This window comes from Dyella sp. KRB-257, from assembly GCF_049445995.1.
Taxonomy (GTDB): domain Bacteria; phylum Pseudomonadota; class Gammaproteobacteria; order Xanthomonadales; family Rhodanobacteraceae; genus Dyella_A.
This window is the reverse complement of record NZ_JBMSDZ010000016.1, coordinates 1-54900: the sequence shown is the minus strand read 5'-3', so window position 1 is coordinate 54900 and position 54900 is coordinate 1. Positions and strand designations below refer to the sequence as shown.

The 54900-nt window shown below is 69.5% G+C and carries 51 protein-coding genes and 2 pseudogenes (1 of these 53 only partly in view); 28 read left to right on the top strand and 25 right to left on the bottom strand.

Annotated features, from left to right (window positions below; genetic code table 11):
- Positions 1 to 680, top strand: partial view of an oxygen-dependent coproporphyrinogen oxidase gene (hemF, locus tag ACO2Q2_RS12770; protein WP_423256166.1) — the 3' portion only. It extends 223 nt beyond the left edge of the window; the window shows 680 of its 903 coding nt (coding positions 224-903); its start codon lies beyond the left edge, outside the window; the stop codon is at positions 678 to 680.
- Positions 681 to 766: 86 nt separating this feature from the next.
- On the opposite strand, the gene ACO2Q2_RS12765 is transcribed toward hemF, so the two are convergent.
- A complete protein-coding gene (locus ACO2Q2_RS12765; protein ID WP_423256165.1) occupies positions 767 to 1420 on the bottom strand; it encodes a hypothetical protein in 654 nt (217 codons plus the stop codon).
- Positions 1421 to 1599: 179 nt separating this feature from the next.
- On the opposite strand from ACO2Q2_RS12765, the gene gpmA reads away from it, so the two are divergent.
- A complete protein-coding gene (gene gpmA, locus ACO2Q2_RS12760) occupies positions 1600 to 2343 on the top strand; it encodes a 2,3-diphosphoglycerate-dependent phosphoglycerate mutase (protein WP_423256164.1) in 744 nt (247 codons plus the stop codon).
- 41 nt (positions 2344 to 2384) lie between these two features.
- Positions 2385 to 2567, top strand: coding sequence for a hypothetical protein (locus ACO2Q2_RS12755; RefSeq protein ID WP_423256163.1), 183 nt, complete (start codon positions 2385 to 2387; stop codon positions 2565 to 2567).
- Here the strand turns inward: ACO2Q2_RS12755 and glnK are convergent.
- The gene (glnK, locus tag ACO2Q2_RS12750; protein ID WP_423256162.1) at positions 2564 to 2902 is read right to left on the bottom strand and encodes a P-II family nitrogen regulator; all 339 of its coding nucleotides are present in this window, start codon (positions 2900 to 2902) and stop codon (positions 2564 to 2566) included. The two genes, ACO2Q2_RS12755 and glnK, sit on opposite strands and share 4 nt — an antisense overlap.
- Before the next feature lie 187 nt (positions 2903 to 3089).
- Here glnK and ACO2Q2_RS12745 point away from each other — a divergent pair, with 187 nt between their 5' ends.
- The 6 genes from ACO2Q2_RS12745 to ACO2Q2_RS12720 all read left to right on the top strand — a co-directional run bounded on the left by ACO2Q2_RS12745 (position 3090) and on the right by ACO2Q2_RS12720 (position 9747).
- Positions 3090 to 3347: an accessory factor UbiK family protein gene (locus tag ACO2Q2_RS12745; protein ID WP_423256161.1), complete on the top strand. Its 258-nt coding sequence runs from the start codon at positions 3090 to 3092 to the stop codon at positions 3345 to 3347.
- A 147-nt stretch (positions 3348 to 3494) separates the two neighbouring features.
- Complete coding sequence (locus ACO2Q2_RS12740; protein WP_423256160.1) at positions 3495 to 4994, top strand: YifB family Mg chelatase-like AAA ATPase; 1500 nt, start codon at positions 3495 to 3497, stop codon at positions 4992 to 4994.
- 245 nt (positions 4995 to 5239) lie between these two features.
- Positions 5240 to 7042 (top strand): cation:proton antiporter, encoded by a 1803-nt coding sequence (locus ACO2Q2_RS12735; protein WP_423256159.1) that lies wholly within the window; start codon positions 5240 to 5242, stop codon positions 7040 to 7042.
- 78 nt (positions 7043 to 7120) lie between these two features.
- On the top strand, positions 7121 to 7801 hold the full coding sequence (locus ACO2Q2_RS12730) for a response regulator (protein WP_423256158.1): 681 nt from the start codon (positions 7121 to 7123) through the stop codon (positions 7799 to 7801).
- A complete protein-coding gene (locus tag ACO2Q2_RS12725) occupies positions 7791 to 9269 on the top strand; it encodes a heavy metal sensor histidine kinase (RefSeq protein WP_423256157.1) in 1479 nt (492 codons plus the stop codon). The genes ACO2Q2_RS12730 and ACO2Q2_RS12725 overlap by 11 nt, the downstream gene beginning before the upstream one ends.
- Positions 9259 to 9747, top strand: a complete 489-nt coding sequence (locus ACO2Q2_RS12720) for a DUF2127 domain-containing protein (protein ID WP_423256156.1) — start codon at positions 9259 to 9261, stop codon at positions 9745 to 9747. Before ACO2Q2_RS12725 ends, ACO2Q2_RS12720 begins: the two co-directional genes overlap by 11 nt.
- 28 nt (positions 9748 to 9775) lie before the next feature.
- On the opposite strand, the gene chrA is transcribed toward ACO2Q2_RS12720, so the two are convergent.
- The 3 genes from chrA to ACO2Q2_RS12705 form a co-directional block, all read right to left on the bottom strand.
- A complete protein-coding gene (gene chrA, locus ACO2Q2_RS12715) occupies positions 9776 to 11128 on the bottom strand; it encodes a chromate efflux transporter (protein WP_423256155.1) in 1353 nt (450 codons plus the stop codon).
- A gap of 174 nt (positions 11129 to 11302) precedes the next feature.
- On the bottom strand, positions 11303 to 11500 hold the full coding sequence (locus tag ACO2Q2_RS12710) for a hypothetical protein (RefSeq protein ID WP_423256154.1): 198 nt from the start codon (positions 11498 to 11500) through the stop codon (positions 11303 to 11305).
- 26 nt (positions 11501 to 11526) lie between these two features.
- On the bottom strand, positions 11527 to 12507 hold the full coding sequence (locus tag ACO2Q2_RS12705) for a chromate resistance protein ChrB domain-containing protein (RefSeq protein ID WP_423256153.1): 981 nt from the start codon (positions 12505 to 12507) through the stop codon (positions 11527 to 11529).
- On the opposite strand from ACO2Q2_RS12705, the pseudogene ACO2Q2_RS12700 reads away from it, so the two are divergent.
- From ACO2Q2_RS12700 to ACO2Q2_RS12680, 5 genes and pseudogenes are all read left to right on the top strand, one after another.
- Positions 12489 to 12674: pseudogene (locus ACO2Q2_RS12700) on the top strand (chromate resistance protein ChrB domain-containing protein); the annotation flags it as partial. The gene ACO2Q2_RS12705 and the pseudogene ACO2Q2_RS12700 sit on opposite strands and share 19 nt — an antisense overlap.
- A gap of 22 nt (positions 12675 to 12696) precedes the next feature.
- Positions 12697 to 13716 (top strand): hypothetical protein, encoded by a 1020-nt coding sequence (locus ACO2Q2_RS12695; protein WP_423256152.1) that lies wholly within the window; start codon positions 12697 to 12699, stop codon positions 13714 to 13716.
- 242 nt (positions 13717 to 13958) lie between these two features.
- Positions 13959 to 15455 (top strand): TolC family protein, encoded by a 1497-nt coding sequence (locus ACO2Q2_RS12690; protein ID WP_423256151.1) that lies wholly within the window; start codon positions 13959 to 13961, stop codon positions 15453 to 15455.
- Complete coding sequence (locus ACO2Q2_RS12685) at positions 15445 to 16452, top strand: hypothetical protein (RefSeq protein ID WP_423256150.1); 1008 nt, start codon at positions 15445 to 15447, stop codon at positions 16450 to 16452. Before ACO2Q2_RS12690 ends, ACO2Q2_RS12685 begins: the two co-directional genes overlap by 11 nt.
- 102 nt (positions 16453 to 16554) lie before the next feature.
- Positions 16555 to 19698 (top strand): efflux RND transporter permease subunit, encoded by a 3144-nt coding sequence (locus ACO2Q2_RS12680; protein WP_423256149.1) that lies wholly within the window; start codon positions 16555 to 16557, stop codon positions 19696 to 19698.
- 168 nt (positions 19699 to 19866) lie between these two features.
- On the opposite strand, the gene aceA is transcribed toward ACO2Q2_RS12680, so the two are convergent.
- Both aceA and aceB read right to left on the bottom strand, forming a co-directional pair.
- Entirely contained in the window at positions 19867 to 21162 is a 1296-nt protein-coding gene (gene aceA / locus ACO2Q2_RS12675) for an isocitrate lyase (protein WP_423256148.1), read from the bottom strand.
- A gap of 133 nt (positions 21163 to 21295) precedes the next feature.
- Positions 21296 to 22894: a malate synthase A gene (gene aceB / locus ACO2Q2_RS12670; protein ID WP_423256147.1), complete on the bottom strand. Its 1599-nt coding sequence runs from the start codon at positions 22892 to 22894 to the stop codon at positions 21296 to 21298.
- Positions 22895 to 23013: 119 nt separating this feature from the next.
- On the opposite strand from aceB, the gene ACO2Q2_RS12665 reads away from it, so the two are divergent.
- Complete coding sequence (locus tag ACO2Q2_RS12665; protein WP_423256146.1) at positions 23014 to 24060, top strand: LysR family transcriptional regulator; 1047 nt, start codon at positions 23014 to 23016, stop codon at positions 24058 to 24060.
- Positions 24061 to 24063: 3 nt separating this feature from the next.
- On the opposite strand, the gene ACO2Q2_RS12660 is transcribed toward ACO2Q2_RS12665, so the two are convergent.
- The 7 genes from ACO2Q2_RS12660 to ACO2Q2_RS12630 all read right to left on the bottom strand — a co-directional run bounded on the left by ACO2Q2_RS12660 (position 24064) and on the right by ACO2Q2_RS12630 (position 29389).
- A complete protein-coding gene (locus ACO2Q2_RS12660; protein ID WP_423256145.1) occupies positions 24064 to 24666 on the bottom strand; it encodes a 1-acyl-sn-glycerol-3-phosphate acyltransferase in 603 nt (200 codons plus the stop codon).
- A complete protein-coding gene (arfB, locus tag ACO2Q2_RS12655) occupies positions 24663 to 25085 on the bottom strand; it encodes an alternative ribosome rescue aminoacyl-tRNA hydrolase ArfB (RefSeq protein ID WP_423256144.1) in 423 nt (140 codons plus the stop codon). Before arfB ends, ACO2Q2_RS12660 begins: the two co-directional genes overlap by 4 nt.
- Before the next feature lie 229 nt (positions 25086 to 25314).
- A complete protein-coding gene (locus ACO2Q2_RS12650; protein ID WP_423256143.1) occupies positions 25315 to 26034 on the bottom strand; it encodes a pseudouridine synthase in 720 nt (239 codons plus the stop codon).
- Positions 26035 to 26128: 94 nt separating this feature from the next.
- Positions 26129 to 27784 (bottom strand): ubiquinone biosynthesis regulatory protein kinase UbiB, encoded by a 1656-nt coding sequence (gene ubiB / locus ACO2Q2_RS12645; RefSeq protein ID WP_423256142.1) that lies wholly within the window; start codon positions 27782 to 27784, stop codon positions 26129 to 26131.
- The gene (locus tag ACO2Q2_RS12640; RefSeq protein ID WP_423256141.1) at positions 27781 to 28431 is read right to left on the bottom strand and encodes a ubiquinone biosynthesis accessory factor UbiJ; all 651 of its coding nucleotides are present in this window, start codon (positions 28429 to 28431) and stop codon (positions 27781 to 27783) included. Before ACO2Q2_RS12640 ends, ubiB begins: the two co-directional genes overlap by 4 nt.
- Positions 28432 to 28636: 205 nt before the next feature.
- Positions 28637 to 29110: a tRNA (cytidine(34)-2'-O)-methyltransferase gene (locus ACO2Q2_RS12635; RefSeq protein ID WP_423256140.1), complete on the bottom strand. Its 474-nt coding sequence runs from the start codon at positions 29108 to 29110 to the stop codon at positions 28637 to 28639.
- A gap of 69 nt (positions 29111 to 29179) precedes the next feature.
- Positions 29180 to 29389 (bottom strand): hypothetical protein, encoded by a 210-nt coding sequence (locus tag ACO2Q2_RS12630; protein WP_423256139.1) that lies wholly within the window; start codon positions 29387 to 29389, stop codon positions 29180 to 29182.
- Positions 29390 to 29654: 265 nt separating this feature from the next.
- Between ACO2Q2_RS12630 and ACO2Q2_RS12625 the strand changes: the two genes are divergently transcribed.
- From ACO2Q2_RS12625 to pssA, 6 genes are all read left to right on the top strand, one after another.
- Entirely contained in the window at positions 29655 to 32519 is a 2865-nt protein-coding gene (locus ACO2Q2_RS12625; RefSeq protein ID WP_423256138.1) for a M16 family metallopeptidase, read from the top strand.
- A 105-nt stretch (positions 32520 to 32624) separates the two neighbouring features.
- Positions 32625 to 33047, top strand: coding sequence for a DUF4156 domain-containing protein (locus ACO2Q2_RS12620; RefSeq protein ID WP_423256137.1), 423 nt, complete (start codon positions 32625 to 32627; stop codon positions 33045 to 33047).
- Positions 33048 to 33197: 150 nt separating this feature from the next.
- Positions 33198 to 33950, top strand: coding sequence for a hypothetical protein (locus ACO2Q2_RS12615; RefSeq protein WP_423256136.1), 753 nt, complete (start codon positions 33198 to 33200; stop codon positions 33948 to 33950).
- Entirely contained in the window at positions 33937 to 34452 is a 516-nt protein-coding gene (locus ACO2Q2_RS12610; protein ID WP_423256135.1) for an RNA polymerase sigma factor, read from the top strand. The genes ACO2Q2_RS12615 and ACO2Q2_RS12610 overlap by 14 nt, the downstream gene beginning before the upstream one ends.
- Positions 34449 to 35045, top strand: a complete 597-nt coding sequence (locus tag ACO2Q2_RS12605; RefSeq protein ID WP_423256134.1) for a hypothetical protein — start codon at positions 34449 to 34451, stop codon at positions 35043 to 35045. The genes ACO2Q2_RS12610 and ACO2Q2_RS12605 overlap by 4 nt, the downstream gene beginning before the upstream one ends.
- A gap of 81 nt (positions 35046 to 35126) precedes the next feature.
- The gene (gene pssA, locus ACO2Q2_RS12600; RefSeq protein WP_423256133.1) at positions 35127 to 36527 is read left to right on the top strand and encodes a CDP-diacylglycerol--serine O-phosphatidyltransferase; all 1401 of its coding nucleotides are present in this window, start codon (positions 35127 to 35129) and stop codon (positions 36525 to 36527) included.
- A gap of 195 nt (positions 36528 to 36722) precedes the next feature.
- Here the strand turns inward: pssA and ACO2Q2_RS12595 are convergent, their stop codons facing one another.
- Together ACO2Q2_RS12595 and ACO2Q2_RS12590 are read right to left on the bottom strand one after the other, a co-directional pair.
- Entirely contained in the window at positions 36723 to 37325 is a 603-nt protein-coding gene (locus tag ACO2Q2_RS12595) for a GNAT family N-acetyltransferase (protein ID WP_423256132.1), read from the bottom strand.
- A gap of 13 nt (positions 37326 to 37338) precedes the next feature.
- On the bottom strand, positions 37339 to 37545 hold the full coding sequence (locus ACO2Q2_RS12590) for a YdcH family protein (RefSeq protein WP_423256131.1): 207 nt from the start codon (positions 37543 to 37545) through the stop codon (positions 37339 to 37341).
- A gap of 96 nt (positions 37546 to 37641) precedes the next feature.
- Here ACO2Q2_RS12590 and ttcA point away from each other — a divergent pair, with 96 nt between their 5' ends.
- The 4 genes from ttcA (at position 37642) to ACO2Q2_RS12570 (ending at position 41859) form a co-directional block, all read left to right on the top strand.
- Positions 37642 to 38523 carry a tRNA 2-thiocytidine(32) synthetase TtcA gene (ttcA, locus tag ACO2Q2_RS12585; protein WP_423256130.1) on the top strand — a complete coding sequence of 294 codons (882 nt, stop codon included), beginning with the start codon at positions 37642 to 37644 and terminating at the stop codon, positions 38521 to 38523.
- Between the two features lie 38 nt (positions 38524 to 38561).
- Positions 38562 to 39761 carry an aromatic amino acid transaminase gene (locus ACO2Q2_RS12580; RefSeq protein ID WP_423256129.1) on the top strand — a complete coding sequence of 400 codons (1200 nt, stop codon included), beginning with the start codon at positions 38562 to 38564 and terminating at the stop codon, positions 39759 to 39761.
- Between the two features lie 246 nt (positions 39762 to 40007).
- A complete protein-coding gene (locus ACO2Q2_RS12575; RefSeq protein WP_423256128.1) occupies positions 40008 to 40925 on the top strand; it encodes a recombination-associated protein RdgC in 918 nt (305 codons plus the stop codon).
- A gap of 163 nt (positions 40926 to 41088) precedes the next feature.
- Positions 41089 to 41859, top strand: coding sequence for a M48 family metallopeptidase (locus ACO2Q2_RS12570; protein ID WP_423256127.1), 771 nt, complete (start codon positions 41089 to 41091; stop codon positions 41857 to 41859).
- Positions 41860 to 42093: 234 nt separating this feature from the next.
- On the opposite strand, the gene ACO2Q2_RS12565 is transcribed toward ACO2Q2_RS12570, so the two are convergent.
- The 4 genes from ACO2Q2_RS12565 to ACO2Q2_RS12550 all read right to left on the bottom strand — a co-directional run bounded on the left by ACO2Q2_RS12565 (position 42094) and on the right by ACO2Q2_RS12550 (position 46562).
- Positions 42094 to 43092: an alpha/beta fold hydrolase gene (locus ACO2Q2_RS12565; RefSeq protein ID WP_423256126.1), complete on the bottom strand. Its 999-nt coding sequence runs from the start codon at positions 43090 to 43092 to the stop codon at positions 42094 to 42096.
- Positions 43093 to 43168: 76 nt separating this feature from the next.
- Positions 43169 to 45028, bottom strand: coding sequence for a M1 family metallopeptidase (locus ACO2Q2_RS12560; RefSeq protein WP_423256125.1), 1860 nt, complete (start codon positions 45026 to 45028; stop codon positions 43169 to 43171).
- Between the two features lie 302 nt (positions 45029 to 45330).
- A complete protein-coding gene (gene pip, locus ACO2Q2_RS12555; RefSeq protein WP_423256124.1) occupies positions 45331 to 46284 on the bottom strand; it encodes a prolyl aminopeptidase in 954 nt (317 codons plus the stop codon).
- Between the two features lie 32 nt (positions 46285 to 46316).
- Positions 46317 to 46562 carry a hypothetical protein gene (locus ACO2Q2_RS12550; RefSeq protein WP_423256123.1) on the bottom strand — a complete coding sequence of 82 codons (246 nt, stop codon included), beginning with the start codon at positions 46560 to 46562 and terminating at the stop codon, positions 46317 to 46319.
- Between the two features lie 77 nt (positions 46563 to 46639).
- Here ACO2Q2_RS12550 and ACO2Q2_RS12545 point away from each other — a divergent pair, with 77 nt between their 5' ends.
- Complete coding sequence (locus ACO2Q2_RS12545; protein ID WP_423256122.1) at positions 46640 to 47554, top strand: DMT family transporter; 915 nt, start codon at positions 46640 to 46642, stop codon at positions 47552 to 47554.
- 22 nt (positions 47555 to 47576) lie between these two features.
- Entirely contained in the window at positions 47577 to 48257 is a 681-nt protein-coding gene (locus ACO2Q2_RS12540; protein WP_423256121.1) for a glutathione S-transferase family protein, read from the top strand.
- A gap of 54 nt (positions 48258 to 48311) precedes the next feature.
- Here the strand turns inward: ACO2Q2_RS12540 and ubiE are convergent, their stop codons facing one another.
- The 4 genes from ubiE to ACO2Q2_RS12520 form a co-directional block, all read right to left on the bottom strand.
- Positions 48312 to 49079 (bottom strand): bifunctional demethylmenaquinone methyltransferase/2-methoxy-6-polyprenyl-1,4-benzoquinol methylase UbiE, encoded by a 768-nt coding sequence (ubiE, locus tag ACO2Q2_RS12535; protein ID WP_423256120.1) that lies wholly within the window; start codon positions 49077 to 49079, stop codon positions 48312 to 48314.
- A gap of 128 nt (positions 49080 to 49207) precedes the next feature.
- Entirely contained in the window at positions 49208 to 49540 is a 333-nt protein-coding gene (locus ACO2Q2_RS12530) for an amidohydrolase family protein (RefSeq protein WP_423256119.1), read from the bottom strand.
- 65 nt (positions 49541 to 49605) lie between these two features.
- Entirely contained in the window at positions 49606 to 52281 is a 2676-nt protein-coding gene (plsB, locus tag ACO2Q2_RS12525) for a glycerol-3-phosphate 1-O-acyltransferase PlsB (RefSeq protein ID WP_423256118.1), read from the bottom strand.
- Between the two features lie 312 nt (positions 52282 to 52593).
- Positions 52594 to 53499 carry a 5'-nucleotidase, lipoprotein e(P4) family gene (locus ACO2Q2_RS12520; protein WP_423256117.1) on the bottom strand — a complete coding sequence of 302 codons (906 nt, stop codon included), beginning with the start codon at positions 53497 to 53499 and terminating at the stop codon, positions 52594 to 52596.
- Between the two features lie 135 nt (positions 53500 to 53634).
- On the opposite strand from ACO2Q2_RS12520, the gene ACO2Q2_RS12515 reads away from it, so the two are divergent.
- The gene (locus ACO2Q2_RS12515) at positions 53635 to 54672 is read left to right on the top strand and encodes an AI-2E family transporter (RefSeq protein ID WP_423256116.1); all 1038 of its coding nucleotides are present in this window, start codon (positions 53635 to 53637) and stop codon (positions 54670 to 54672) included.
- Between the two features lie 100 nt (positions 54673 to 54772).
- Here ACO2Q2_RS12515 and ACO2Q2_RS12510 read toward each other — a convergent pair.
- A pseudogene (locus tag ACO2Q2_RS12510) lies at positions 54773 to 54900 on the bottom strand (IS5/IS1182 family transposase); the annotation flags it as partial.

The window sequence follows — 54900 nt, the reverse complement described above, 5'->3', positions numbered from 1 at the left end:
CCACCGCGCACCGGCCGGAATTGGCTGGCGGCCGCTTCGTCGCCACCGGCGTGTCGCTGGTGCTGCATCCGAAGAATCCTTACGTACCGACCACGCACGCCAACGTGCGCTATTTCGAGGCGAGCAGGGAGGGTATCGAGCCGGTGTGGTGGTTCGGCGGCGGCTTCGACCTCACCCCGTTCTATCCGGTGGACGAGGACGTGGTGCACTGGCACACCGTGGCGCGCGCCGCCTGCGCGCCGTTCGGCGACGACGTCTACGCCCGCTACAAGCGCTGGTGCGACGAATATTTCTATCTCAAGCACCGTGGCGAGACGCGCGGCGTGGGCGGCCTGTTCTACGACGATCTCAACGAGGGCGGCTTCGAGCGCTGCTTCGCGCTGACCCGGGCGGTGGGGCAGGGTTTCCTCGATGCCTATCTGCCGATCGTCGAGCGGCGCAGGGACACCCCGTACGGCGAGCGCGAGCGCGAGTTCCAGCTCTATCGCCGCGGCCGCTACGTGGAATTCAACCTGGTGTGGGACCGCGGCACGCTGTTCGGGCTGCAGTCGGGCGGGCGCACCGAGTCGATCCTGATGAGCCTGCCGCCACGGGTGCGCTTCGAGTACGGCTACTCGCCCGAGCCGGGCAGCGCCGAGGCACGGCTGGCCGATTACCTGGTACCGCGCGACTGGCTGTAGGAGCGCACCCTGTGCGCGAATGCTTTTGCTCCTGATTGACATCAAAGCCAAAAGCATTCGCGCACAGGGTGCGCTCCTACCGGCGGCTACGGCGTGTCGCCGTGGAAGGTCACCGGCGTGGCGCCTTTCACCGGGCCGATCTGTGCGCTGTCGCTGACCTCGAGCACCACCTCGCGGCGAAAATCCAGCGTGCCCTGCACCACCGCGTGCGGCCCGATCACCACGTGCGGTGGACGCTGCTGACCCCAGTGGAACCAGCCGCCGGGCCTGTCCACCAGGATGCCGCCCTCGACACGGGAGTTGGCGCCCACCGTGATATCGCCGCCGACGGTGCCCAGCCCGCCGGCCACGTGCGCCGCGTCGAGCGTGATCGCGCCGTTGACGTTGGAGGCGCGGCCGCCGATCTCGGCGCCCCGGTCCAGCCGGATGCTGCCGTTCACCGTCTCCACCTTGCCGCTCACGCGGGCGCTTTCACCGAGCGATACCGCGCCGTTGACCGTGCCGATCTCGCCGGCCCGGGCCTGGTCGCCCAGCTCCACCGCGCCGTTGACCGTGCTGGCCTTGCGCACGCTGGCGCCGTCTTCCACGTGCACGGCGCCATTGACCGTGCTGGCGTCGCCGACCTGCTGGCCAGCCTCGACATGGATGGAACCGTTGACCTTGTCGATGTCGTCCTGCGCGGCGGCAGCCAAAGGGTGGATGGCGAGGATCAGAGCGAAAGCGAGCACGGTGCGGCGCATGGGAATCTCCTTGGCATGGCATGGCGGCGGACGCATCGGCGGCCGGCCGTGAGGGACACAACGCGACCATAGATGCGGCCGGGACGGCGACGGTTTACGTGACCTCCGGCACGGTGCGATTTGACGCCCGGCCCGGCGCCATTCACCATTTTCCCTTTCCCCCGCGCGTCGCCATCGCCATGCACAAGCTCGTCCTGATCCGCCACGGCCAATCCCAGTGGAACCTCGACAACCGCTTCAGCGGCTGGGCCGACGTCGACCTGACGCCGCAGGGCATCGCCGAGGCCAGGGAAGCGGGCGCCGCGCTGAAGCAGGCCGGCTTCCAGTTCGACGTGGCGCACACCTCGGTGCTCAAGCGCTGCGTGCGCACGCTGTGGGGGGTGCAGGAGGCGCTGGACCAGATGTGGATCCCGGTGCTTACCGACTGGCGCCTCAACGAGCGCCACTACGGCGCGCTGACCGGCCTCAACAAGGCCGAGACCGCTGCCAGGTATGGCGAGGAGCAGGTGAAGATCTGGCGCCGCAGCTACGACACGCCGCCGCCGCCGCTGGAGCGCAGCGCCAACGAGGCGCTGCATGACCCCCGCTATGCGGGGCTGGATCCGGCGCAGATTCCGGACACCGAATGCCTGAAGGACACCGTGGCCCGCGTGCTGCCGTACTGGCACGAGGTGCTGGCGCCGGCCATTCGCAGCGGCCAGCGCGTGCTGGTGGTGGCCCACGGCAATTCCATGCGCGCGCTGGTGAAGTACCTGGACGGCATCTCCGACGAGGACATCGTCGAGGTCAACATCCCCAACGGCATCCCGCTGGTCTACGAGTTCGACGCCGAGCTGCGCCCGATCCGCCGCGAGTACCTGGGTGATGCCGACGCGATCGCCGCCAAGATGGCCGCGGTGGCCAACCAGGGCAAGGCGAAGTGACCGTTCGGCGGGTCGGGTGACAGCCGATCCGGCGCGGGCGCATGCTGGTCCGTATTGCGATCTTCGCGTTGCTGGGCGTCGCGATGGCGCTGTTTGGTCTGCGGCACCCGCCGTTGCTCCAGTGCCTGCTCGGTGGTGCGGTGGTGGGCATCGTGCTCGGCATGGTGGGCCTGCGCCTCACCCGCTTCGAGCGGACACAGGCCGCGCTGGGCAGCAGCGCCTAGAGCGCGTCGTTGTCCAGCTCGCCGGTGCGGATGCGGATCACCTGATCCAGCGCGCTGACGAAGATCTTGCCGTCGCCGATCTTGCCGGTGCGGGCGGCATTCTGGATTGCATCCACCACGCGCTCGAGCTGGTCGTCGGCCACGGCCACCTCCAGCTTGATCTTGGGCAGGAAGTCCACCACGTATTCCGCGCCGCGATATAGCTCGGTATGGCCTTTTTGCCGGCCGAAACCCTTGACTTCAGTCACCGTGATGCCCTGCACGCCGACTTCGGCCAGCGCCTCGCGCACATCATCCAGTTTGAACGGCTTGATGACCGCCGATACCAGCTTCATGGAGGCTCCTCGTCAGGGGCGCCGACGTGGGTGCCGGCGCGGAAGGGGCATTTTGCGCTGTCGCGTCGGCGCTGTCGCCTCGGCGCCGCATGTAGGACAATCCCTACAAAGTCCGACGGAGCTTCCCGATGGCGGTCACCAGGCGCGTTTACCTAGACTTCAGTTCGACGAGTTCGAGGTGCTATCCATGATGGATAGGCAGGATATCGATCAACTTGCCCTGCGACTTGTTTCGTTGGTGCCGCCAGGACTGGCTCAAGCGCATCAGGATTTGCGAACCAACTTCAGCGATGTCCTGGCGCACGGATTGCGCCGCCTTGATCTGGTCACCCGCGAAGAGTTCGATGTCCAGAGTCAGGTTTTGGCGCGTACCCGCGCCAAGCTCGACGGCCTTGAAAAGCGCATCGCCGATCTGGAGACGATGGCCGCTGCTCGCGGTTCCTAAGCGATAAACCGTCTCCCGGGAGCCGCCCCCGACCTGTCACCTCACCCCGAGAACGGTCGGGGGCGGTTGTTTATGCCCCATCGACCGGAGCTGCTGCATGAGTGCGTTTCTCCGCGGCCGTCTCCCCACCGGTCGCCCACTCCGTCCATGAGTCTGGCCGTCACCCTCAGCCGTGCCCAGGAGGGCGTGACCGCGCCGCAGGTGATGGTCGAGGTTCATCTTTCCGGCGGGTTGCCCGGCACCCATATCGTGGGGCTGCCCGAGGCGGCCGTGCGCGAGGCGCGTGATCGCGTGCGCGTGGCGATCCAGAACACCGCCTTCACCTATCCGGATCGCAAGGTCACGGTGAATCTCGCGCCGGCCGAGCTGCCCAAGGACGGCGGTCGCTTCGACCTGGCCATCGCGCTGGGCATCCTGGCGGCCGGTGGCCAGGTGCCGCGGGAAAAGCTCGACGACTGCGAGTTTCTGGGCGAGCTGGCGCTGTCAGGCGCGATCCGCGGCGTCTGCGGGGTGCTGCCGGCCCTGCTGCGTGCCCGCGCCCGCGGGCGCCGCATGGTCGTGCCCCGGGCGAACGCCGCCGAGGCCGCGCTGGTGCCGGACATCGATGTCATGGTGGCCGACAGTCTGGCCGAAGTCTGCGGCTGGCTGCACAACGCCTCGACCCTGCCGCCTCCGGGGCGCAGCCACGACGGGAGCGGCGCGGTGGCGTGTCCGGACATGAGCGATGTACGCGGTCAGCTGCAGGCGCGCCGGGCGCTGGAAATCGCCGCCGTGGGCGGTCACCACCTGCTGATGGTCGGGCCGCCGGGTACCGGCAAGACCATGCTGGCCGAGCGCCTGCCGGGCATCCTGCCGCCGCTGACCGAGGCCGAGGCGCTGGAAACCTGTGCCGTGCTGTCGGTGACCGGGCAGCCGGTCGATCCGGCGCTGTGGCGTCACCGGCCATTCCGTGCCCCGCACCACACGGCATCCGCGGTAGCCCTGGTCGGCGGCGGATCCTATCCCCGACCGGGCGAGATCTCGCTGGCGCACAATGGCGTGCTGTTCCTCGACGAGCTGCCCGAATTCAGTCGCCATGTGCTCGACGTGCTGCGCGAACCGCTGGAATCGGGCCAGATCATGATTTCGCGGGCGGCGCGGCAGTCGTGTTTTCCTGCCCAGTTCCAACTGCTGGCGGCGATGAATCCCTGTCCGTGCGGCTACGCCGGCGATCCGCGCCAGCGTTGCCAGTGCACGCCCGACCAGATCCAGCGCTATCGCGGCCGCGTCTCCGGACCACTGCTGGACCGCATCGATCTTGCCGTGGAAGTGCCGCGCGTGCCGCTGGCCGAGCTCGGTGCCCCGCGCAGCGGACACGACGAGGACTCGGCCACGGTGCGCCAGCGGGTGATCCGCGCCCGCGACCACGCCCTGCAGCGGGCCGGCCGGCCCAACGCGGAAATCAGCACGCGCGAGCTGGAGCGCGATTGCGCGCTGGGGCCGGCCGAGCGGCGCTGGTTCGAGACCGCCCTCGAGCGCCTGGGCCTGTCTGCGCGGGCTTACCACCGTACGCTGCGGGTGGCGCGCAGCATCGCCGATCTGGACGGCGGGGCCGGTCTGCTCGATCGCGCCCACCTGGCCGAAGCGCTGCAGTACCGCCGGTTCTGAGCCCCCTGCGACATTTTGTGTACTGATCGGTATTGACTTGGACCAGGCGACCGCTATTATTTGAACCGGTCGGTTCGCAAATGTCCCGACCCCCGCGCCCCGGCATCGGCTCCCCCTCCCTCCCTCCGATGCCGGGGCCATTTCTTCCCCGAGCTTCATCCGGCACGTTCCCGCGCTCAATGCGCGGTGGACGTTTTTGTGTGCGCGTGCTCCGATGACCAACGGTTTTTTTGCAGGAAGCGCACATGCATCTTGAGCCTGGGCTGCTGCTGACCGGCCTGCTCGGCATTGGCTTTGCCGCGCAGTGGCTGGCCTGGCGGGTGAAATTGCCGGCAATCCTGTTTCTGCTGCTGGCCGGTATCGTGCTGGGTCCGGTGACCGGCCTCATCCGGCCGGACCGGTTGCTCGGCACGCTGCTGTTCCCGATGGTGTCGCTGTCGGTGGCGCTGATCCTGTTCGAGGGCAGCCTGAGCCTGCGCTTCGGCGAGCTGCGCGAGATCGGTCGCGCGGTGCGCGGGCTGGTGAGCTACGGCGCGATCGCCGCGCTGCTGCTGCTGGCGGCCGCGGCGCACCTGCTGGCCGGACTGGACTGGGACATGGCGCTGCTGTTCGGCGCGCTGACCTGCGTGACCGGGCCGACGGTGATCGCGCCGATGCTGCGCACCCTGCGTCCGAACGCGCGCATCGCCAACACGCTGCGCTGGGAGGGCATCGTGATCGATCCGCTGGGCGCGCTGTTCGCCGTGCTGATCTACGAGGCGATCGCCTCGCGCCAGCAGGGGCACACGATCGGCGTGTTCCTTGGCACCATCCTGTGCGGCATGGTGGCCGGAGCCATCGCGGCGTGGGTGCTGGCGCAGTTGCTGCGCCGGCAGATGATTCCCGAATACCTGCAGAACTTCGGCACGCTGGCGGCGGTGCTGCTCACCTTCAGCGTCTCCAATGCGATCACCCACGAATCGGGCCTGCTGGCGGTGACGGTGATGGGCATCGCGCTGGGCAACCTGCGCGGCGTGCACGTCGACGACATCCTCGATTTCAAGGAGCATCTCACCACGCTGCTGGTGTCGAGCCTGTTCATTCTGCTCGCCGCGCGGCTGCAGTGGCCGCTGCCGCCGGGCATGCTGACGGCCGGCATCGGCATCCTGCTGGCCTCGCAGCTGCTGATCCGTCCCGTCACGGTGGCACTGGCGACCGCCGGCAGCGCGCTCAGCTGGCGTGAGCGCGCGCTGATCGCCTGGGTGGCGCCGCGCGGCATCGTGGCGGCGGCGGTCTCGGCGCTGTTCGCGCTGCGCCTCAGTGCGCTGGGGTTGGCCGGAGCCGACGCGCTGGTGCCGCTGGTGTTCATCCTGATCATCGGCACCGTGGTGCTGCAGAGCGCCACCGCCCGTCCGCTGGCCCGCTGGCTGAAGGTGGCTGAGCCCGAGCCGCGCGGCGTGCTGGTGTTCGGTTCGGGCATCGTGGCACGGGCGGTGACCAAGGCGCTGCACGACGCCGGTGTCCGCGTGCTGCTCGCCGACGATGACTGGGACGGCATTCGCCAGGCGCGCATGGAAGGCTTGCCAACCTTCTTCGGCAATCCGGCGTCGAACCACGCCGAGCGCCATCTCGACCTGACCGGCATCGGCCGCCTGCTGGCAATGTCGACCCACCGCGAACGCAATTCCATCGCCTGCCTGCATTACCGCGAGGAATTCGGCCGCGACAAGGTCTACCGCCTGCGTAACCTGAGCGTGGACGAGGCGACCGATCGCACCGCGCTGGCCGACAGCCTGCTGGCGCCGCCGCTGTTCGACGAGACGATGACCCACGGCCGTTTCGCCGAGCTGTTGACGCAGGGTTGGCGGATCAAGTCCACCCGCCTCACCGCCACGTTCGACTGGCCGCACTTCGTCGAGCAGTACGGCTCGACGTCGATCCTGCTGTTCGGCATCGAGGAGAAGGGCGCACTGCGCGTGGCGTCGGCCAAGCGCGAGCTGGAGCCCCGGCCCGGCTGGCTGGTGATTGCGCTGGTGCCGTCGCCGGACCTGGTGGGCCGCGGTTCCTGACACCCGCGGAACGGCGCGCGCCCGGTCGGCTTCGCGGTAAAGTTGCCGCCCGATCAACGCCGCGTCCCACCACCGCACATGCGAATCCTGATCGCCGAAGACGACGCCAAGGCGCGCCGCTATCTCGCGCAAGGCCTCGGCGAGGAGGGGTTTTCGGTCACCCTCGCGGAAGACGGAAAAATCGCGCTCGCGCTGTTGCGCGAGCACCGGTTCGATGTTGCCGTACTCGATGTGATGCTGCCGGGCCGGGATGGGTTCGGCGTCGTGCAGGCGATGCGCAGCGCGGGGATCCGTACCCCGGTGCTGTTTCTCACCGCGCGGGGTCACGTGGAGGATCGCGTGCACGGTTTCGAGATCGGCGCCAACGACTACCTGGTGAAACCCTTCGCCTTCGCCGAGCTGCTGGCGCGATTGCGCAACCTGCTGCGCCAGGGCGAGCCGGCGGGCGAGACGGCGATGCTGCGCGTGGGGCCGCTGCTGATCGATTCGCTGCGCCATCAGGTCACTCGCGGCGGCCAGCCGCTGCAGCTCACGCCGAAGGAATACGCCCTGCTGCTGCTGCTGGCGCGCCAACGCGGGCGGGTGCTGTCGCGCACGCTGATCGCCGAGAGCGTGTGGGGCATCTGCTTCGACACGCAGACCAACGTGGTCGATGTGGTGATCCGGCGCCTGCGCGCCAAGCTGGATGCGCCGTTCGACGCGCCGATGCTGCACACCGTGCGCGGGGCCGGCTACATGCTGGACAGTCATGACGATTGAAGCCATGCCGCCGGTCCGCTGGTGGCGGCGGTGCTCCATCGGTACGCGCCTGAGCCTGCTCTGCATGCTCGCGGCGCTCACCGCGGTGGGCCTGTTCGCGGGCATCACCGACTGGCGTCTGTCGACCAACTTCAGCGCCGAGCACCTGCGTTTCATGCAGGCCAAGGTCGCCGAGCTGCAGGTCGATCTGGACGATGCCGGCGGCAGACCGCAGGCGCTGCTCGGCGAAATCGTGAAGGAAACCGAGGGCACGCGGCTGCGCCAGTACGAAGCGCGCGTGCTGGCCGCCGGCCGCGTACTGGGCGAGACGCCAGGCATGCAGCGCGAGTTGCCCGGCGCGGTGTTCCCTGCCCCCATGGACGGTCTGCCGATGGCGCCGCTGCGCGTGCGGCATGCCGGGCCGCGCAGTTACGTGCTGGCGACGGTGCGACTGCACAGCGTCGATGGCGACACACCACCGGTGCTGCAGTTGGCGCTGGACGTGACTCGCGATGTGGCGCTGCAGAACAGCCTGCGCCGCGCGCTGGCGCTGGCGTTCCTGCTGCTGGTGCCGCTGCTGGCGTTCGCCGGACGCTGGGTGGCGGCGCAGGGGCTGGCGCCACTGGCGCGCATCGCCGGCGCCGCGCGCTCGATCACGCCGGCGGATCTGTCGGCCCGCCTGCCGCTCACGCCACCGTGGCCGCCCGAGCTGCACGACCTGGTGCTGGTATTCAACTCGATGCTGGCGCGGATCGAGGAGGCGTTTGCCCGGCTGTCGCGCTTCTCGGTGGATCTGGCGCACGAGCTGCGCACGCCGCTGGCCAACCTCGGCGGCGAACTGGAGGTCTGCCTGATGCGCCCGCGCGAGGCGGTGGATTACCGCGTGGCGCTGGAGTCCGGGCTGGAGGAATGCCGGCGGCTCAACGTGTTGATCGAGAACCTGCTGTTCATGGCGCGCGCCGAGCATGCCGAGCAGGCGCTGCGCTGCGAACGCTTCGACGTGGCGCAGGCCTGCGCCTGGGTGGTCGCCCAGCACGCGCCCGGCGCCGCCGCGCGCGGCATCCGCATCCGGCAGGACGGTGCCGCCACGCTGGTGGCCGATCCGCTGCTGCTGCGGCAGGCGCTGGCCAACCTGCTGGGCAATGCGATCCGCCATTCGCACGACGGCGGCGAGGTGCGGATCATCCTGCAGCCGCTGACCGAGGGCGTCGAGATCCGCGTAGAGGACGACGGCGAAGGCATCGAAGCGCCGCACCTGGCGCACCTGTTCGACCGTTTCTACCAAGTGGATGCGGCGCGTCGGCGCGGCGCCGGCCAGGGCACCGGGCTGGGGTTGTCCATCGTGCGCAGCATCGTCGAACTGCATCGCGGCACGGTGCACGTGGCAAGCGTGCGCGGCGCCGGCACCACGGTGACCATGCACATGCCGTCGGCCCGGTCGGCCTGCGCCCGCCCATTCCATCAGCAGTCGTCCGCGCATGAAGTCTGACTGGGCCAACCTTGCGCACCGCGCGTTCAAGCTCGGCGTCCTGGTCAAGGGGCTGGACGGCCTGCTGGAGCTGGTCGGCGGCATCGCACTGCTGCTCGCCAGCGGTCCGGCGATCCGGCACATCGTGGCCGTGCTGACGCAGCAGGAACTGCTCGAGGACCCTCACGATGTCGTCGCCAGTCATCTCGTCCGGATGGCGCAACATTTCTCGCTGGGCACACGGCATTTCGCCGCCGTGTACCTGCTGGCGCATGGTCTGGTGAAGATCGCCATGGTGGCGGGGCTGCTGCGCGGACTGCGCTGGGCGTATCCGGCGGCCGTCGCGCTGATGGCGGCCTTCATCGCCTATCAGGGCTACCGGCTGTTCCATCAACCCTCGCCGCTGCTGGGGCTGCTCACCGTCATCGACGTCACGGTGGCCGGCCTGATCGTTCACGAATGGCGCCATCTGCCGGCCAGGGCGTCGCTCGCCGGATGACAGCGGACCGTCCGGCTCCACACGCCAGTCAGCCTTGAAGCACGCGAAGCACGATGCCGGCAACGGCGCAAAGGCCCAGCGTCCATACCATGCCGACCCGGAAACGCAGCATGGCGAGCATGGCGCCGGCGGTCAGCAGCAGGGCAGGCAGGTTCAATGTGGCCAGCTGCGGCAGATCGAGGTGAACCGGCCCCACGTCGAGCATGCGCACCGATCCGAAGATCGTGTGCTCGGCAAACCAGACCGACAGGTTCAGCACCACCCCCACGACGGCGGCCGTCACCGCACTGAGCGCGGAGTGCAACGCCCGGTTGCCGCGCAGTGCCTCGATATACGGACCACCGAGAAACACCCACAGGAAGCACGGGACAAAGGTCACCCACACGGTCAGCAGCGAGCCGATGACGCCGGCAAGCCAGGGCGACATGCCGGTCTGATGCTGGAACGCCGCCATGAAAGCCACGAACTGCACCACCATGATCAGCGGCCCCGGCGTGGTTTCCGCCAGCGCCAGCCCGTCGAGCATCTGCGCGGGCGACAGCCAGCCGTAGTCTGTGACCACGCGCTGGGCGATGAAGGCCAGCACGGCATAGGCGCCACCGAAAGTAACGACAGCGGTTTCGCTGAAGAACACACCCTCGCGGGCGAGCACGCTGTCGTGCCCCCACAGCACCACGACCACCATCAGCGGCGCGGCCCACAACAGCAGACCGATCAGCGCCACACGTGCCGTGCGTGCTCGCGAAGGCCTGATGTGCTCCAGTTCGCCACGCAGCATCATCTGGTCGATCAGGTAGCCGTCGCCCGCCAGGGCCTCGGCTGTGGGTGATTCGGGGAACCAGTGCGGCCGCCACCAGCGCGCCACGATACCCAGCCCGGCGGCCCCCGCCACGATCAGCGGGAACGGCAGTCCGAACACATGGATGGCCAGGAAGGCGGCGATCGCCACCCCCACGAAAAAGCGACCCTTCAGGGCGCGTCGCGCGATCCGCAGCACCGCTTCGACTACCACGGCGAGCACGGCCGCCTTCAGCCCGAAGAAGAGTGCGACGACCATCGGCACCTGACCGACCGCGGCATACGACGCGCTCAGCCCGAACAACACGATCACGCCGGGCAGCACGAAAAGTGTGCCGGCGATCAGGCCGCCCACCGTGCGATGCATCAGCCAGCCGATGTAGATCGCCAACTGGGTGGCTTCGGGACCCGGCAGCAGCATGCAGTAGTTGAGTGCGTGCAGGAAGCGCGACTCGCTGATCCAGCGCCGCTGCTCGACCAGCTCGCGGTGCATCACCGCGATCTGGCCGGCGGGGCCGCCAAAGCTCAGCCAGCCGATCTTCGCCCATACCCGGATGGCCTGGGCGAGGCTGACGCGCGGCATGGGGATGACAGCGGTCGAGTCCGGCATCAAGGCTGCGCTGCTCCGGCGAACCCGTGGCGCAACGTCCCTGTCTGCGCGACGCGACGCCCGACATCGCCCCATGGCGCCCTAGTGAAGCGCCCGTTCCGGACCGTTGCGATCCGCACAGGTCGCCCGATTGCGATGCTGCCCATCTCAATGGACCTCGGCGCGATCAGTCGCGGCCTGCGCAGTGGTGGCGGCCGCTCCGCTGGCGGCGCCGATGCGTTTGGCATCAAGTGTCGTGGCATGGGCGGTGTGCACGGAGAAGGCGATCAGCAAGGCCACGCTCAGCAAGGAGACCAGGCGACGCAGGCCGTGATGCCGGGCGAGACGAAGGCGACGAGGGGGCATGGCGATACTCCGATGCTGGAATGGAACTACTTCCGTGCCCGCCTGGGCGCGGGGTCGGGATCATGCGCGTAGGCGGCGTACAGGCTGTCGAGCACCGGCGCGATGGTTTTCAGCAGCGTGTCGTCGTCCGGCTGGGTGGCCCGGGCTCCGGCCATGATCGCGGCGAACCCTGCCGCCTCCGGCACCGACACGCCGCCCACGTCGAGGTAATGCACCAGTGCGCCGAGACGCGCCAGACCGCGGTCGTCAGCCAGCCCGAAACTGGCCAGCAGCACCTCGAAGGTCACCCGCGCGCCGCGATGGGTGAACGTCGCACCATCGAAGTCGAAGCCAACCGCATCCTTCGGGCAATTCTTGACGGTCCCGAGCCAGACGAATTTCGCTTTCTTGTCGATGAACCGGCGGATCAGCCATGCCGACGCTACCCGATCGATCCACAGATGCTCGCGGGTTGCCCACAGCCGCCCGCGGTAGTGCGCGGGGTCGCAGCGCGGCACGGTGCCGCGCAGGCCGTGCGGTTCATCGGGCGAGTAGCGCGCATTCAGCGCATGCTCCGCGTCCGCCAGCGCATGCTCCACCTGCTGCCGCGAAGGACCCGGGAAGAAGTCGATCGCCATCAATGCGGCAATGTCGCGACGGAGCATGGCAAGCTCCCGCCGGGCTTCGACCTCATCCAGCGTGGCCAGCCGGCCCTGCAGCGCATCGAGCTGGCCGAACAGCGCACGGTACTCGCCGCTGCGATCGAACAGCGCCACCAGCACCTGCTGCTGGGCTTCGTCCCGGCTGGCAAAGGCGATGACCTGGGCGCTGCCCTCGGCTGCGATGACTTCGGCGGCCTGCTCGTCGAACAGCTTGCGGGCGCCATCGGTCTGCGGCAGAACGTACACGCCGTCGCGCAGCGCACCGGCCCCGGCGGCCTTGAGCGCGCGCCAGACCCGCATGCGGGCGGTTTGCGTCTGGCCGGGCAAGCTGCTGACCAGCATCAGCCATGGCGTGGAAAGGCTCATGTAGCGTAGAGTACGTTAACGTAACAACCACTACAAATATCGCGAAAGCACCGTCACACGATCCGTGTGAGGCGGCCTTGCAATGGATCACCCGCGAACATCCCGAGCGTGACCCAATCGCATGTCCCTGGCTGATCGCCCGGTTCATCGAGGCCAGGCCGCAGTTCCTTTTTGACCGATGGAGAGTCCATGAACACGTTGATCTTGCTGCGTCGCCTTGCGTGCGCGATGGCGCTGCTGGGCATGACTTCGGCCTGCACGGCCGCGCCGGATGCCGGGCATGCAATGCCACTGCCACTCGCCCGAGTGGCCGACGTGCCGCTCGGCGGTGGTACCACGCGAATGGACTACGCAAGCCTCGACCCGGGGCGGCACCTGCTGTTCATCGCGCACCTGGGCGACAGCGCGGTGATCGTGTTCGACACGCAGACACGGAAGGTGGTGGCGCGGATCGCCGGCATCAGCCATGTGCACGGCGTGCTGGCGGTGCCGGCACTCGACCGCGTCTATGCCACCGCCACCGGTACCGACCAGCTCGTCGCGATCGACGAGAACACGCTGAAGGTGGTGGCGCGCGCGCCGGCCGGGGTCTACCCGGACGGCATGGCGTATGCGCCCGAGGTGCACAAGCTTTATGTCTCGGACGAAACGGGCGGTACCGATACCGTGATCGACGTGCGCACGAACACGCGCGTGGCGACCATTGCGCTCGGTGGCCAGGTCGGCAACACCCAGTACGACCCCGTGTCCGGGCACATCTTCGCCAACGTGCAGACGCGCCGGCAGCTGGTCGAGATCGATCCGGCTACCGACAAGGTCATCGCCCGCATCGACCTGCCCGGCGCCCGCGGCAACCACGGCCTGCTGATCGTGCCGGCGCAGCGGCTTGCCTTCATCGCCTGCGAGGACAATGCCAGGCTGCTGGTGTTGAACCTTGCCAGTCGCCGCGTCATCGCCTCGTTCGATGTCGGCGACGATCCCGACGTATTGGCCATCGACCCTCGGCTTGGCCGGATCTACGTGGCCGGCGAAGCAGGCATTGTTTCCGTGTTCAAGGCGCAGAACGGCGTGGTGACCGAGATCGGCGAAGGCATGCTCGGTCCGAACGCGCATGTAGTCGCCGTCGATCCCGTGTCGCACCAAGCCTATTTTCCGCTCAGGAATCTGCACGGAAAAACCGCGCTGCGCATCATGGATGCTCGCCCCTGACCGCCGGGCGGCCAGGAGCACACTCGAATACCGGCGCACGCACGGGCGGGTGGAGATTGCGATGGCAGGGGGACTGCCGCGCGGCCGGTGCCGGTGCCGGGGGCGTAGCCGGCGGCGGTGGCGCGGATGGCCGCCTTCAGCGGTGCCTTCCGCCGGCCAGGGCGCCGGTCGCCGGATGACAAAATTGACATCCGGTCGAGCGCGGTTCTTCATGACGCGCCGACTATGCTGGCCGGATGAAGATGCCTGCACCCAAGCGTGGCTCCGCGCCGGCGGCGGATACCCGCGGTGGTTCGCGCGCGCCTGCCATCGCCACGCGTACGGCACTGCGTGCCCTGCTGGTGCTGGGCCTGGCCGGTTGTGCGGCCGTCCCCACCGCGCCGGCGCCCGACCTGCAGCGCCAGGCGCAGGCGCTGGATGCGCGCCGGCTGGATGATCCGGGCCTGGCTGCCGCCGAGGCGCGGCTGCAGCTGCCCAGTGCGACCGATGCGGCATGGACGCCGGACCGCATCACCGTGGCGGCGTGGTATTTCGATCCGGCGCTGGCGCAGGCGCGCGCCGGTGCACGGCGCGCCGAGGCCGACGCCGCGCTGGCCTCGCAGCGCAGCAACCCCACCCTGCAGTTGAGCCCGGAAAAAATCTTCAGCGGCGGCGGTGTCGGTTCGCCGTGGACGATCGGCGCCGCCCTGCTGATTCCGCTGCTGCATCCGGGCGAGTCGGCGGCGCGTCGCGACATCGCCGCGGCCGATACCGAACAGGCCCGCGATCAGGCCGCACTGGCGCTATGGCAGAGCCGCACGCGTGCGCTCGGCGCGCTGCGCGAGGTGCTGCTGGCGCGCCGCGCGCAGGCACTGGCGCAGCACGTCGCCACCGCCGCGGCGGGCTATCGCGACCGCGTGCGTCGGCGCGTCGCCGCCGGAGCCAGTGGCCGCGACGCCGAGCTGGCGGCGGAACTCGACGCGCAGCGCGCGGCGGCCGACCTGGCCAACCGCACGGCGCAGCGCGGCGCGGCCGAGCATGCGCTGGCCGGTGCGATCGGCGTGCCGTGGTCGGCGCTGCGCACGGTGCCGCTGGCGTGGCCGCAGCTGCAGGCACCGCCGGCGCCGGACGCCCTGCCCGCGTCGGCGCTGGCGCAGGACGCCGCATGGAACCGGCTCGACCTGGCCGCGCTGCTGGCGCACTACCGCGCCAGCGCGGCGCGACTGCGCGAGGCGGCGGGCACGCGCTACCCGGCCACTTCGGTGGCGCCGGGCTACATCTACGATCGCGGCCGGCGCAAGTTCGCCTTCGGCATCGACGTCGAGCTGCCGCTGTTCCACGGTGCCGGCGCGCGCATCCGCGCGGCGGCGGCGGCGCGCGACGAGGCGGCCGCCGCGGTGCAGGCGCGGCAGGCGCGGATTCTCAACGAGCTGGACGCCGCGCGCGCCGACTATGCCGAACGCTACGCCGCCTGGCAGCGCATGCTGGACGTGGCTGCCGCCGCGCGCAAAAGCGCCGCGCGCGCCCGCACGCAGCGCCGCGCCGGACAGATCGATCGCGGCCGCGAAACGGTCGCCGAAGTGGCTGCCGCGCACGCCGAGCTGGCCGCCGTCGACGCGCTCGGCGCTGCACTGAATTCACTCGGCCGGCTGGAAGACGTGCTGCAGCGCCCGCTGTGGCCGGCGTCCACGCTGGCGCCGCCTGCGGCCACCGATCCGCCACCCTCCTCCTCACTGACCGAGACTGCCCATGCGCACTGATTCCGGTTGGCATCGCGTCATTCTCGCCGGCGCCTGTGCCGCGGTGTGGTGGCTGCCGGTGCACGCACTGGATGCCGCCACCGACCGCAGCGGCAGCGTCACCCTGCCTGCGGCCAGCGTCAACGCCAGCGGCATCACCACCGCCGTGCTGCAGTCCACCCGGCAGACCCGCCAGGCGCAGGCCACCGCCAGCGTGCTGGACCCGCAGCCGCTGCTGGCACTGGCCGCGCAGTTGCAGGCGGCGCGCGCCAACGCGGCGGCCACCACGGTCGCCGCCCACAGCGCCAGCGCCGAGGCGCAGCGTGCGGCGACGCTGTATCACGATGGCGAGAACGCCTCGCTGCAGCAGGTGCAGGCGGCCGCTGCGCAGGCCGCGCAGGCGCAGGCACAGGCGCAGATCGCGCAATCGCGGGAAGTGGCCGCGCGCAGTGGTGCGCGGGCGCAGTGGGGGGAGGCGCTGGCGGCACTGGCCAGGCGTGGACCGCAGGCGCTGAACGCCTATGCGGATGGCCGCAGCGCGCTGCTGGCGGTGGTGCTGCCGGCGGGTCTGGCGACGACGCCTGGCGACACCATCGCACTTTCGCTGCCTGATGGCGGCCGGCGGCCGGCCCACCTGATCGGTGCCTCGCCGCGCGCCGACGCGGTGGTGCAGGGCGCGACCTTCTTCTACCGCGTCGACGGCGCCGGCCTGCGCACGGATCAGCGGCTGAGCGCGAGCGTGCCGCTGGGTGGCGCCAGCCAGCGCGGCGTGACGGTGCCGGATGCCGCGGTGATCTGGTACGCCGGCCAGCCGTGGGCCTATGTCGAGACGGCTGCCGGCCACTATCAGCGGCGCCCGTTGAGCGTGGCGGCGCGCAACGCGAGCGGTTGGTTCGAGGCCGGCGGCTTTCGCGCCGGCGAGCGGGTGGTGGTGCGCGGTGGCGAGCTGCTGCTCTCGCAGGAGCTGTTGCCGCCGCCCGGCGTGAAACCCGCCGGAGGCGACGACGATGACGGCTGAGGCCGGCCCGATCCCGGCCATCCGGCCCGTCCCGCACCGCGTGATCGTGGCCGGCCCGATCCATCGCGCAGCCGCCCGTCGCTGCGCCACAGGCCCCCGCCCATGTTGAACGCGATTGTCGGTTTTGCAGTGCGCCTGCGCGGGGTGATGATCGCGCTGGCGGTACTGGCCTCCACCTACGGGGTGCTGTCGCTGGGCCGGGCCCGGCTCGACGTGTTTCCGGAATTCGCGCCGCCGCAGGCGATCGTGCAGACCGAGGTGCCGGGCTTCGCGCCGCGCCAGGTCGAAACGCTGGTGACCCAGCGGCTGGAGAATGCGCTGGCCGGTGCCGGCGGGTTGAGCGGCATGCGGTCGAAGTCGCTGCAGGGCCTGTCGATGATCACGCTCACGTTTCGCCATGGCAGCGATCTGCAGCGCGTGCGCCAGACCGTCGGCGAGCGGCTGCAGCGGGTCGCCAGCGAGCTGCCCGCCGCGGCCCGTGCGCCGGTGCTGCTGCCGCTGTCGTCGTCGTCCGGCATCGTCCTGACCATCGGCGTGACCTCGTCGCGGCTCGATGCGCTGAAGCTGCGCACGCTGGCCGACTGGACGCTGAAGCCGCAGCTGCTGTCGGTCCCCGGCGTGTCCGACGTGACGGTCTATGGCGGTGGCCTGCGCCAGTTGCAGATCCAGGTGCATCCGCAGGCGCTGGCGCGCTACGGCCTGTCCATGCAGCAGGTGGCGGCGGCGGCGCGGCGCGCCACCGGCCAGGCCGGTGGCGGTTTTGTCGAAAACGCCAACCAGCGCATCGTGTTGGCGCCTGCCGGTCTGGCCATCACGCCGGAGCAGGTGGCCGCGGTGGCGCTGAAGGCGCATGACGGCGGGGTGCTCCGGCTGGGCGACGTGGCCACGGTGAGCAACGCCGCGGCGCCGGCCGCCGGTGCCGCCTCGATCATGGGCAGGCCCGGCGTGATGCTGGTGGTCGCCGAGCAGTACGGCGCCGACACCGTGCGTCTGACCAGGGCACTGGATGCGCGGCTGCAATCGCTGAAACCCGCGCTCGCCGCGCAGCACGTGACGCTGTACCCTGCGCTGTTCCGGCCGGCCAACTTCATCGATGCGGCGGTCACCCATCTGCGCGATGCGCTGCTGATCGGCGCGGCGCTGGTGCTGCTGGTGCTGTTCGTGTTCCTGCGCCATGTGCGTGCGGCGCTGATCTCGGTGGTGGCGATACCGCTGTCGCTGCTGGCGGCGGTGGTGGTGCTGGAACACTTCGGCCTGGGTCTGAACACGATGACCCTGGGCGGCCTGGCGATCGCCATCGGCGAGGTGGTGGACGACGCCATCATCGACGTGGAGAACATCGTGCGGCGGCTGCGCCTGAACCGGCTCGAAGCCGCGCCGCTGCCCGCCGCGCAGGTGGTGCTGGCCGCCTCGCTGGAGGTCCGTGGCGCGGTGATCTACGCCACCTTCATCGTGGCGCTGGTGTTCGTGCCGGTGGTGACGCTGTCCGGCGTGGCCGGCAGCCTGTTCGCGCCGCTCGGCATCGCCTACATCGCCGCGATCATGGCTTCGCTGGTGGTGGCGCTGACGGTGACCCCGGCGCTCGCGCTGACCCTGCTGCAGCGTACCGGCAACATGCAGGAGCCGGCGCTGCAGCGACGCATCAAGCAGCGTTACGAGCGGGTGCTGACCCGCGTCGAGCGCCATCCGCGCGCGCTGCCGATCATGGTCGCGGTGCTGTGCGTGGCCGCGCTGGCGGTGCTGCCGTTCCTGCAGGGCAGCTTCCTGCCGAAGTTGCGCGAAGGCCACTACATCGTGCACATGCGTCTGGCGCCAGGCGCCTCGCTGCAGGCCTCGCAGGATCTGGGCGCGCGGGTCAGCCGGGCGCTGCTGGCCGTACCGGGCGTGCGCTCGGTGGCGCAACGCACCGGGCGCAGCGCCCGTGCGGTCGACCCGTCGCCGATCTTCGGCAACGAATTCGAGGTCGACCTGAAGCCGCTTTCCGGCTCCGGCCAGCAGCGTGCGTTGAAGGACATCCAGCAGGCGCTGACGCCGTTCGCCGGGGCCAGCTTTGCGGTCAACACGTTTCTCAGCGAGCGCATCCAGGAGACGCTTTCCGGCTACACCGCGCCGGTGGTGGTGAAGATCTACGGCAAGCGGCTGGACCAGATCGACCGTCTGGCGCAGCAGTCGGCCACGGTGCTGTCCACCCTGCCGGGTGCTTCCAATGTCCAGGTGCAGGCGGCGCAGGGCCAGCCGCAATTATCGATCCGGCTTCGCCAGGGCGCGCTGTCGCGGGCCGGCATCGCGCCGGCCGATCTGCTCGACACCGTGCAGAGCGCGTATGCCGGGCTGCGGGTGGGCCAGGTGCTGGACGGCAATCGGGTATTCGATGTCGCGCTGATCCTGCCGCCGTCGCTGCGGCAGGACCCGGCCAGCGTGGGCGCGCTGCCGATCAGCTCACCGGACGGGCGCCAGTGGCCGCTGTCCGCACTGGCCGACCTGAGGATGAGCCAGGGCCGCGTGATGGTGCTGCACGAGGACGGCCAGCGCGTGCAGGTGGTCACGGTGAATCTGCGCGGCGCCAATGCGGCGGCGTTCACGCAGCGGGCGCAGCAGGCGCTGGCGCACCGGATCAGCTGGCCGCCCGGCACGTATCCGGTGTTCGGCGGCGATGCGGCGGCGCAGTCGGCGGCCACCCGCCAGTTGCTGGTGCACGCCGCGATGGCGCTGGCCGGCGTGATCGTGCTGCTGTATCTGGCCCTGCGCAGCATGCGTTCGGTGACGCTGGTGCTGGTCAACCTGCCGTTCGCACTGGTCGGCGGTGTGGCGGTGGCGCTGGCGATGGGCGGCACGCTCAGCCTGGGCGGGCTGGTCGGCTTCGTCACCTTGTTCGGCATCAGTGTGCGCAACTCGATCATGCTGGTATCGCACTACCGGTACCTGGTCGAGGTGGAACGGCTGCCGTGGAACATCGACACCGCTCGCCGCGGCGCCGCCGAACGCCTGGTACCGATCCTGATGACCGCGCTGGTGACCGCGCTGGGACTGCTGCCGCTGGCCCTCACCGCCGGCGCGCCGGGCAACGAGATCGAGGGTTCGATGGCGGCAGTGATCCTGGGCGGCCTGCTGACCTCGACGCTGCTCAATCTTCTGGTGTTGCCGGTGCTGTCGGCGCGTTGGCTGCGGCTGGATGCGATGCCCGACGGGAACCCGCCGGCCCGGCTCGCCGACTCGGGCGCCGGCGACCCGGCTCCATCGCGTTGACCAGGCCGCGTACGGCGGCGCGGTCAGTGCCGCTGCAGCGCGGACGGCATCGCTCCGGCTCCGCCGCGCCCTCGGCACGGCTTGCGCCGGAACGCAGCGGCATGATGGGGCCACGCCGCCGGGAGCTTCCGACGGCGTGGCCCGTGCAGCGCCGCACGGCCGTGCGGCTCACGCCGCGGCGTGGCGGGCGAACTGCGCTTCCTCGGTGGAGCCGGTGAGGGCGGTGGTCGAGGACTGTCCCTGCTGGATCGCCTGGGTCACCTGGTCGAAGTAGCCGGTGCCGACCTCGCGCTGGTGCTTCACCGCGGTGAAGCCGCGCTCGGCGGCGGCGAACTCCTTCTCCTGCAGCTCGACGAAGGCGCTCATCTGGCGGCGCGCGTAGCCGTGCGCCAGGTCGAACATGCCGTAGTTGAGGCTGTGGAAGCCGGCCAGCGTGATGAACTGGAACTTGTAGCCCATCGCACCGAGCTCCTTCTGGAATTTGGCGATGGTGGCGTCGTCCAGGTTCTTCTTCCAGTTGAAGCTGGGCGAGCAGTTGTAGGCCAGCAGCTTGCCCGGGAACTTCGCGTGGATCGCCTCGGCGAAGCGGCGCGCGTCGTCCAGGTTCGGCTTGCTGGTCTCGCACCAGATCAGGTCGGCATAGGGCGCGTAGGCCAGGCCGCGGCTGATCGCCTGGTCCAGGCCCGGCCTGACGCGGAAGAAGCCTTCCACCGTGCGCGCGCCGGTGATGAACGGCTGGTCGTTCGGATCGACGTCCGAGGTGAGCAGGTCGGCGGCGTCGGCATCGGTGCGCGCGACGATCAGCGTCGGCACGCCCATCACGTCGGCGGCCAGCCGCGCGGCGTTGAGCTTGTCCACCGCCTCGCGGGTCGGCACCAGCACCTTGCCGCCCATGTGGCCGCACTTCTTCACCGAGGCGAGCTGGTCCTCGAAGTGCACGCCGGCGGCGCCGGCCTCGATCATCGCCTTCATCAGCTCGAACGCGTTGAGCACGCCGCCGAAGCCGGCCTCGGCGTCGGCCACGATCGGCACCAGCCAGTCGGTGCCGTCGTTGCCTTCGGCGTGATGCAGCTGGTCGGCGCGCAGCAGGGTGTTGTTGATCTTCTTCACCACCAGCGGCACCGAGTTGGCCGGGTACAGCGACTGGTCCGGATACATCTCGCCGGCCACGTTGGCGTCGGCGGCCACCTGCCAGCCCGAGAGGTAGATCGCCTGCAGCCCGGCCTTGACCTGCTGCATCGCCTGGTTGCCGGTGAGCGCGCCCAGCGCATTGACGAAATCCTCGGTGTGCAGCGACTTCCACAGCCGCTCGGCGCCGCGCCGGGCCAGCGTGTGCTCGACGCCGACGGTGCCGCGCAGGCGCACCACGTCGTCGGCGCCGTAGTTGCGCTGGACGCCGGCCCAGCGGGGGTTGTTGCTCCAGTCGAGGCTGAGCTGATCGGCGGTGGGCAGGGTGTTCTTCATGGCAGGGCTCCGGTTCATGGTGTTGTCGTAGGAGCGCACCCTGTGCGCGAATGCTCTTGGTTTTTTTGTCTGGCTCTGATGTCGATCAGGAGCAAGAGCATTCGCGCACAGGGTGCGCTCCTACCGGGTGTGGTCAGGCAAGCTGTTCGTAGGCGGGCAGGGTCAGGAAGTCGGCGAGCTGGTCGTCGTGGGTGAGCGCCGAGAGCAGGGCCGCGGCGGCATCGGCCTTGCCGGCGCCAGGGTGCAGGCTGTCGCGCAGCTTGTGCGTGTGGGCCGCCAGCGCCTGGTCGAACAGGGCGAAATCGATCGGCGCGTGGTCGGTGAACTCCACGCCGCCATGGTGCAGCCACTGCCACAGCTGGGCGCGGGCGATCTCGGCGGTGGCGGCGTCTTCCATCAGGTGATGGATCGGCACGCAGCCCAGCCCGTCCAGCCAGGCGGCGGTGTAGCGCAGCGCCACCTCCACGTTGTTGTCGAAACCGGCGCGGCTGATCGAGCCGGCACAGGGGGCGAGGAGCTGCTCACGGGTCACGCGGACGTCTTCGCGCAGCCGGTCCAGCTGGTTGGCCGCGGGCATGTGCTCGTCGAAGATCGCCTGGGCCACCGGCACCAGCGCCGGATGCGCCACCCAGGTGCCGTCGTGGCCGGCCTGCACCTCGCGCAGCTTGTCGGCGCGCACCTTGGCCATCGCCGCCGCGTTGGCGGCTTCGTCGCCCTTGATCGGGATCTGCGCGGCCATGCCGCCCATCGCGAACGCGCCGCGGCGATGGCAGGTCTGGATCAAGAGCTCCGAATACGCCTTCAGGAACGGCACCGTCATCACCACCTGGCCGCGCTCCGGCAGCAGGCGGTCGCGGTGGCCGCGCAGGGTCTTGAGGTAGGAAAAGATGTAGTCCCAGCGGCCGCAGTTGAGGCCGACCGCGCGCCGCCGCAGCGCGTGCAGGATCTCGTGCATCTGGAACACCGCCGGCAGCGTCTCGATCAGCACGGTGGCCTTCATGCTGCCGACCGGCAGGTCCAGCTCGTTCTCCGCCAGCGCCATCACGTCGTCCCACAGCGCGGCTTCTTCCATCGCCTCCAGCTTGGGCAGGTAGAAGTACGGGCCGCGCTGCAGGGCGTGCAGCAGGTGCGCGTTGTGGAAGGCGAACAGGCCGAAGTCGACCAGTGCGCCGGCCATCACCTCGCCGTCGACCAGCACGTGCCGCTCGGGCAGGTGCCAGCCACGCGGGCGCACCACCAGCACCGCGGTCTGCGCGGCCAGCTGGTAGCGCTTGCCCTCCGGCGAGGTGTAGGCGATCGAGCCGCTGGCGGCATCGCGCAGGTTGATCTGGCCATCGAGCTGGTTGCGAAAGCTCGGCGCCGAGGAATCCTCGAAGTCGGCCATGAACACCTTCGCGCCGGAATTGAGCGCGTTGATGATCATCTTGCGCTCCACCGGCCCGGTGATCTCCACCCGGCGGTCCTGCAGGGCGGCCGGAATCGGCGCCACGCGCCAGTCGCCCTCGCGGATGGCGACGGTGTCGGCGCGGAAGTTGGGCAGGGCGCCGGCGTCGTAGCGGGTCTGGCGATCGCGGCGCGCCTGCAGCAGCTGCTGGCGACGCGGCTCGGCGAAGCGATGCAGGCGGGCAAGGAAGCCCAGCGCCGCGGGCGTCAGGATGGCTTCGTAGCCGCGGGTATCGGCCTGGATCTGTGCCTGCTCGATGGGCGGCAGGTGTTGCTGGGGGACGGCCATGGTGTGTGCTCCGGCTCGGATGGAGCTCCAAACTAGGTCTTCGCATTCGGCTTTGACAAAGCAAATGTTTCAATTTTTGCTATTGTCTATCTCAATGATCATTGCAAATCATTGATTCCATGAGCCTGAAAAGCCGCATCGGCGCGGAAAAAAAACCGAAAAAAGGCGTTTCGAGCGTGCTGCGCCGCCGCAAAGGCGGCGCCGGCGGGCCGACCGACCCGGCGCGGTTCTACTACAAGGGCAGCCGCCAGAAGCAGCTGCGGGCGTTCGTGGCCACGGTGAAACTGGGCACCCTGACCCGCGCCGCCGAGGCGCTGTTCCTGTCCCAGCCGTCGGTGAGCCTGCAACTGCAGGCACTGGAGCGCGAGCTGGGCGTGACGCTGATGGAGCGCAGCCGCCGACGCATCAACCTCACCGACGCCGGCGAGGCGCTGTACGAGCTGGCACGGCCGCTGGTGGAGGGCTGGGAAAACCTCGATCGCGACTTCCAGGCCAAGGTGAAAGGGCTGCAGGCCGGCCGGCTGATCATCGCCGCCGGCACCTCCACCATCCAGTACCTGCTGCCCGAGCTGGTGCGCCGCTACCGCGAGCGCCATCCGGCCGTGCAGCTGCAGCTGGCCAACGTCACCGGCAAGGACGGCATGGCGATGCTGCGCGAGGACAAGGCCGACTTCGCGGTGGGCTCGATGCTCGACGTGCCCAACGACATCGCCTGGGCGCCGATCTACCACTACGACCCGATGCTGATCATGCCGCCGGACCATCCGCTGGCGGCGAAGGCCAACGTGACGCTGGAAGACCTGTCGCCCTACGGCCTGATCCTGCCGCCGCAGCGGCTGTCGACCTACCGGCTGGTGGATCTGGTGTTCCAGCAGCGCCAGGTGCCGTACCACGTGGCGATCGAGGTGGGCGGCTGGGACGTGATCAAGGAATACGTGGCGATGGGCCTGGGCATCTCCGTCGTCACCGGGATCTGCATCACCGAGGCGGACAGCTCGCGCCTGGCGGTGCGCAACATGAAGCAGTACTTCCCGCAGCGCAGCTACGGCGTGGTGATGCGCAAGGGAAAATTTCTCGGCGCCGAGGCGCGCGCGTTCATCGACCTGATCCGCCCGGGCCTGCTGACCCACCGCGACTACGACGAGTCGGGCCACTCCGAGCGCTGAGACTCAATCCAGGTCCACGTTGTGGTACTTGCCGCGATAGCCGCGGAACAGCGCGCGGATGCGGATCATTGCGTCTTCGTCGCGCTCGTCCGGGTCCAGGTACACCGGCGCGCCCAGCGTGAAGCTCCTGCTCGGGTAATCGATGCACACCGGCAGGATCGGCACCCCGGCGGCCCGCGCGATGCGCAGGAAACCCGATTTCCAGTGCGCCACCTTCCTGCGCGTGCCTTCGGGCGTGATGCCCAGCCACATGCGCTCGTGCCGGGCGAAGCGCGCGGCCATCTGCTGCACGATGTCGGTGGCGGCGCCGCGGTCGATCGGAATCAGCCCGAGCGGGCGCAGGACGATGCCCAGCGGACTGTCCAGCAGCTCGCGCTTGATCATGATGCTGATGTCCACGCCCAGCCCCACCTTCATCAGCAGGCCCCACACGCCGTCCCAGTTGGTCGAGTGCGGCGCGCCGATCACGATCAGTCTGGGCAGGTCGGGAAACTCGCCCTTCAGCTGCCAGCCGCCCAGCCGCAGCAGGCCGCGGCAGAGCCAGGGCCAGAACCGGTTGCGGATGCGCGGCGCCTGCGGCGGCAGCGGCGGAACCACCGGCTTCACTCGTGCGCTCCGGGCTTGCCGCGGCCCTGCTTGATCCTGCTGCGCAGCTGCTTGCCGGCGAGGCGGCGCTCCTTCGAGGCGCGGGTGGGCCTGGTCGCCACGCGCTTCTTGGGCGGCACCAGCGCGCCGCGGATGATCTCGGCCAGGCGCTCGCGCACGTCGTCGCGATTGCGGCCCTGGTCGCGGAAGCGGCGGCCCTGGATCACCAGCACGCCGTCGTCGGTGAGACGGCGGTCGCGCCGGGTCAGCAGCCGCTCGCGCACGGCCTCTGGCAGCGACGGCGACTGCGCCACGTCGAAACGCAGCTCCACCGCGCTCTCGGTGCGGTTCACGTGCTGCCCGCCCGGGCCGTCCGCACGCAGGAAGCGCTCGACCAGCTCGGTGTCGGGAATGGCGAGGGTGCGGCTGATCGGGAGCATGGGCGGCAGTTTACGGGGAGCGGCGAGTGAGGAGTGAGGAGTGAGGAGTGAGGAGTGAGGAGTGAGGAGTGAGGAGTGAGGAGTGAGGAGTGAGGAGTGAGAGAGGGCAAGGGCGGCAGCAGCTCGCTCCTCTCACTGATGCTGTCTTGATGTGTTGGCTCACGTTTCTCTTTTCTCTTTTCTCTTTTCTCTTTTCGCTTCTCGCTTCTCTTCGCTCTTCTCTCACTTCTCACTTCTCACTTCTCACTCCTCGCTCCCCCTCCCTCCAGCCGAAACGTGCGAGCAGCGCGTTGAACGCCTCGTCCAGCGGCGCCTCGATCGCCAGCGGGTCGCCGCTCACCGGATGGCGCAGCGCGATGCGCCGCGCGTGCAGCAGCATGCGATGGCAGCCGAAATGCTGCCTGTACAGGCGGTTGTGGTCGCCGCGGCCGTGCTGGCAGTCGCCGATGATCGGGTGGTGGATGTGCGCCATGTGCTTGCGGATCTGGCGGAAGCGCCCGGTTTCCGGCGCCGCCTCCACCAGCGCGTAGCGCTGCTGCGGATAGCGACCGAGCGCGATCGGCACTTCCACCGTGGCCAGGCGACGGTAGCGCGTGCGCGCCTCGCGCAGCGGGCCGGTCTTGCGCGAACCGGGCAGCGGGTAGTCGATCAGCGCCTCCACCGGCTCCGGCCAGCCGCGCACCACCGCGAGGTACTGCTTGTGCACGTCGCGCCCCATGAACTGTTCGCCCAGCGCGCCGGCCACTTCGCTGGAACGCGCGATCAGCAGCACGCCGCTGGTGGCGCGATCCAGCCGGTGCGCCAGGTACACATTGCCGCCCACCTGCTCGCGCAGCAGGTCGATCAGGAACTCCTGCGCATTGCCCACCATCTTCGAGCGATGCACGGCCAGGCCCGCGGGCTTGTTCACCGCAATCAGCGCATCGTCCTGGTACAGAATCTCGATCATGGCGTGGCCCGCTGGTAGGAGCGCACCCTGTGCGCGAATGCTTTTGCTCCTGATCGACATCAAAGCCAAAAGCATTCGCGCACAGGGTGCGCTCCTACGGTCGATGGCGGCGGGGCCAGGTGATGGCGAAGACGAGCACGCCGGCCACGCCGGCCAGCACGGGCAACCACGGCCCGTGCCACGGCGCCAGCGTAGCCAGCAGGGTCGCCACGATCAGCAGGCTGCCGCCGAGCAGTCCGCCGGCAAGGGCGCGCTGTTGCCGCTGCGCATCGACTTGTCGTTGTGCGAGGAGCTGCGGGTCGGCAACGGCGCGTTGTTCGCCGCGGGCCGTCTGACGCAGCGCGTCGCGCACCAGCTCGGGCAGCTGCGGTGCCGCGTGGATCCATTCGGGCAGCCGCCTGCGCGCCTCCTTCAGCGTGCGGCGCAGGCTGTAGCGCTCGCGCAGGATGCGTTCGAGCACCGGGTGCGCCACCGCCCAGATGTCGATGTCCGGATCGAGCATGCGCCCCACGCCCTCGATGTTGAGCAGGGTCTTCTGCAGCAGGATCAGCTGCGGCTGCAGGGTGAGCTCGAACTTCTGCGCGGTGCGGAACAGCTTCACCACCAGTTCGGCCAGCGAGATCTGCGACAGCGGGCGGGTGAAGTATGGTTCGCACACCGTGCGCACCGCGGCGGCCAGCTCGTCCACCCGCAGGTGCGGCGGCATCCAGCCGGCGTCGATGTGCAACTGCGCGATGCGCTGGTAGTCGCGCTCGAACAGTGCGATGAAGTTCTGCGCCAGCCAGTACTGGTCGGCCTCGGGCAGCGATCCCATGATGCCGAAATCCAGCGCGATGAAGCGCGGGTCGTCCCTGCGCGCCAGATCCACCCAGACGTTGCCGGGGTGCGCGTCGGCGTGAAAGAAGTTGTCGCGGAACACCTGCTCGTAGAACACCCGCACGCCTTTCACGGCCAGCGCCTTGCGGTCGATGCCGGCCGCGTCGATCGCCGCCACGTCGTCGCAGCTCACGCCATACACGCGCTCGAGCGTGAGCACGCCCTCGGTGGTGTAGTCCCATTCCACGGCGGGCACGTACATGTCCACGCCGCTGGCGAAATTGCGCCGGAGCAGGCTGGCGCTGGCGCCTTCGCGCTGCAGGTCGAGCTCGTTCTCGAGCATCTTCTCGACCTCGGCCACCACTTCCAGCGGGCGGATCTTGCCGGCGGCCGGATGCCAGCGGTTCACCAGCTCGCCCAGCGAGCGCAGCAGCGCCACGTCGTTGGCGATGCGCTTGGCGATGCCCGGGCGCAGCACCTTCACCACCACCTCGCGGCCGTCGCGCAGCGTGGCAGCGTGCACCTGGGCGATCGAGGCGGAGGCCAGCGCGGTTTCATCGAACTGGGCGAACAGCGCGGTCACCGGCTGCTTCAGCTCGCGCTCGACGATGGCGCGCGCCTCGCTGCCGGGAAACGGCGGCACCTGGTCCTGCAGCAGGGCGAGTTCGTCGGCGATGTCGGCGGGAATCAGGTCGCGGCGGGTGGACAGCACCTGGCCGGCCTTGACGAAGATCGGCCCCAGCTCGGTCATCGCGCCGCGCAGGCGGGCGCCGCGCGGCAGCGTGTCGACGTCGGGGCGAGGCGTGCCGAAGAGCGGGCGCACCAGCTTGAGCGGGCGGAACAGGTGGGCGGTCTCGACGATCTCGTCCAGCCGCCACGCCAGCAGCACCGAGGCCACCCGCAGCAGGCGCGGAAACACCATGAGCGAGCTCATGCGCCGTGTCCCTGCAGGCGCAGCTGCAGGCGGGCCAGCCGCGCTTCCAGCCGCTCGCTGCGCTCGCGCAGCGCATCGACGCCGTCGAGGAAGGCGTCCACCTCGCCCGGCCCCATCACCAGCTGCGCCTCGTCGCGCACCCAGTCGGCGCCGTCCTCGGTGAGATGGGCGGCGGTCTCCTTCGCATGGGCGAGGCCGGCGCGGATCGCGCGCGCCAGCGGCACGCCGAGCACATCGCCGAAGGTGCGCGCGAACGCTTCCTCGAAGTCGGGGGCGAAGCCGCTGGCCAGTTTCTCCAGCCGGCGCGCAAGGTCGGCGTCGCCGGCGATCTCCACCTTGCCCGGTGCCACGCCGTCGTCGCCGCGGCGCAGCAGCATGCCGAGCAGGCTGCCCGGCGAGGCGGCCACCCGCAGCTGGTTGTCGTCGGCCGGTGGACCCACGCGCAGCTGCCCCTGTGCCACCGTCACCGCCAGCGCGAGCTCCGGCCCACGCAGATGCAGCTGCACGCTGCGGCCATCGAGCGCGGCGAGCTTGCGCTGCGTGTCCGGATCGAGCGAGAGGGTGTGGTTGAGCGCGCTTTCCAGCGCGCGGCCGGCGAGCTTGCGCAGCGGCGGCGGCAGCCAGGCGTTGGGAGCGGAATCGGTCATCCGCCGATTGTAGCGGCCGCGGCCCGAGCCCCGGCAGCCACGCGCGACAAAGCTTCCGTCGCTCGCGGGCGATGCCTCTCGCTCTGGATCGACCTCAAAGCCACCCGCAAGACCCGACAGGCCGCTGGCCGTGGGGTGATGGCCTCGGGCGGGGCCTTCCGCGTCGAGGCGGCATGCGACGCGACTTCGCCTGCAGGACGCGGGCCTACGACAGTGCCGCGGCGCCCGCGAAGCCGAACTGCCGCCACGCCTCGTACACCGCGATCGCCACGGTGTTGGAGAGGTTGAGGCTGCGGCTGTTCGGCCGCATCGGCAGGCGCAGGCGCTGCGGCGCGGGAATCGCGTCGAGCACGTCGCCGGGCAGGCCGGCGGTCTCGCAGCCGAACAGCAGGGCATCGCCGCGCTGGAACGCGGCATCGACATGCGCCACGCGACCGCGGGTGGAAAAGGCGAACACCCGTGGCCGACCGATCGCGTCGAGGCAGGCGTCGAGGCTGTCGTGCACGGCCAGCGCCGCGTATTCGTGGTAGTCGAGGCCGGCCCGGCGCAGCCGCGCGTCGTCGAGCTCGAAGCCCAGCGGTCGGATCAGCTGCAGCGCGGCGCCGGTGTTGGCGCACAGGCGGATCACGTTGCCGGTGTTGGGCGGGATCTCGGGACGGAACAGGATGACATGGAGCATCCGGCGATTATCGCCGCGAAGCGGCGGCGCCGTCGTCCGGCGGCTGCCGTCCAGATCGGTCCAGCGCGATCAGCCGGCCTGGCGCGGACACACCACGCCGTCCGGCGGCAGCGCGCAGCCGGACGCCGGGATCAGCATGCCGACCACCGGGACCGCGGCACTGCTGCCGGCCAGGCGCACGGCGGGCGGGGTCTGCACCAGCATGGCGCCGACGATCAGGCCGCAGACGGTGAGGCAGGCAACGAACAGACCGCGCAACAGCAGCGATTCGAGTTTCATGGGGTGTCTCCTTTCGATGACCGGGGATGAGGTATCCGTGGCGCTACTCTCGCAAGCGCCGTGCCAGCGCGGCAGTCGCAGATAACCTGTTGATGCGTTGACATTTGTCATGGCTCGGGGCGATGCGCGACTGTCCGCGGACAGCGCCCGTCCGACAGCGGACAACGCGGCGGACAGACGATCCCACCCCTGCCGTTCGTCATTTGCACATCATGCGCGGGCGCCGCTACCGTCGGCGGACAACCCGTGAGAAAGGAGTTTCACCGTGTCCAAGAAACCGCTTGCCCTGCTCATTGCCGGCCTGCTGACCGTGGGTGCCGGCGTGCCGATCGCCGTGGCCGCTGCCGACCGCGCGCCCGCCACGGCGACGACGGCCGAACAGATCCCGCATCTCGCCTACCAGCGCTTCACCCTGCCCAACGGCCTCACGGTGGTGGTGCACGAGGACCACAAGGCGCCCGTGGTCGCCGTGAGCATCTGGTACCACGTGGGTTCGTCCTACGAGCCGAAGGGCAAGACCGGCTTCGCCCACCTGTTCGAGCACCTGATGTTCCAGGGCTCGGAAAACCACAGGGACGAATACTTCAAGCCGTTCGAGCTGGCCGGCGCCACCGACATGAACGGCACCACCTGGCTGGACCGCACCAACTACTTCGAGACCGTGCCGACCACCGCGCTGGACATGGCGCTGTGGATGGAGTCCGACCGCATGGGCCACCTGCTCGGCGCGATCGGCCAGAAGGAGCTCGACGAGCAGCGCGGCGTGGTGCAGAACGAGAAGCGCCAGGGCGAAAACCAGCCCTACGGCCGCGTCGGCGAGCTGATCCAGGCCGAGGCGTTTCCGGCCAACCACCCCTACCACCACGACACCATCGGCTCGATGGCCGACTTGAACGCCGCCTCACTGGGCGACGTCAAGCAGTGGTTCCGCGATTACTACGGCGCGGCCAACACCGTGCTGGTGCTGTCCGGCGACATCACCGTGGCGCAGGCGAAGGAAAAGGCGCTGAAGTACTTCGGCGACATCGCCCCGGGCCCGCAGGTGCCGCGTCCGCAGCCGTGGGTGGCGCCGCGCAAGGAGTCCACGCGCGGCACGATGACCGACAACGTGGCGCAGACGCGCATCTACCGCGAGTGGAACGTGCCCCCGCGCACCAGCGACGATCTCACCCGGCTGAGCCTGGCCGCGGCCGTGCTCGGCGGCGGCAAGACCTCGCGGCTGTACCAGCGCCTGGTCTACCGGGACAAGCTCGCCGACGACGTGTCGGTGGACATCGAGCAGCACGCGCTGGCCAGCCTGTTCCAGCTGCAGGTGGACGTGAAGAAGGGCGTCGACCCGGCCAGGGTGGAAGCGGCGGTGGCCGACGAGTGGCGGAAATTCCTCGCCGACGGCCCCACCGAGGACGAGCTGGCCCGCGTGAAGACCGGGGTGCGCGCCTCGTTCGTGCGCGGGCTGGAGCGGGTCAACACGCAGGCCTCGATCCTCGCCGAGGGCCAGCTGTATTCGAACGATCCGGGCCAGTACCTGAAGGACTTCAAGGTGCTGATGGCGGCCACGCCGGCCAGCGTGAAGGCAACTGCCGACCAGTGGATCGCCAGGGGCGACTACACGCTCACCGTGGTGCCGGGCAAGGTCGAGAACACCGACATGGCCACCGTGGCCGGCCGTGCCGCCGCACCGGGCGCGCCCGGGCCGGTGCTCAGCCCGAAGGGCGACTACCGCACCGTCAAGACCGACGTCGACCGCAGCCAGGGCGTGCCGGCGGTCGACCGCTTCCCGGATCTCACCTTCCCGGCGATCCAGCGCGGCAGGCTCGCCAACGGCATCGAGGTGGTGCTGGCCGAGCGCCACGCGGTGCCGGCGGTGCAGGTGCAGCTGATGTTCGACGCCGGCTTCGCCGCCGACCAGGGGCGCAAGCTTGGCACGTCCAGCTTCACCATGGCCATGCTCGACGAGGGCACCAAGCGCCTCGACTCGGTGCAGATCGCCAAGACCGAGCAGCGCCTGGGCGCCGAGATCGGCAGCGGCTGCGGGCTGGATGCGTGCAATGTGTCGCTGAATGCGCTGGACGACCAGCTCAAGCCCTCGCTGGCGTTGTTTGCCGACATCGTGCGCAACCCGGCGTTCCGCGATGCCGACGTGGCGCGCGTGCGCGGCCAGTGGCTGGCGCGCATCGCGCAGGAGAAGAGCCAGCCGGTGGGCATCGCGCTGCGCACGCTGCCGCCACTGCTGTACGGCGAGGGCAACGCGTACGCCATCCCGTTCACCGGCTCGGGCACCGAGGCGTCGATCAGCTCGCTCACCACGCAGGACATGCGCCAGTTCATGGGCGACTTCATCCGCCCGGACAACGTGAAGATCCTGGTCGCCGGCGACACCACGCTGGACAAGATCATCCCCGAGCTCAACACGGTGTTCGGCAACTGGACGGCCAGCGGCAAGGTTCCGGCCAAGCACCTGACCAAGGTCGCCCCGCCGGCCAACCCGCGCGTGTACCTGATCGACCGCCCGGGTGCGCAGCAGAGCCTGATCCTGGCCGGCATCGTGGCGCCCTCCACCGAGGCGCCGAACAACCTGCCGATCCAGACCATGAACGGCGCGTTCGGCGGCACCTTCACCTCGCGCCTCAACATGAACCTGCGCGAGGACAAGCACTGGGCCTACGGCGCCTTCAGCTTCCTGCAGAACGCGCAGGGCCAGCGCCCGTTCCTGCTGTACGCGCCGGTGCAGACCGACAAGACCGCCGAGTCGGTCGCCGAGATGCTCAAGGAAGCCCGGGCCGTGGTAGGCGCCAAGCCGCTCACCGCCGCGGAGATCGGCAAGATCAAGGACGGCGAGGTGCGCTCGATGCCGGGCAGCTACCAGACCACCAGCGCGGTGATGGGCGCGCTGCAGGGCATCGTGCTGTACCACCGCCCGGATGACTACGTGCAGACCCTCAAGGCGCGCACCGAGGCGCAGACCGATGCCGAGGTCAACGCCGCGGCCAAGGAGGTCATCCACCCGAACCGGCTCACCTGGGTGATCGTGGGCGACCTGTCGAAGATCGAGCCGCCGCTGAAGAAGCTCGACCTGGGCGCCATGCGGGTGCTCGACGCCGACGGCAAGCCGGCGGCGCCCGCGAAGTAAGCCACCGTTGGGAAACCCCGCGGCATTCCCGCGGTACGATGAGGGGCCGGGCCGGCGGCTGCCCGGCCCCTCATGCCATCCAGCCCATCCATCGCGGAGTCATCCATGCGCAAGACCCTGTTGCTCGTCCCCGTCGTGCTGCTCGGCGCCTGCTCGTGGGGCATCAAGCTGGACGACGCCGGCAAGGCGGTGCGCACCGCCTGGAACGGCGACGTGTCGCAGTGCCAGGAGCTGGGCAAGGTCACCGTGTCGGTGATGGACCGCGTCGGTCCGGTCGACCGCAACCAGATCAAGGTGCGCGACGAGCTGGAAGTGATGGCGCGCAACGAGGCGGCCAAGATGAACGCCGACACCATCAAGCCGCTGGCCGAGCCGACCGACGGCTCACAGCCCTGGGGTGCGTACCGCTGCGGCAGCCAGCGCCTGCCCGTCGGCCAGGCCACCCCGGTCGCGCCGACCAGCACCACTGCGCCGGCACAGACGGTCCCGGCCAGCGGCTTCCAGTCGTACCCGATCCAGGGACACTGAGCTCGGCGATCCATGGAGATTGGGCGGGCGCCTCGTGGCGCCCGCTTTCGTTGCGCTGCCGCTGGCTCCTTGGCCGGCACCTCGCACATGTAAGGTTTTCAGGCCGACGGCGTACTAACAGGTATTCGCCCCTGCCAAGGAATGCTGCCCATGTCGATGGTTGTCACACCCTCCCACGCGGCCATGTCGCCAGTTGTTCGCGTCCTGCGCTGGTATCGAGAGGCCTTCCGGCTCTGGCGACGCGCGCCGCTCATGCTGGTCGGCCTGGGCGTCGTGAGCCTCGTGGTGGAGGCGCTGCTCCAGCTGATCCCGCTGGCGGGAGTGACGATTTCCAAGGTGGTCGTGCCGATGTTGGCGGCCGGCGTATGGATGGGCTTGCAGCAGCTGCAGCAGGGCGAGCGCCTGCGCTTTTCGTGCCTGTGGGCGGGTTGGCGGCAGCCACGATGGCGCGCACTCTGGGCCCTGTGCGCCAGCGTGGGGCTCATCGTTTTCGGATTCCAGCTTGCTTGTGCCGCTGCATGGTTTGGTCAGGGCGCCATCGACGCGGTGCTGCTCGGGCACATGGCCACGCATCGCGAACTGCAGACTCGTGCATTTGAATGGGTCCTGCTGTTGCCGGGCATGCTCCCGTCCATCCTGTTCGCCTTTGCCATGCCACTGTTTCTTTTCCGTGGTGCGAGCTGCGCGCACGCCCTGGCCGGCGGCGTGCGTCTGGTGAGTGCCATGCCGCTGACCTTCATCCTGGCGATGTTGCCCCAGGCGGCTCTTTTCGCTGTCGCACTCTCCAGCCCCTGGGCGCTGCCGTTGCTGCTCGTGTTGCTGCCGATCGGCAGTCTGGTCAGCTTCACCGCATGGCGCGACGTGAGCGCGACGCGCATGGCGCCGGGGCTTGCTCGCGCATGACGGCATGACGACGAGCGAGCGGTTCGCCGGCCTGCTCGACGAGCATGCCGGCCTGCTCTCACGCATTGCGGCCAGCTATGAAGCCGACCCGTCGCTGCGCGACGATCTGCTGCAGGAGATTGCGCTGGCACTCTGGCGCGCCCTGCCGGCCTGGCGCGGCGACGCCAGCCTGAGCACCTTCGTGGCACGCGTTGCGCATAACCGCGGGGCCACCCACGCCATGGGCGAGCGGCGGCGTCCGCGCGTGGCGGAGCTGGCCGATGACCTGCCCGATCCTGCCGCTGGTCCGTATCGACACGCCCATGTGACGCAAGAGCATCAGCGATTGCAGGCAGCCGTGCGCAGCCTGCCCCTGTCGCTGCGCCAGGCGGTGACGCTGGCGCTGGAGGGTTTCAGCCACGGTGAAATTGCCGATGCCCTCGGCATCCAGGTCAATGCGGTCGGGGTACACCTCAATCGGGCGCGCACGGCCTTGAAACAGCGATTGGGAGGTGCCGCATGAGCGAGCAGGAAGAGTGGCGCCAGTGGAGCGAGAGCTGGCAGCGCCAGCCGGTGGTCGACGTGCAGCGGCTGAAGCGCCAGGTGAGGAACAAGCGCTGGCGGATGACCGCGATGGTTGCCTTCGAGGCACTCACTTCGCTGCTCGCGCTGGTGCAGACCGTGGGGCTGATCCATCACCCCGCGTTGAGCCTGCGCTGGAAAACCTTCTGTATCGGTGCGATGGCGCTAGTGCTGGTGTTTTGGGGCGCGTCGTTTTGGCTACGTCGCGGCACCTGGCGCGCGCCGGCTGACAGTCCCGGCGCGCTGATGCGTCTTACCGAGCGCAGGGCGCGCGCGGGCATTCGGTTGGCGAAGGTCGGCCTGTATGGACTCGCCCTGATGCTGGTTTTTGTGATCGTGCTGGCCTGGCCGCAACTGCAGCCGGCGAGTTGGCAAAACGACGCACGGTTGCGGCGGATGCTGGTAGTGCAGATCGCGTTCAATGGACCGGTCGTACTGGCCACGGTGGCCTTCAACCTCTGGTACATCCGCCGACAGCGCCGCCGGCTTCAGCGGATCGCCCAATTCCTGGGTGCGCCGGAGGCGTCCGACTGAGCAGCCACGCTTTCGCGACGGCACGGTTGCCGCCATGCTCGACACTTTGCGCGCACACGCCCGGCGGCATCCTTGCCCGACATGAAACGACTGACCCGCCTTCCCGGCCGCGTGGCCAGCCGCCTGCTGCCGTTTCGCCGGGCATCGCGGGCGCGGGTCGTGCTCGATGCGCTGCCTGCGTTCGCCGTGCCCGCCTCGGCGATCGAGACGCTGCCGGACCCGACGGCCTACCGCGAACGGCTGCTGGCGGCGATCGCCGCCGCCGAGCGGCGCATCGTGATCGTGGCGCTGTACCTAGAAGACGACGACGGCGGCCGCGAGGTGCTCGACGCGCTGTACGCGGCCAAGGCGCGCCGGCCGGCGCTGGAGATTGCCGTGTTCGTGGACTGGCACCGCGCCCAGCGCGGCCTGATCGGCAAGGCGCGCAGCGAGGGCAATGCCGGCATGTACCGCGCCTGGGCGCGCGAGCGCGGCGACGGCGTGGCGATCTACGGCGTGCCGGTGCAGAACCGCGAGCTGTTCGGCGTGCTGCATTTGAAGGGCACAGTGATCGACGATGCGGTGCTGTATTCCGGTGCCAGCTTCAACAACGTCTACCTGGCCCGCCACGGCCGCTACCGGCTGGATCGCTACCACCTGCTGCGCCACGCGCCGCTGGCCGATGCGATGGCCGGCTTTGTGCAGCGCTACCTAATGGATCAACCGGCGGTGCCGCGCCTCAACGTGCCCGAGGTGCCGAGCACCGCCAGTCTGCTGCCGGCGATCCGCGCGCTGCGCCAGCAGCTGGCCGAGGCGCGCTACGAGGTGACGCAAGAGCCGCTCCACGAAAACAGCGTGGCGGTGACGCCGCTGGCCGGCTTCGGCCGCACCGACAACACGCTCAACGACACCCTGCTGGCGCTGCTCACCGGCGCGCGCGAGCGGGTGGTTCTGCTCACCCCTTATTTCAACCTGCCGCGCCCGGTGCGCGCCGCGATCGGCGTGCTGCTGCGCCGCGGCTGCACGGTGGAGATCATGGTGGGCGACAAGGTCGCCAACGACTTCTACATCCCGCCGGGTCAGCCGTTCCGCACCATCGGCGCGCTGCCCTATCTCTACGAGAGCAACCTGCGGCGCTTCGCGCGCGTGCACCGCAAGCACCTGGCCAGCGGACAGCTGGTGCTGCACCTGTGGAGGCATGCCGACAACAGTTTTCATCTGAAGGGGCTGTTCATCGACCACGACGTGGCCGTGCTCACCGGCAACAACCTCAACCCGCGCGCCTGGGCGCTGGATCTAGAGAACGCCCTGGTGCTGCGTGATCCGCACGGCCACCTGCGCGCCCAGCACGCCGCCGAGTGGATGGCGCTCAAGCGCCACGCCACGCGGCTGCGCGACCACCACGCGCTGGACACCGTGCGCGACTACCCCGCGCCCATGCGCAAGTTGCTGCGCCGGCTCAGGGGCGTGCGGCTGGATCGTCTCGCCAATCGCCTGTTGTAGGAGCCCACCCCTCGATCGAGTCGAGGGCAGGCTCTGTGGGCGATCGATGCAGCAACGAAGCGCGAGGCTGTTCGCGCACAGGGTGCGCTCCTACAGCGCCTTTGGTAGGAGCCCACCCTGTGCGCGATGCTCTCGGAGGCATCAAAGCCAGAAGCATCGCGCACAGGGTGCGCTTCTACCGAGTGTCGTGCGATATCAGGTGGGCGTGGTAAGGCGCTGCAGCCGCAGCGTCAGCCAGCGCTGCACGTCCGGCCATTCGCCGGCGAGGATCGAATAGCACACAGTGTCGCGCAGGCTGCCGTCGGGGCGGCGCTTGTGGGCGCGCAGCACGCCGTCGCGGTGCGCCCCCAGGCGTTCGATCGCGCGCTGCGAATCGAGGTTGCGGTGGTCGGTGTGGAATTCCACGGCCACGCAGTCCAGCGCCTCGAACGCATGACCGAGCAGCAGGCGCTTGCAGGCGGTGTTGAGGTGGCTCTTCTGCCAGCGTTTCGCGTACCAGGTGTAGCCGATGGCGATGCGCGGCAGCGCCGGGTCGAAGTCGTAGTAGCGGGTGGTGCCGACGATCTCGCCGCAGCGCTTCTCGCGCACCGCGAACGGCAGCATGCGGCCCTCGGCCTGCCCGGCCCGCGCGGCGGCGATGTAGCCGGCGGCGGTGCCCGGCGGCGGCGCGTTGGTGAACCACAGCTTCCACAGCTCGCCGTCGGCGGCGGCCGCCCCCAGCGCGGGCGCGTGGTCGGCGTGCAGCGGTTCGAGCAGGACGTGGTCGTCCTCCAGGTGCACCGGGGCGAGGGGCGTCATGTGGGGGCGGTGCTCAGGCGTCGAGGTCGGGAATCAGCTTGCTTTCCAGTCGCGCGATGGCGTCCTTCAGCAGCAGCTTGCGCTTTTTCAGGCGGGTGATCTGCAGCTCGTTGCGCGAGCCGGCGGCCACCATCTCGGCCACCTGGGTGTCGAGTGCGCGGTGTTCGCGCCGCAATTCGGCCAGTGTCTGGGCGATCGAGGGCAGGTCCGGGGCCGTCATGGCGGGTGCGCGTGGAAGGAAGGCCGCAGTGTACGCCTCCGGCCTCGCCCGGGTCAGCCCGCTACAATGGCCGTCCTGCGTACCGCATCGCCGCCCATGTCCGCCCCGCCCGACCGCACCCGCAAGCACAGCCACGAAGCCGGCAAGCTGGCCAAGCGCCTGCGCCGCCAGGTCGGCCAGGCGATCGCCGACTTCAACATGATCGAGGACGGCGACACGGTGATGGTGTGCCTGTCCGGCGGCAAGGATTCGTACACCCTGCTGGACATGCTGCTGTCGCTGCAGGCGAAGGCGCCGGTGCGCTTCGAGCTGGTGGCGGTGAACCTGGACCAGAAGCAGCCGGGCTTTCCGGCGCACGTGCTGCCCGACTACCTCACCGCGCGCGGCGTGCCGTTCCACATCATCGAGCAGGACACCTACAGCACGGTGACCCGGGTGATCCCGGCCGGCAAGACCATGTGCAGCCTGTGCTCGCGCCTGCGCCGCGGCGCGCTGTACCAGTGGGCGGCGGAGAACGGCATCAGCAAGATCGCGCTGGGCCACCACCGCGACGACATCCTCGGCACGTTCTTCCTCAACCTGTTCTACCAGGCCCAGCTCAAGGCGATGCCGCCGAAGCTGCGCTCGGACGACGGCCGCCACGTGGTGATCCGCCCGCTGGCCTATTGCAAGGAAAGCGACATCGCCGCGTACGCCGCGCAGCGCGCCTTTCCGATCATCCCGTGCAACCTGTGCGGCTCGCAGGAGAACCTGCAGCGCAAGGCCGTGGGCCAGATGCTGGCCGAGTGGGAGAAGCTCCAGCCCGGGCGCAGCGAGAACATCTTCCGCGCGCTGGGCAGCGTATCGCCCTCGCAGCTGGCCGACCGCAGGCTGTTCGACTTCGCCGCGCTGGGCGCCAAGCGCGACGGGCCCGCCGCCGATGCGCGCGCGTGGCTGGCCGGTTATGCTGGCGGGCCGGCTGCCGATCAAGCCGTTTAGACGTCCATACTTCCAATCACCATCCTTTGAGCACTGTCATGTCCCTCTTTGCATCCGTCGAAATGGCCCCGGGCGATCCGATCCTCGGCCTCACCGAAGCCTTTGTCGCCGACCCGCGCCCGAACAAGGTGAACCTCGGCGTGGGCATCTACACCGACGAGCAGGGACGCGTGCCGGTGCTCAAGGCGGTGCAGCAGGTGGAGCAGGCGCTGGCGCGCGACACCCAGCCGCGCGGCTACCTGCCGATCGACGGCCTGCCGGCCTACAACAAGCTCAGCCAGCAGCTGCTGTTCGGCGAGGGCTCGCCGCTGCTCGAAGCCGGCCGCGTGGCCAGCGCGCAGACCATCGGCGGCAGCGGCGCGCTGCGCGTGGCGGCCGACCTGCTCAGGCAGGTGGCTGGCATCGACGCGAAGATCGCCATCAGCAACCCGAGCTGGGGCAACCATCACGTGGTGTTCCGCACCGCCGGCTTCCAGCTGCTGGATTACCGCTACTACGACGACAGCACCCGCGGCCTGGATTTCGCCGGCATGCTGGAGGACCTCGGCAGGCTGGCACCGGGCACCGTGGTGCTGCTGCACGCGTGCTGCCACAACCCCACCGGCGTGGATCTCGCGCCCGACCAGTGGGCGCAGGTGGTGGAGCTGGTGAAGGAGCGCAAGCTGCTGCCCTTCGTCGACATGGCCTACCAGGGTTTCGACCAGGGCATCGACGCCGACGCCACCGCGGTGCGGATGTTCGCCGAGTCGGGCATCGAGGCGTTCGTGGTGGCCAGCTCGTATTCCAAATCGTTCTCGCTGTACGGCGAGCGCGTGGGCGTGCTGTCGATGATCGGCGCCGACCGCGACGAGGCCGCGCGCCTGCGCTCGAAGATCAAGCAGACCATCCGCGCCAACTACTCCAGCCCGGCCGCGCACGGCGGCCAGCTGGTGGCCGGCGTGCTGGCCAGCGCCGAGCTGCGCGCGCTGTGGGAGAGCGAACTGGGCGAGATGCGCGAGCGCATCCACGCCATGCGTGCTGGGCTGGTGCAGAAGCTCGCCGCGCACGGCCACGAGTTCGGCTTCATCCAGCGCCAGGCGGGCATGTTCTCCTACTCGGGCCTGAGCAAGGCGCAGGTCGAGCGCCTGCGCGAGGAGTTCGCCATCTACGCGCTCGGCACCGGCCGCATCTGCGTGGCGGCGCTCAATACGCAGAACCTCGGTTATGTGGCTGATGCCATCGCCAAGGTGGCGGGCTGAGGTTGCTGTCGCAGCCGGTGACCCTGAGACGACTCAAACTCCACGCTCGTCATCCCGGCGAAAGCCGGGATCCAGTGCCTTGGCTCCGCACCCGGAAAGACGCTGGATCCCGGCTTTCGCCGGGATGACGGTGAGAAAGTTCGGGCGATCGGCGTTTTTCGACAACACGGGCCTCCACCCCTCACCTCCGTTATCCCGCGTAGCTGGCTGCTCACACCGCCTGCTGCGCCCCCAACCGGACACCGCATGTTCTTCCGCAATCTCACCCTGTTCCGCTTTTCCCCCGCCGTCGCCGCGGATTTGAACCGCCTCGACGACGCCCTCGCCGGGCACCGCCTGCGCCCCTGCGGCCCGCTGGAAATGTTCACCCGGGGCTTCGTGCCGCCGGTGGGCCGCGGCGAGGAGGCCGCGCTCACCCATGTCGTCAACGCCTGCACCATGGTCACCGTGGGCGGCGAGGACAAGCTGCTGCCGGCGGCCGTGATCAACGACGAGCTGCAACGCAAGGTGCAGAAGATCGCCGAGGAGGAAGGCCGCAAGGTCGGCGGCCGCGAGCGCAAGCGGATCAAGGAAGATCTGCTCACCGAACTGCTGCCGCGCGCCTTCGTGCGCACCTCGCGCATGTCCGCCTACGTCGACAAAAAGCACGGCTGGCTGGTGCTCGATACCTCCAGCCGCAAGTCGGCCGAGAACGCACTGACCCAGATCCGCGAGGCGCTGGGCAGCTTCCCCGCCGTGCCGCTGGCGCCGGAGGAGGGTCCGCGCGTGCTGATGACCGACTGGCTCGCCAACGGCACGCTGCCGGCCGGCCTGGCGCTGGGCGACGAGGTGGAGCTGCGCGATCCGGCCACTGCCACCGGCGCCATCGCCAAGTGCCGCCGGCAGGAGCTCGACAGCGAGGAGATCAAGGAGCACCTGCGCAACGGCAAGCAGGTGTTTCAGCTCGGCCTGGTGTTCGACGACCGCATGAGCTTCGTGCTGGGCGAGGACCTGATCGTGCGCAAGCTGAAGTTCCTCGACGTGGTGCTGGACGAGATGGGCGACAGCCACGCCGATGCCGCCGCCGAGGCCGACGCCAGCTTCGCCCTGCTCACGCTGGAGCTGGAGCGCCTGCTGGCCAAGCTGGAAGAGTGGTTCGGCCTGCCGCGCCCGGCCGACGCCTGACATACGCGTGCGAATGGTGCGGGCCGCGGCACGCGCGGCCGCACCCCGTTGAAACATCACGTGCGCGTCGCCAAACCCTGCCAGAATCCAGGGCAATTCCCGGCGCGGGAGGGCGATATCGACACCGCCCGCGCAACGGCTCGATCCACAGGCACATGGCGGCATGGCGCAGCAACTCGAAGGCGACTGGCTGGAACTGGCGACCGCCGGCGGCAGCACGATCCGCGTGCTCAAGGCCGCCCACCCGCGCGCGCGCCGACTGCGCCTCACCGTCACCCCCAGGGGTGCGCGCGTCAGCTATCCGCGCGGTACGCACCCGGCCCAGGTCAGCGCCTTCCTGCGCAGCCACGCCGACTGGCTGGAGCAGAAACTCGACGAGCTCAACCTGCTGGTGAAGCCGCTGCCGCCGCTGCGCGTGGGCCATGCCACCCGGATTCCGGTGCGCGGCGAGCGCGTGTCGCTGGACTGGGCCGAAGGCCCGTATCCGCGCATCGAGAGCGCCGAGGCCGGCATCACGCTGATCATCCCGCGCCCGCACACCCGCGCCCTGCCGGTGGCGCGCGGTCTGCTCGCCTCGCATTTCGAGTCGCTGATCCGTCGCGACGTCTCGCGCTGGCTGGCCGGCTACGTGCCGCAGCTCGGCCTGGCGCCCACCGCGCTGAAGATCCGCCCGCTGAAAAGCCTGTGGGGCAGCCTGGACACCCGCGACCGCATCAATCTCGATCTCGCCCTCGCGCTGGCCCCGCCCGCCGCGCTGCGCTACGTGCTCGCCCACGAGCTGTGCCACCTCAAGGTGCGCAACCATTCGCCGCGCTTCTGGGCGCTGGTGGAAACCCTGTTTCCCGGCTGGCGCGAGCAGCGCGACTGGCTGCGCCAGAACGGCTCGCTGCTGAAGGCCGAGCTGGACCGCCTGGTGGCGGACGTGGCGGACTGAGCCTCGTCCACCCGCGCGGGTGACGGTCGACACTTGATGCACTGGTTCAAGCCGAAGCTGGAAGAGCGCTGGATGCGTGAGCAGTTCGGCGTGCGCTACGAGGGCTACATGCGGCGGGTGAAGGCGTTGGTGCCGGGGGTGTTGTTGGACCAATCGCCATGCGGCCGGTCGCGCACAGGGTGCGCTCCACGGTGGCTGCCGTAGGAGCGCACCCTGTGGGCGACCGCTGTTCCATCAGTGCGACAGCTCGAACGCGGTCAGCACCTGCGCGGTCTGCTCGGGCTTTTCCAGCATCGGCATGTGGTTGCAGCCGCTGAGCGTGGTGGTGCTGATGGCGGCGGCATTGATCAGACCGTTGCGCAGGCTGTCCAGCGCGGAGATGTCGATGATCTTGTCGTCGCGGCACCACAGGCCCATCACCGGCATGGTGAGCTGGCCCAGGCGCTGCTGCACGGACAGGTACTGCGAGGGCTTGCGCAGTCCGTTGAAGGTCTTGTCGAGGAAGCCGCGGTCGCGCCGGTTGCGCTGGATCAGCACGTCGATGAAGCGGCCGGGCAGGTCGGGCACCTTCTCGAAGGCCAGCGCGGCGGCACGCGCGAAGCCGGCGCGGTCGTCGTAGTCGAACGGATTGCTGCCGGAGAGTGCGGTGCGGGCGAAGTCGTTCTCCTTCGAGCGCAGGCCGAACGAGTCCATCAGCACCAGCCGGTTGACCACCTGCGGATGCTCCGCCGCGTAGACGCCAGCGATCGCCCCACCCATGGAATGCCCCACCACGGTCACACTGCGCAGGCCCAGTGCCTGCATGAACGCAGCCAGGCGCGCGGCCTGCGCATCGATGTCGTAGCTGGCGCCGTCGTGGCGCGAGGAGTCGCCCCAGCCGGGGAGATCGGGAATGATCAGATGGAAGTGCGGCGTGAGCTCCTTCGCCACCTCCAGCCAAACCTCCTTGCTGGCATCGTAGCCGTGCAGCAGCACAAGGGTGGGGCCTTCGCCGCCCTCGTAGTACGACCAGCGCGTGTCGCCCGCCTGCACCGTTTTCGTGTCCAGATGCGCGGCCATGGCCTGGCGGGCGAAGTTCGCCTGCAGCAGCCACTGCGGCGCGAACAGGTAGCTGCCGCCGAGCGCCAGCCCCAGCACCACGATCACGCCGAGCAGGAATTTCAGCCGTCGCAGCAGCAGGCGCTGCCACAGCGGGCGGGAGGGGGCGGGCGTGGTGGCGGGCGAGGAGGACATGGCCTGGGCCTGTGCGGAAAGTGGGGGGGTACGGCGTGGATGTGTCAGCGCAGCGCATCGAAGACGGCGCCCGCGCCTACTTCGCCGGCTTGGCCTTCGCCTTGGCGAAGATGCCCTCGATCACCTGCCGGGTCAGCGGGTGATAGCCGTCCTTCGCCCTGGCATAGGCGGCCTTGGCGTAGGCCAGGCCGTCCGGCGTGGCGGCGAAGGCGCGGTACACCGGCGTGGTGAGGTAGATGCGCCCGATGCGGGTCATGTGCTCGCGCGCGGCGGGCCACACGTCCCTGTCGCCGGCGGCGATGGCATGGATGTACCAGCGCATGCCGATCTCGGCGTTCGGCGTGCCGGTGAGGTGCCAGGCGGCATCGAGCGCCTTCATCGCATCCAGCTTGGGCGCGTCGGGCAGGCGGTCGAGGAAGTACATCCACTCCTGCGTGTTCCAGTCCTTCGCGTCGAGCCGGTCGGCGGGCAGCGTGCCGGCGGTGAATGCCTTCACTTTCGCATCGATCATGTCGAAGCGCGCCGAGGTCGGCAGCGGCGCGTCCTTGGGGATGCCGGTGCCGTAGACCCAGGCGTTCACCTCGTCCCAGGACATCTTGCCGGGGTACTTGTCGATCAGGTGGGCCTTGAGGAAGGCCAGCATCTGCTCGGTGGTGATGCTCTGGAAGGCGAAGTGGTCGAAGTAGCTTTTCAAGTATGGATCGAACGCGGCGCGGCCGAAGCGCTGCTCCAGCGTGCGCAGGAACCACGAGCCCTTGTCGTAGGCCACGTCGGACAGCGCGTCGTCGGCGTCCACGTCGCCCGGCACCGGCGCCAGCTTCTGGCTGTTGGCCGGCATCGAGCCGATGTTCTTCTCCAGCGCGCGCGCCGACAGCAGCGCCTCCTCGTCGGCCAGCGACTTGCCGTACACCGCCTCGGTGATGCGGCCCTGCACGTAGGTGGTGAAGCCCTCGTTGAGCCAGCCATCGCGCCAGCTGGCGTTGGTCACCAGGTTGCCCGACCAGCTGTGCGCCAGCTCGTGCGAGACCACCGAGGCCAGGCTCTTGTCGCCCACCACGATGGTCGGCGTGGCGAAGGTCATGTTCGGGTTTTCCATGCCGCCGAACGGGAACGACGGCGGCAGCACGATCAGGTCGTAGCGGCCCCAGCGGTAGGGGCCGTAGAGCTTTTCGGCGGTGGCGATCATCTTTTCGGTGTCGTCGAACTCGCGCGCCGCCTTGTGCACCATCGACGGCTCGGCATACACCGCGCTGCGCGGGCCGGTGGCCTCCGCGGCGATGTCGCCGGCGGCGATCGCCAGCAGGTAGGAGGGGATCGCATGCGGCTGGTGGAACGAGAAGTCGCCATTGAGCGGATGCCTGGCGTCGTTGGGCGCGCTCATCACCACGCGCACGTCCTTCGGCGCGGTGACGTGGGCGTCATAGGTGATGCGGATCGCCGGCGAATCCTGCAGCGGCACCCACGAGCGCGCGTGGATCGACTCGCTCTGCGAGAACATGAAGGGCAGTTTCCTGTCGGCGGTCTGTGCCGGGGTCAGCCACTGCAGGCCGCTGGCTTGTGGCGAGGTGGTGTAGAGGACGCGCACCCTGGCCGGATGCGTCGGCGCGGCGATGGTGAGCTTGCTGCCCAGCTGCTTGTCGCGGGGCGCCAGCGCATAGGTCAGCGCGCTGGCGCGGCCCTTGGCGTCGATGCCCTCGATGCGGGCGATCTTCAGGTCGCGCGTGTCCAGCACCAGCGAGGTCGCCTTCGGGTTCACCCAGTCCAGGCTCAGCGTGGCGCGGCCGTGCAGCTGCTTGTGCGGGAAGTCGAGCTTCAGATCGAGGTCGAGGTGGGTGACCCTGACCTGGTCGGGCTGCGCGTAGGAGTACGGGTCGGCGGCATGGGCCGCCAGCGGCAGCAGCAGGGCGCTCGCGGCGAGCGTGGACAACAGGTGCATCGGGGGACCACTCCGGCAAACGGAAAGCGCCGAGTATGCCACCGGCCTTCCCTGGCCGACCCGTGTCCGAAGGCCCGGTTGCTCAGGGCAGGTCGCCGGCCGAAGGCGGGCAACTGGCGCACCTTCCAGGCGTTCTGCGAGGGCAGGTAGTCGAACAGGGTCAGCATCGGTGCACTCCGGGTGGGGGAGCGCGCAGTCTGGCGACGGCAGGGGATGGCCGCCATCCGAATCTTGTGCGGGTCAGATCGCCCCGAAGGAGCGCACGGCGAGGTGACGTGGCGCCGCCTGCCATGACTCATGGTTCAGGCGAAGCGCTCGGCCAGTGCGTCGGTGGCGCTGACCAGCGCGTCGACGATCGCCGGATCGGCCGCGCTGTGGCCGGCCAGCACCACGCGCAGCTCGGCTTCGGGCCAGGCCTGGCTCAGGTCCCACGCACTCTTCATCGGGCAGACGATGTCGTAGCGGCCGTGCACGATGGTCGAGGGGATGTGCCGGATGCGGCCGATGTCGCGCAGCAGCTGGTTCTCCTCCAGGAAGATGCGGTGGCGGAAATAGTGCGCCTCCATCAGGGCCAGGCTCACCGCGCGGTGCGGATCGTCGAAGTCGCCGCTGCCGTGCGGATCGTGTTCCAGCGTGGTGCTGCCGCCTTCCCAGGCGCTCCAGACCTGCGCCGCGGCGAGGCGGGTGGCCTCGTCGTCGCTGGCGAGGCGGCGCCAGTAGGCTCCCAGCATGGAGTCGCGCTCGGCCGCGGGGATGTGTGCCACGAAGCGCGCCCAGCGCTCGGGAAAGATCTGCCGCGCGCCGCCGTCCGCTTCGTTGAACCAGCGCAGTTCCTCATCGCGGCCGAGGAAGATGCCGCGCAGCACCAGCCCCAGTACGCGCGCCGGGTGCGCCTGCGCGTAGGCCAGCGCCAGCGTGGAACCCCACGAGCCGCCGAACACCGCCCAGCGCTCGATGCCGAGGTGTTCGCGGATCGCCTCGATGTCGGCCACCAGGTGCCAGGTGGTGTTGCCGGTGAGCTCGGCGAACGGCGTGGAGCGGCCCGCGCCGCGCTGGTCGAACAGCACGATGCGGTAGCGCGCGGGGTCGAAGAAGCGCCGGTGATAGTCCGACAGGCCCGCGCCGGGGCCGCCGTGCAGGAAGATCACCGGCAGGCCGTCCGGATTGCCGCAGTGCTCCACGTAAAGCGTGTGCAGCGCATCGACCGCCAGGTGTTCGACGAGGTAGGGCGTGACCTCGGGGTAGAGCGTGCGCATGGGGCGATTCCGTGTTGCGGAAAATGCCGAGGCTACTCGTGCGACAGCGCGCTCGCCGCGTTCCACATCGCACGCGTGATCGGTCGGTTCGCATGCGGCGTCTGCAGCACCACCAACGTGGTGGTGCTGATGCTGGGATGGATCTTCAGCAGGCGGGCGTGGCCTGCAGGGCTTCGAGCAGCTGCCAGTCCTTGGCGTCGAGTTCGGGTTTGGATTCCACGGTGAAAATCCCGGGCAAGTGTGATTTTCGATGGCGAAAGGCCGTTGGCGTAACGCATTCATTATTCCCGGTCACCGGCGGCGCCACTAGCATGCGCACTTCCCATCCTTCGCTTTCCCGCCCGGATACGTCCCCATGGCAAGCCCCGATCGTCTCGATGCCCGCGCGCTGGTCTGCGTCGGCATCGCCCTGCTCACCTGGTCGTCGGCGTATGCCTCGATCGCCTACGCGCTGAGCGCGTTCACCCCGGGCGAGGTGGCGCTGGCGCGCCTGAGCATCGCCTCGCTGTGCTTCGCGCTGCTGCTGGCGATCAAGCGGGTGCCGCTGCCGCCGCGGCGCGACTGGCCGCAGCTGGCCCTGCTGGGCGTGATCGGCCTCACCGTCTATCACCTGTGCCTGAACTACGCCGAGACGCGCATCGCCAGCGGCACGGCGTCGATCCTGATCTCGCTGGTGCCGGCGGCGACGGTGGCGTGGTCGGCCGTGTGGCTGCGCGAGCGACTGCCGGCGCGCACGCTGGTGGGGCTGGGCGTGGCGCTCGTGGGCGTGGTGCTGGTGGTGCTGGCCAGCGGCAAGGCCTTGCGCTTCGAGCCGATGGCCGCGCTGGTGCTGCTGAGCGTGGCGGCCTCGGCGGTCTATTTCGTGGGACTGAAACCGTTGTCCGCGCGCCACGGCACGCTGGGCGTGACCGCGTTCGGTTTTTTCGCCGGCACATTGGGCTCGCTGCCGTTCGGCCTGCACCTGCCGCAGGCGGTGGCCGTGGCGCCGTGGCCGGCGATCGCCGCGCTGCTGTGGCTGGGCATCGCGCCCACCTTCATCGGCTACATCGCGTGGAACGTGGCGATCCACCGCAGCTCGGCCTCGCAGGTGTCCAGTTTCATCTACTTCTCGCCGCCGATCGCGGTGCTGATCGGCTGGGTGTGGCTGGGCGAACGACCCGGGCCGCTGACCCTGGTCGGCGGCGTGGTGACCGTGGCCGGCGTGGTGCTGGCCAATGCGCGCCGTCGTGCGCCGGTGCCGGCGCCTGCTGCGGTACCGTGCGAATCCTGATCCCTGCCGCTGGAGCGTCGTCATGCTGACCCTGCACATCGCCAACAAGAACTACTCCTCGTGGTCGCTTCGCCCGTGGGTGCTGCTGCACGAGCTGGGCATCGCGTTCGAGGAGCGCATGCACGTGTTCACGCCGGGCTCCAACTGGGAGGCCTTCCGCGCGTTCTCCCCGAACGGCCGCGTGCCGTGCCTGCACGACGGCGGCACGGTGGTGTGGGATTCGCTGGCGATCGCCGAATACCTGGCCGAGCGCCACCCGGCCTGGCCGCAGGACGCCGCCGCGCGCACCTGGGGGCGCTGTGCGGCAGCCGAGATGCATTCGGGCTTCGGCGCGCTGCGCCAGCAGTGTTCGATGAGCTGCGGCCTGCGCATCCGCCTGCACGAGATCGGACCGGCGCTGGCCGCCGACGTGGCGCGCATCGACGAGCTGTGGAGCGAGGGGCTGCGCCGTTTCGGCGGGCCGTTCCTGGCCGGCGCGCGCTTCACCGCGGTAGATGCGTTCTATGCGCCGGTGGCGTTCCGCGTGCAGACCTACGGACTGGCGCTGGACCCGGCGGCGTCGGCCTACGTCCAGCGGCTGCTGGCGCTGCCGTCGATGCGGCGCTGGTACGCCGAGGCGCTGGTCGAGCCGTGGCGCGACACGCCGCACGACGTGGAGTCGGCCGCCGTCGGCACGATCACCGCGGATCTGCGCAGCGGCTGATCCGCTCGCGGGCAGTCCGGCCGCTGGCATTGCCGCGGCGGCAGCGCGTGCCGATCAGAACTTGTACGCCTTGTGGATTGCCACGATGCCGTTGGTGAGGTTGCGCACTTCCACCTTGCCGAAGCCGGCGCGCTCCATCATGCCCTTGAGGGTCTGCTGGTCGGGGTGCTTGCGGATCGACTCGGCCAGGTACTGGTAGCTGTCGGCGTCGCCGGCGAACAGCTTGCCGAGCCTGGGCAGGATGTTGAACGAGTGGAAGTCGTAGAGCTTGCCGAACGCCTCGTTCTGCACCCGGGAGAACTCCAGCACCAGCGCCCGGCCGCCGGGCTTGAGCACGCGGCAGATCTCGGCCAGGGCGGTGTCCTTGTCGGTGACGTTGCGCAGGCCGAAGGCCATGGTCACCGCGTCGAAGCTGTTGTCCGGGAACGGCAGCGCCTCGGCGTTGAGCTGGGTCCAGCGCAGGCCGTCGACCAGGCCGCGGTCGGTCAGGCGATCGCGGCCGACCTGCAGCATGGCGGCGTTGATGTCGCCCACGATCACTTCGCCGTCCTTGCCCACCACCGGCTTGAGCAGCGCGGCGATGTCGCCGGTGCCGCCGGCCAGATCCAGCACGCGGTCGCCGCGGCGCACGCCGCCGATCGCCACGAAGTGGCGCTTCCACAGGCGATGCACGCCGAACGACATCAGGTCGTTCATCAGGTCGTAGCTGCGCGCGACCGAGGTGAACACCTGGCCGACCAGCTTCTGCTTCTCGCCGACGGGCACGTCGCGAAAGCCGAAGTGGGTGGTCGATTCCGGGGCGGATTTGGGCTGCTCGTTCATGCCCGCGATGGTACAGGAACGGCTGCAGGCGCCATGCGCTGGGCATGCGCCCATGCGACGAGGCGACGCGCTGCCGAAGCCCTCTCCCCAAGGGGAGAGGGAGCTTGGGCTCGGTCCGATCGCCCGGATCAGCGAGCCGCCTCGCCGTCCTGCTTGTAGACCACGCCGTCCTTCATCACGAAGTTCACCCTCTGCATCAGCGTGATGTCCTGCAGCGGGTCGCCGGGCACGGCGACCACGTCGCCGACGAAGCCGGGCGCGAGCTGGCCGAGTTTGCCGGACTGGTGCAGCAGCTCGGCGGCGTGGGTGGTGGCCGCCTGCAGCACATACATCGGCGGCATGCCGGCGTCGACCATGTACTTGAACTCCTTCGCGTTCTGCCCGTGCGGGTAGACCGCCGCATCGGTGCCGAAGGCGATCTTCACGCCGGCGAGGGCGAGCGTGACGGGACGAACAGGCATGGCGACGCTCCGGATCGAAGGGAGCGCCATCTTAGGCAGCGGCCGCGGCGCGCGGCCACTGGCGATTAGTCGGGGCGTGGCGCGTCGGTCGGCGCCGTCGGCGCCACGGGTTCGACCGGCTCGTGCACGTGGGCGCGGTGTGCAGCCTCCACGTGGCGCGCATGCAGGTCGGCCGGCGAGGCGTCCGGCGGCGTGGCGTCGTGCGTCGCGGTGAGGCGCACGGCCTCCGCGTCGGCGTGATCCACCTCGTGCCGGTGGTCCTCGCCGCCGGGGGTGATCTTGAGGATCGAGTGGCGCACCTCGCGCGCCAGGATCACCCGCGCGTCGCGCACCATGTCCTCCAGCGCGCTGTCGTAGACGAGCTTGCCGGCCTCGTCGGTCCACACCACCTTGCGCTCGCGCAGCTTCTGGATGAAGCCGCGGAACAGCGCCTTGTCGAAGAACTCCGGCGCGGCCTGTTCGCTGAGCAGGGACAGCCGCTGCGCGGTGAGCGTGCAGGTGCTTTCCAGCTCGGCGGCGGTGAGCACGTGCGGGCCGTTCTTGGCCAGCGCGGCGAGGGTGATGTAGTAGCGCTCGAACGCCTGGATCAGGCTGCGCCCGATCACCTTCAGCTGGAAGGCCGCATCGTCCTGGCCCGGGCCGCGCTCCAGCACGCGGCCTTCGCCGGTGGATTCGAGCAGGCCGCGGCGCACGAAGAAATCGATCGTCGCCTGCAGCTGCTGGCCGAAGCCCTCGCTGTCCCACGGCAGGAACAGCTCGCCCTGGATGAACGGGTAGATGATCTTGCCCAGCCGGATCACCGAGTTGCGCGACATGCGACGGTTGTTGAGGAAGCAGCACGCCACCCACGCCGCGGTGGCGGTGAGGTGCAGCACGTTGTTGCGGAAATACGACAGCAGCACCGCCTGTTCGTCGTCGGCCACCAGCACGTCGCCCAGCGGGTGCGCCACGCGGCGGATCCAGCCCATCTGCTCGCCGTAGGCGATGATCGCGGCGGGATCGAGCGGGGTCAGGGTGACGCGGTCCGAATACGGCAGCGCTTCCAGCAGCGCCTTGCTCAGTTCGAGCTGGGCGAGCAGGTCGGCCTCGGCCATCGCATGCTTGGGCGTGGCCAGCAAGGCCAGCGCCAGCAGGTTGATCGGGTTCACGTCGGCGGCGCGGTTGATGTTGACCTGGATCTGCTGGGCGAGGCGGTCGACCACGCCGCCCAGCCACTCGGGCTTGGCATCGGGGTCGCCGGTGGCATCGCGCCACTGCGCGCAGGCTGCCTCCAGCAGCGGGGTGAGCTCGATCGGCTCGCCAAAGTTGAGTGCCACGTGGCCATAGCGCTGGCGCAGCACCTTGAGGCCCTTGATCAGGCCGAGCAGCGATTCCTTTTCCTTGGGCTTGCCGGACAGCTCGCCCGCGTACGACTTGCCCTCCATCAGCTTCTCGTAGCCGATGTACACCGGCTGGAACAGCACTGGCCGGCGCGGCGCGCGCAGGAACGCGCGCACGGTCATCGCCAGCATGCCGGCGTGCGGCGCCAGCAGGCGTCCGGTGCGCGAGCGGCCGCCCTCGATGAAGTACTCCATCGGCACGCCGCGGTCGATCAGCTGCGCCACGTACTCGTTGAACACCACCGAGTACAGCGCGTTGCCCTTGAAGCTGCGGCGCAGGAAGAACGCGCCGCCGCGGCGCAGGATCGGCCCGATCACCGGCAGGTTGAGGTTGGCGCCCGCCGCGATGTGCGGCACCACCACGCCGGAGTGGTGCAACTGGTAGCTCATCAGCAGATAGTCGGCGTGGCTGCGGTGGCTGGGCACGTACACCACTTCATAGCCCGGCGCCGCGGCGCGCGCCTTCTCGAAGTGGTGCATGGCGATGCCGTCGTACAGCTTGTTCCAGAAGTTGGACAGCACGAACGAGGCCGAGCGCACCACCGGGTGCGAATAGTCCGCGGCGATCTCCAGCACCAGCTTCTGCGCGCGGCGCCAGGCCTTGGCGTGGGAAATCTTCTCCCGGCTGGCGGTGGCATTGATGGCCGCACGCACCGGCTCGGCGTTGAGCACGGCGTCGACCACGGTGCGCTTGTGCGAGAGGTCGGGGCCGATCACCGCCGCGCGGATGCGGCGGAAATGCACGCGCAGCACACGGGCGATCTTGCGTGCGAAGCGCTCCGGCGGCATCGCCCCCGCTTCCGCCAGCGCCTCGCGCAGCGACACCGGGGCGGAGAACTGCACCACCGTGTCGCGGCCGTTGAGCAGCAGCGCCAGCAGCCGGCGGAAGTGGCCCACCATCACCCAGTTTTCCGAGAACAGCACGCGGAACCAACCGCTGTCGCGGCTGGGCGCGCGGCCGACGTAGATCGACACGGGCATGATCTGCACGTCGCGGCCGGGGTCGTCCTCCAGCGCGCGGGCGAGCTGGCCCAGCGCATCCTTGGGCGAGCGCTGGCGGTTGCGGCCCCAGAACAGGCCGTCGCTGCGGCCCAGCGCGAACACCGAGCGGCGCCGACGGGTGCCGCGCAGCGGCTGCATCGGCGAGGGCAGGCCGGCCTCGCGGCAGGCGCGCTCCAGGATCAGCGCGTCGGACAGGCCGTCGCGCTCGATCACGTAGCACACCGGCACGCCGGCCTTGAGCAGGGCGGCGGGCTCGGCCGGATCGCGGCGCAGCTTCAGCCACGGCTCCAGCAGGTGGCCGAGCAGGTTGAACCACCACGGCGCGCGGCGGTGCGGGGGCGTGTCCATCGAGGAGGTCATGGGCATCCGCCTAGTGTACCGGGGAAGCGCCCGCGTCCCGGCCCGCGGTGATGCAGCCCACGCGCTCGCACGCTGCCAGGGAGCGCGCCGCCCGTGGGCAAAGCGCGTCGTGTCGCCATGGGCGTGCCTCGTGCCCAAAAGAAAACCCCGCCGGCGCGAGCCTTGCGGGGTCAGTCCCGGCAGAGCCGGAAGGGAAATGGCCTTGCCTGCGGAATCTGTGCTCGGCAGCAGGTGTCGGCGGAGCCATGGTAGCGGCTCGCAAAAGTTAAGGCAATGGATTTGTTATGTGATGCAAGTGTTTGATTTGGTGCATCACCTCATGCGGAGTGCCGCTTCCTTCTGGCGCCGGCGCTCGTCGCGCGGCAGCGTCCAGTCGTTGTTGAACAGGGCCGGCTCCCAGCTGCCGTAGGTGGCGTTGGGCAGGATGAACCAGCGCGTGCCGATCCATGCCAGGTAGGGCGCCATGGCCTGCTGGCGGCCTTCCGCGTTGTTGGCGATGACGTCGGCGAAATCGCCGATCTGGTCGCCCACCTGCATCAGCACGCGGTACTTGCGGCTGATCAGCTGGCGCCGGCAGCCCTTCTCGGTGCCGATCTGCTCGCAGCCCTCGACGAAGGTGCCCAGGCCGAGGAACGCATCCGGGCCGGAGACGGGGAAACCGACCTTGCGCAGGTTGTCCAGCGTGACCGAATCCAGGTCCTTGGCGCGGTTGGAGATGAAGATCACCGCGATGCCGTGCCTCGCCGCGAACCGGGTGAATGCGACCGCGCCGGGCAGCGCGCGGGCGGCTTCTTCCTTGCACCATGCGGCCCAGTCGGCCTCGTTGTACTCGCCGCCGCTCTTGATCAGGCGCGCCTGGTAGGGCGAGTTGTCCAGCGCGGTTTCGTCCACGTCCAGCACCACGGCAGGCTTGAGGCCCTTCAGCGGCGCGACGCGGTCGTCCTTGCTCAGCGCGTCCCAGTGCGGGTCCTTCAGCGCCTTGAGCAGCTGCATCTGCGCGTCGCGGTAGGTCTGCATGAAGAGCAGGTCGTGTTCGATCGCCGTCTGCGTCCACACCACCGCGTTGAGGTTGTCGTCCGCCGCGGTGCCGGCCGGTGCCGGGGCGACGGGCGCCGCCACGCGGGCAGGGGCGGCGACGGACTCGTGACGGGCGGGCGAGGCGCTGCAACCGGCGAGCAGGGCCAGGGCCGCCAGCAGGGCGGGGACACGTGGGCGCATGGATAACCTTGGTGGTGGCATCGGATCGACAAGCATCGGGCCAGTTTACGACAGCGTCATGTCGTCCGGTCCGGACTGGCGGCCGTCCGCCCCGACTGACAGACTGCCGGTCCCGTGTCCAGGAAGTCGCCGCCGATGGCGTCCACCCCCTCCTTCCCGCCCGGTCCGCGTCGCCTCACCGCGATGGACTATGCGAGCTATGCGCTGGCCGCGCTGGCGCTGTGGCTGGTCATCAAGCTGCACCTGCTGCCGGCCCTGCTGGCCGGGTTGCTGGTGTACGAGCTGGTGTACTCGACCAGTCCGCTGCTCGGGCGCCGCATCTCCGGTGACCGCGCGCGGATGGTTGTGGTGGCTCTGCTCGGCGTGGTGATCGTCGGCCTGCTGCTGCTGCTGGTGCTGGGCATCGTGAGCCTGCTGCGCAACGAGATCGGCAACCCCGACCTGCTCTGGCAGGACCAGCTGATGCCGCTGGTGGAGAAGGCGCGCCAGCAACTGCCGCCCTCGCTCACCACCTGGATGCCCGACAGCGTGGACGAACTGCGCGTGATGGCGGTGGAGCTGACCCGCAAGCACGCCGGCAGCCTGCAACTGGCCGGCAAGGAAACCGCACGGGTGATCCTGCACATCATCATCGGCCTGGTGCTGGGCGCCATCGTGGCGCTGGGCCGCACGCGCCCGGCGCACCTGTCCGGACCGCTCTCGCTGGCGCTCTCCGCGCGCTGCCAGAAGCTCGCCGAGGCGTTCCACAACATCGTGTTCGCGCAGATCAAGATCTCGCTGATCAACACCGTATTCACCGGCATCTTCCTGCTCGGCGCACTGCCGCTGTTCGGCATCCACGTGCCGTTCGCCAAGACACTGGTGGTGATCACCTTCGTGGTCGGCCTGCTGCCGGTGATCGGCAACCTGATCTCCAATACGGCGGTGACCGTCGCCGGGCTGTCGATCTCGCTCGGCGTGGGCGTGGCCGCGCTCGGCTTCCTGGTGCTGATCCACAAACTGGAGTACTTCCTCAACGCGCGCATCGTCGGCACACAGATCCGCTCGCGCGCGTGGGAGTTGCTGATCGCCATGCTGGCGATGGAAGCGGCCTTCGGCCTCGCCGGCCTGGTCGCCGCACCGGTGTACTACGCCTATCTCAAGCGCGAGCTGGAAGTGCGCGATTTGATCTGACGGCCCGAGGCCAGGGCGCCGCCGTAGGCCGTATGGCCGGCGTGCGCGACGTGGACAGGCGCCTCATCGCGAAACCGCCTGGGCGACTAAGAACTTATTCTTAAATAATATTGACCTTCAAAGGCACCTTGCGAAACGCGATGATCGCCGCCGCGAGATGATTGAGGCCGAGAAAACTGCGTTCAAGTTTTTCGTGGCATACCAAGAGCTTGCGAAAGCGATTGAACC

What these genes read in the sequence shown, in the direction of transcription:
- ACO2Q2_RS12765 (WP_423256165.1), bottom strand. Translation starts at nt 1,420, where the DNA reads ATGCGCCGCACCGTGCTCGCTTTCGCTCTGATCCTCGCCATCCACCCT.
- gpmA (WP_423256164.1), top strand. Translation starts at nt 1,600, where the DNA reads ATGCACAAGCTCGTCCTGATCCGCCACGGCCAATCCCAGTGGAACCTC.
- ACO2Q2_RS12755 (WP_423256163.1), top strand. Translation starts at nt 2,385, where the DNA reads ATGCTGGTCCGTATTGCGATCTTCGCGTTGCTGGGCGTCGCGATGGCG.
- glnK (WP_423256162.1), bottom strand. Translation starts at nt 2,902, where the DNA reads ATGAAGCTGGTATCGGCGGTCATCAAGCCGTTCAAACTGGATGATGTG.
- ACO2Q2_RS12745 (WP_423256161.1), top strand. Translation starts at nt 3,090, where the DNA reads ATGATGGATAGGCAGGATATCGATCAACTTGCCCTGCGACTTGTTTCG.
- ACO2Q2_RS12740 (WP_423256160.1), top strand. Translation starts at nt 3,495, where the DNA reads ATGAGTCTGGCCGTCACCCTCAGCCGTGCCCAGGAGGGCGTGACCGCG.
- ACO2Q2_RS12735 (WP_423256159.1), top strand. Translation starts at nt 5,240, where the DNA reads ATGCATCTTGAGCCTGGGCTGCTGCTGACCGGCCTGCTCGGCATTGGC.
- ACO2Q2_RS12730 (WP_423256158.1), top strand. Translation starts at nt 7,121, where the DNA reads ATGCGAATCCTGATCGCCGAAGACGACGCCAAGGCGCGCCGCTATCTC.
- ACO2Q2_RS12725 (WP_423256157.1), top strand. Translation starts at nt 7,791, where the DNA reads ATGACGATTGAAGCCATGCCGCCGGTCCGCTGGTGGCGGCGGTGCTCC.
- ACO2Q2_RS12720 (WP_423256156.1), top strand. Translation starts at nt 9,259, where the DNA reads ATGAAGTCTGACTGGGCCAACCTTGCGCACCGCGCGTTCAAGCTCGGC.
- chrA (WP_423256155.1), bottom strand. Translation starts at nt 11,128, where the DNA reads ATGCCGCGCGTCAGCCTCGCCCAGGCCATCCGGGTATGGGCGAAGATC.
- ACO2Q2_RS12710 (WP_423256154.1), bottom strand. Translation starts at nt 11,500, where the DNA reads ATGCCCCCTCGTCGCCTTCGTCTCGCCCGGCATCACGGCCTGCGTCGC.
- ACO2Q2_RS12705 (WP_423256153.1), bottom strand. Translation starts at nt 12,507, where the DNA reads ATGAGCCTTTCCACGCCATGGCTGATGCTGGTCAGCAGCTTGCCCGGC.
- ACO2Q2_RS12695 (WP_423256152.1), top strand. Translation starts at nt 12,697, where the DNA reads ATGAACACGTTGATCTTGCTGCGTCGCCTTGCGTGCGCGATGGCGCTG.
- ACO2Q2_RS12690 (WP_423256151.1), top strand. Translation starts at nt 13,959, where the DNA reads ATGCCTGCACCCAAGCGTGGCTCCGCGCCGGCGGCGGATACCCGCGGT.
- ACO2Q2_RS12685 (WP_423256150.1), top strand. Translation starts at nt 15,445, where the DNA reads ATGCGCACTGATTCCGGTTGGCATCGCGTCATTCTCGCCGGCGCCTGT.
- ACO2Q2_RS12680 (WP_423256149.1), top strand. Translation starts at nt 16,555, where the DNA reads ATGTTGAACGCGATTGTCGGTTTTGCAGTGCGCCTGCGCGGGGTGATG.
- aceA (WP_423256148.1), bottom strand. Translation starts at nt 21,162, where the DNA reads ATGAAGAACACCCTGCCCACCGCCGATCAGCTCAGCCTCGACTGGAGC.
- aceB (WP_423256147.1), bottom strand. Translation starts at nt 22,894, where the DNA reads ATGGCCGTCCCCCAGCAACACCTGCCGCCCATCGAGCAGGCACAGATC.
- ACO2Q2_RS12665 (WP_423256146.1), top strand. Translation starts at nt 23,014, where the DNA reads ATGAGCCTGAAAAGCCGCATCGGCGCGGAAAAAAAACCGAAAAAAGGC.
- arfB (WP_423256144.1), bottom strand. Translation starts at nt 25,085, where the DNA reads ATGCTCCCGATCAGCCGCACCCTCGCCATTCCCGACACCGAGCTGGTC.
- ACO2Q2_RS12650 (WP_423256143.1), bottom strand. Translation starts at nt 26,034, where the DNA reads ATGATCGAGATTCTGTACCAGGACGATGCGCTGATTGCGGTGAACAAG.
- ubiB (WP_423256142.1), bottom strand. Translation starts at nt 27,784, where the DNA reads ATGAGCTCGCTCATGGTGTTTCCGCGCCTGCTGCGGGTGGCCTCGGTG.
- ACO2Q2_RS12640 (WP_423256141.1), bottom strand. Translation starts at nt 28,431, where the DNA reads ATGACCGATTCCGCTCCCAACGCCTGGCTGCCGCCGCCGCTGCGCAAG.
- ACO2Q2_RS12635 (WP_423256140.1), bottom strand. Translation starts at nt 29,110, where the DNA reads ATGCTCCATGTCATCCTGTTCCGTCCCGAGATCCCGCCCAACACCGGC.
- ACO2Q2_RS12630 (WP_423256139.1), bottom strand. Translation starts at nt 29,389, where the DNA reads ATGAAACTCGAATCGCTGCTGTTGCGCGGTCTGTTCGTTGCCTGCCTC.
- ACO2Q2_RS12620 (WP_423256137.1), top strand. Translation starts at nt 32,625, where the DNA reads ATGCGCAAGACCCTGTTGCTCGTCCCCGTCGTGCTGCTCGGCGCCTGC.
- ACO2Q2_RS12615 (WP_423256136.1), top strand. Translation starts at nt 33,198, where the DNA reads ATGTCGATGGTTGTCACACCCTCCCACGCGGCCATGTCGCCAGTTGTT.
- ACO2Q2_RS12605 (WP_423256134.1), top strand. Translation starts at nt 34,449, where the DNA reads ATGAGCGAGCAGGAAGAGTGGCGCCAGTGGAGCGAGAGCTGGCAGCGC.
- pssA (WP_423256133.1), top strand. Translation starts at nt 35,127, where the DNA reads ATGAAACGACTGACCCGCCTTCCCGGCCGCGTGGCCAGCCGCCTGCTG.
- ACO2Q2_RS12595 (WP_423256132.1), bottom strand. Translation starts at nt 37,325, where the DNA reads ATGACGCCCCTCGCCCCGGTGCACCTGGAGGACGACCACGTCCTGCTC.
- ACO2Q2_RS12590 (WP_423256131.1), bottom strand. Translation starts at nt 37,545, where the DNA reads ATGACGGCCCCGGACCTGCCCTCGATCGCCCAGACACTGGCCGAATTG.
- ttcA (WP_423256130.1), top strand. Translation starts at nt 37,642, where the DNA reads ATGTCCGCCCCGCCCGACCGCACCCGCAAGCACAGCCACGAAGCCGGC.
- ACO2Q2_RS12580 (WP_423256129.1), top strand. Translation starts at nt 38,562, where the DNA reads ATGTCCCTCTTTGCATCCGTCGAAATGGCCCCGGGCGATCCGATCCTC.
- ACO2Q2_RS12575 (WP_423256128.1), top strand. Translation starts at nt 40,008, where the DNA reads ATGTTCTTCCGCAATCTCACCCTGTTCCGCTTTTCCCCCGCCGTCGCC.
- ACO2Q2_RS12570 (WP_423256127.1), top strand. Translation starts at nt 41,089, where the DNA reads ATGGCGCAGCAACTCGAAGGCGACTGGCTGGAACTGGCGACCGCCGGC.
- ACO2Q2_RS12565 (WP_423256126.1), bottom strand. Translation starts at nt 43,092, where the DNA reads ATGTCCTCCTCGCCCGCCACCACGCCCGCCCCCTCCCGCCCGCTGTGG.
- ACO2Q2_RS12560 (WP_423256125.1), bottom strand. Translation starts at nt 45,028, where the DNA reads ATGCACCTGTTGTCCACGCTCGCCGCGAGCGCCCTGCTGCTGCCGCTG.
- pip (WP_423256124.1), bottom strand. Translation starts at nt 46,284, where the DNA reads ATGCGCACGCTCTACCCCGAGGTCACGCCCTACCTCGTCGAACACCTG.
- ACO2Q2_RS12550 (WP_423256123.1), bottom strand. Translation starts at nt 46,562, where the DNA reads ATGCGTTACGCCAACGGCCTTTCGCCATCGAAAATCACACTTGCCCGG.
- ACO2Q2_RS12545 (WP_423256122.1), top strand. Translation starts at nt 46,640, where the DNA reads ATGGCAAGCCCCGATCGTCTCGATGCCCGCGCGCTGGTCTGCGTCGGC.
- ACO2Q2_RS12540 (WP_423256121.1), top strand. Translation starts at nt 47,577, where the DNA reads ATGCTGACCCTGCACATCGCCAACAAGAACTACTCCTCGTGGTCGCTT.
- ubiE (WP_423256120.1), bottom strand. Translation starts at nt 49,079, where the DNA reads ATGAACGAGCAGCCCAAATCCGCCCCGGAATCGACCACCCACTTCGGC.
- ACO2Q2_RS12530 (WP_423256119.1), bottom strand. Translation starts at nt 49,540, where the DNA reads ATGCCTGTTCGTCCCGTCACGCTCGCCCTCGCCGGCGTGAAGATCGCC.
- plsB (WP_423256118.1), bottom strand. Translation starts at nt 52,281, where the DNA reads ATGACCTCCTCGATGGACACGCCCCCGCACCGCCGCGCGCCGTGGTGG.
- ACO2Q2_RS12520 (WP_423256117.1), bottom strand. Translation starts at nt 53,499, where the DNA reads ATGCGCCCACGTGTCCCCGCCCTGCTGGCGGCCCTGGCCCTGCTCGCC.
- ACO2Q2_RS12515 (WP_423256116.1), top strand. Translation starts at nt 53,635, where the DNA reads ATGGCGTCCACCCCCTCCTTCCCGCCCGGTCCGCGTCGCCTCACCGCG.